This is a genomic window from Halomonas sp. 18071143 (assembly GCF_019211725.1).
In the GTDB taxonomy this organism is placed as follows: domain Bacteria; phylum Pseudomonadota; class Gammaproteobacteria; order Pseudomonadales; family Halomonadaceae; genus Vreelandella; species Vreelandella stevensii.
Window position 1 is genome coordinate 114,477 of the sequence record NZ_CP078120.1, and the last position, 57,069, is coordinate 171,545.

General features: G+C 59.9%; 47 protein-coding genes, 3 rRNA genes and 4 pseudogenes (2 of these 54 running past the window's edge). 22 read left to right on the forward strand and 32 right to left on the reverse strand.

What is annotated here, in order from left to right:
- A protein-coding gene (tkt, locus tag KVY02_RS00545; RefSeq protein WP_081137897.1) for a transketolase crosses the window boundary here: on the reverse strand, positions 1–1,497 show its 5' portion. 495 nt of this gene lie to the left of the window's left edge; 1,497 of the gene's 1,992 nt are visible here — the first part of the coding sequence; its start codon is at positions 1,495–1,497; its stop codon lies off the left edge, out of view.
- Positions 1,498–1,740: 243 nt separating this feature from the next.
- Here tkt and metK point away from each other — a divergent pair, with 243 nt between their 5' ends.
- Positions 1,741–2,961 carry a methionine adenosyltransferase gene (gene metK / locus KVY02_RS00550; protein WP_016915659.1) on the forward strand — a complete coding sequence of 407 codons (1,221 nt, stop codon included), beginning with the start codon at positions 1,741–1,743 and terminating at the stop codon, positions 2,959–2,961.
- 188 nt (positions 2,962–3,149) lie between these two features.
- Entirely contained in the window at positions 3,150–4,829 is a 1,680-nt protein-coding gene (gene ligB, locus KVY02_RS00555) for an NAD-dependent DNA ligase LigB (protein ID WP_218315022.1), read from the forward strand.
- Here ligB and KVY02_RS00560 read toward each other — a convergent pair.
- Entirely contained in the window at positions 4,826–5,761 is a 936-nt protein-coding gene (locus tag KVY02_RS00560; RefSeq protein WP_081137899.1) for an AEC family transporter, read from the reverse strand. The genes ligB and KVY02_RS00560 overlap by 4 nt on opposite strands.
- Before the next feature lie 140 nt (positions 5,762–5,901).
- Here KVY02_RS00560 and metF point away from each other — a divergent pair, with 140 nt between their 5' ends.
- Together metF and KVY02_RS00570 are read left to right on the forward strand one after the other, a co-directional pair.
- Positions 5,902–6,741 carry a methylenetetrahydrofolate reductase [NAD(P)H] gene (metF, locus tag KVY02_RS00565; RefSeq protein WP_081137901.1) on the forward strand — a complete coding sequence of 280 codons (840 nt, stop codon included), beginning with the start codon at positions 5,902–5,904 and terminating at the stop codon, positions 6,739–6,741.
- Between the two features lie 173 nt (positions 6,742–6,914).
- A complete protein-coding gene (locus KVY02_RS00570; RefSeq protein WP_218314116.1) occupies positions 6,915–8,132 on the forward strand; it encodes an SLC13 family permease in 1,218 nt (405 codons plus the stop codon).
- 43 nt (positions 8,133–8,175) lie between these two features.
- Here KVY02_RS00570 and KVY02_RS00575 read toward each other — a convergent pair whose 3' ends face one another.
- The 4 genes from KVY02_RS00575 to prlC form a co-directional block, all read right to left on the reverse strand.
- Positions 8,176–10,377: a TRAP transporter permease gene (locus KVY02_RS00575; RefSeq protein WP_218314117.1), complete on the reverse strand. Its 2,202-nt coding sequence runs from the start codon at positions 10,375–10,377 to the stop codon at positions 8,176–8,178.
- Between the two features lie 125 nt (positions 10,378–10,502).
- A complete protein-coding gene (locus tag KVY02_RS00580) occupies positions 10,503–11,495 on the reverse strand; it encodes a TAXI family TRAP transporter solute-binding subunit (RefSeq protein ID WP_081194852.1) in 993 nt (330 codons plus the stop codon).
- A 262-nt stretch (positions 11,496–11,757) separates the two neighbouring features.
- Complete coding sequence (locus tag KVY02_RS00585; RefSeq protein ID WP_081194850.1) at positions 11,758–12,006, reverse strand: YheV family putative zinc ribbon protein; 249 nt, start codon at positions 12,004–12,006, stop codon at positions 11,758–11,760.
- Between the two features lie 54 nt (positions 12,007–12,060).
- Positions 12,061–14,109, reverse strand: a complete 2,049-nt coding sequence (gene prlC, locus KVY02_RS00590) for an oligopeptidase A (protein WP_218314118.1) — start codon at positions 14,107–14,109, stop codon at positions 12,061–12,063.
- A gap of 177 nt (positions 14,110–14,286) precedes the next feature.
- Here prlC and KVY02_RS00595 point away from each other — a divergent pair, with 177 nt between their 5' ends.
- The 3 genes from KVY02_RS00595 to KVY02_RS00605 all read left to right on the forward strand — a co-directional run bounded on the left by KVY02_RS00595 (position 14,287) and on the right by KVY02_RS00605 (position 16,972).
- Positions 14,287–15,627, forward strand: a complete 1,341-nt coding sequence (locus KVY02_RS00595) for a sodium-dependent transporter (protein ID WP_100731983.1) — start codon at positions 14,287–14,289, stop codon at positions 15,625–15,627.
- Between the two features lie 31 nt (positions 15,628–15,658).
- A complete protein-coding gene (locus tag KVY02_RS00600; RefSeq protein ID WP_218314119.1) occupies positions 15,659–16,204 on the forward strand; it encodes a gamma carbonic anhydrase family protein in 546 nt (181 codons plus the stop codon).
- Positions 16,205–16,300: 96 nt separating this feature from the next.
- Complete coding sequence (locus KVY02_RS00605) at positions 16,301–16,972, forward strand: metal-dependent hydrolase (RefSeq protein WP_218314120.1); 672 nt, start codon at positions 16,301–16,303, stop codon at positions 16,970–16,972.
- Here the strand turns inward: KVY02_RS00605 and KVY02_RS00610 are convergent.
- From KVY02_RS00610 to KVY02_RS00620, 3 genes are read right to left on the reverse strand one after another with little or no spacing between them, the layout of a single operon-like run.
- Positions 16,948–18,330, reverse strand: coding sequence for a sigma-54-dependent transcriptional regulator (locus KVY02_RS00610; protein ID WP_016915674.1), 1,383 nt, complete (start codon positions 18,328–18,330; stop codon positions 16,948–16,950). The genes KVY02_RS00605 and KVY02_RS00610 overlap by 25 nt on opposite strands.
- Positions 18,323–20,233, reverse strand: coding sequence for an ATP-binding protein (locus KVY02_RS00615; protein WP_218314121.1), 1,911 nt, complete (start codon positions 20,231–20,233; stop codon positions 18,323–18,325). The genes KVY02_RS00610 and KVY02_RS00615 overlap by 8 nt, the downstream gene beginning before the upstream one ends.
- On the reverse strand, positions 20,230–21,000 hold the full coding sequence (locus KVY02_RS00620) for a GntR family transcriptional regulator (RefSeq protein ID WP_081137930.1): 771 nt from the start codon (positions 20,998–21,000) through the stop codon (positions 20,230–20,232). Before KVY02_RS00620 ends, KVY02_RS00615 begins: the two co-directional genes overlap by 4 nt.
- Positions 21,001–21,319: 319 nt before the next feature.
- Here KVY02_RS00620 and lldD point away from each other — a divergent pair, with 319 nt between their 5' ends.
- The 4 genes from lldD (at position 21,320) to rrf (ending at position 28,007) form a co-directional block, all read left to right on the forward strand.
- Complete coding sequence (gene lldD / locus KVY02_RS00625) at positions 21,320–22,480, forward strand: FMN-dependent L-lactate dehydrogenase LldD (RefSeq protein WP_016915677.1); 1,161 nt, start codon at positions 21,320–21,322, stop codon at positions 22,478–22,480.
- 530 nt (positions 22,481–23,010) lie between these two features.
- Positions 23,011–24,543, forward strand: a 16S ribosomal RNA gene (locus KVY02_RS00630).
- 294 nt (positions 24,544–24,837) lie between these two features.
- Positions 24,838–27,726: ribosomal RNA gene (locus tag KVY02_RS00635) — 23S ribosomal RNA — on the forward strand.
- Positions 27,727–27,891: 165 nt separating this feature from the next.
- Positions 27,892–28,007: ribosomal RNA gene (rrf, locus tag KVY02_RS00640) — 5S ribosomal RNA — on the forward strand.
- Together the 16S, 23S and 5S rRNA genes form the textbook arrangement of a ribosomal RNA operon.
- Before the next feature lie 90 nt (positions 28,008–28,097).
- Here rrf and KVY02_RS00645 read toward each other — a convergent pair.
- From KVY02_RS00645 to flgA, 4 genes are all read right to left on the reverse strand, one after another.
- Complete coding sequence (locus tag KVY02_RS00645; RefSeq protein ID WP_371317392.1) at positions 28,098–28,637, reverse strand: SDR family NAD(P)-dependent oxidoreductase; 540 nt, start codon at positions 28,635–28,637, stop codon at positions 28,098–28,100.
- 171 nt (positions 28,638–28,808) lie between these two features.
- Entirely contained in the window at positions 28,809–29,258 is a 450-nt protein-coding gene (locus tag KVY02_RS00650; RefSeq protein WP_081139122.1) for a flagella synthesis protein FlgN, read from the reverse strand.
- Between the two features lie 8 nt (positions 29,259–29,266).
- Entirely contained in the window at positions 29,267–29,533 is a 267-nt protein-coding gene (gene flgM, locus KVY02_RS00655; RefSeq protein ID WP_081139124.1) for a flagellar biosynthesis anti-sigma factor FlgM, read from the reverse strand.
- Positions 29,534–29,617: 84 nt separating this feature from the next.
- Complete coding sequence (gene flgA / locus KVY02_RS00660; protein ID WP_081139125.1) at positions 29,618–30,331, reverse strand: flagellar basal body P-ring formation chaperone FlgA; 714 nt, start codon at positions 30,329–30,331, stop codon at positions 29,618–29,620.
- A 211-nt stretch (positions 30,332–30,542) separates the two neighbouring features.
- Here flgA and KVY02_RS00665 point away from each other — a divergent pair.
- Positions 30,543–30,659: pseudogene (locus KVY02_RS00665) on the forward strand (flagellar basal body rod protein FlgB); the annotation flags it as partial.
- 105 nt (positions 30,660–30,764) lie between these two features.
- Positions 30,765–31,468 (forward strand): annotated as a pseudogene (locus KVY02_RS00670) (IS5 family transposase).
- 18 nt (positions 31,469–31,486) lie between these two features.
- On the opposite strand, the pseudogene KVY02_RS00675 reads toward KVY02_RS00670, so the two are convergent.
- Positions 31,487–32,931: pseudogene (locus tag KVY02_RS00675) on the reverse strand (IS66 family transposase).
- Between the two features lie 191 nt (positions 32,932–33,122).
- Here KVY02_RS00675 and fliL point away from each other — a divergent pair.
- The 7 genes from fliL to fliR (KVY02_RS00710) are packed head-to-tail and all read left to right on the forward strand — an operon-like array spanning position 33,123 to position 37,549.
- Positions 33,123–33,614, forward strand: a complete 492-nt coding sequence (gene fliL / locus KVY02_RS00680; RefSeq protein ID WP_081139126.1) for a flagellar basal body-associated protein FliL — start codon at positions 33,123–33,125, stop codon at positions 33,612–33,614.
- Between the two features lie 48 nt (positions 33,615–33,662).
- Positions 33,663–34,715 carry a flagellar motor switch protein FliM gene (fliM, locus tag KVY02_RS00685; protein WP_081139128.1) on the forward strand — a complete coding sequence of 351 codons (1,053 nt, stop codon included), beginning with the start codon at positions 33,663–33,665 and terminating at the stop codon, positions 34,713–34,715.
- The gene (fliN, locus tag KVY02_RS00690; RefSeq protein ID WP_081192167.1) at positions 34,708–35,229 is read left to right on the forward strand and encodes a flagellar motor switch protein FliN; all 522 of its coding nucleotides are present in this window, start codon (positions 34,708–34,710) and stop codon (positions 35,227–35,229) included. Before fliM ends, fliN begins: the two co-directional genes overlap by 8 nt.
- Positions 35,226–35,693, forward strand: a complete 468-nt coding sequence (gene fliO / locus KVY02_RS00695; protein WP_218314122.1) for a flagellar biosynthetic protein FliO — start codon at positions 35,226–35,228, stop codon at positions 35,691–35,693. The genes fliN and fliO overlap by 4 nt, the downstream gene beginning before the upstream one ends.
- Positions 35,694–35,749: 56 nt before the next feature.
- Positions 35,750–36,454: a flagellar type III secretion system pore protein FliP gene (gene fliP / locus KVY02_RS00700; RefSeq protein WP_081192191.1), complete on the forward strand. Its 705-nt coding sequence runs from the start codon at positions 35,750–35,752 to the stop codon at positions 36,452–36,454.
- A gap of 21 nt (positions 36,455–36,475) precedes the next feature.
- Positions 36,476–36,745, forward strand: coding sequence for a flagellar biosynthesis protein FliQ (gene fliQ / locus KVY02_RS00705; protein ID WP_081139134.1), 270 nt, complete (start codon positions 36,476–36,478; stop codon positions 36,743–36,745).
- Between the two features lie 12 nt (positions 36,746–36,757).
- Positions 36,758–37,549, forward strand: a complete 792-nt coding sequence (gene fliR / locus KVY02_RS00710) for a flagellar biosynthetic protein FliR (protein ID WP_100732212.1) — start codon at positions 36,758–36,760, stop codon at positions 37,547–37,549.
- Positions 37,550–37,697: 148 nt separating this feature from the next.
- On the opposite strand, the gene KVY02_RS00715 is transcribed toward fliR (KVY02_RS00710), so the two are convergent.
- The 17 genes from KVY02_RS00715 to istA form a co-directional block, all read right to left on the reverse strand.
- On the reverse strand, positions 37,698–38,111 hold the full coding sequence (locus KVY02_RS00715) for a flagellar protein FlhE (RefSeq protein ID WP_218314123.1): 414 nt from the start codon (positions 38,109–38,111) through the stop codon (positions 37,698–37,700).
- 11 nt (positions 38,112–38,122) lie between these two features.
- A complete protein-coding gene (locus tag KVY02_RS00720) occupies positions 38,123–38,446 on the reverse strand; it encodes a flagellar protein FliT (RefSeq protein ID WP_218314124.1) in 324 nt (107 codons plus the stop codon).
- 27 nt (positions 38,447–38,473) lie between these two features.
- Positions 38,474–39,877, reverse strand: a complete 1,404-nt coding sequence (gene fliD / locus KVY02_RS00725; RefSeq protein WP_218314125.1) for a flagellar filament capping protein FliD — start codon at positions 39,875–39,877, stop codon at positions 38,474–38,476.
- Between the two features lie 123 nt (positions 39,878–40,000).
- Positions 40,001–41,197, reverse strand: coding sequence for a flagellar hook-associated protein FlgL (flgL, locus tag KVY02_RS00730; RefSeq protein WP_218314126.1), 1,197 nt, complete (start codon positions 41,195–41,197; stop codon positions 40,001–40,003).
- A gap of 39 nt (positions 41,198–41,236) precedes the next feature.
- The gene (gene flgK / locus KVY02_RS00735) at positions 41,237–43,141 is read right to left on the reverse strand and encodes a flagellar hook-associated protein FlgK (protein WP_218314127.1); all 1,905 of its coding nucleotides are present in this window, start codon (positions 43,139–43,141) and stop codon (positions 41,237–41,239) included.
- A 76-nt stretch (positions 43,142–43,217) separates the two neighbouring features.
- Positions 43,218–44,288, reverse strand: coding sequence for a flagellar assembly peptidoglycan hydrolase FlgJ (gene flgJ, locus KVY02_RS00740; RefSeq protein WP_081139148.1), 1,071 nt, complete (start codon positions 44,286–44,288; stop codon positions 43,218–43,220).
- On the reverse strand, positions 44,288–45,385 hold the full coding sequence (locus tag KVY02_RS00745; protein ID WP_198517599.1) for a flagellar basal body P-ring protein FlgI: 1,098 nt from the start codon (positions 45,383–45,385) through the stop codon (positions 44,288–44,290). The genes flgJ and KVY02_RS00745 overlap by 1 nt, the downstream gene beginning before the upstream one ends.
- Positions 45,386–45,447: 62 nt before the next feature.
- Positions 45,448–46,086 (reverse strand): flagellar basal body L-ring protein FlgH, encoded by a 639-nt coding sequence (locus KVY02_RS00750; protein ID WP_371317412.1) that lies wholly within the window; start codon positions 46,084–46,086, stop codon positions 45,448–45,450.
- A gap of 69 nt (positions 46,087–46,155) precedes the next feature.
- Positions 46,156–46,938 carry a flagellar basal-body rod protein FlgG gene (flgG, locus tag KVY02_RS00755; RefSeq protein ID WP_081139151.1) on the reverse strand — a complete coding sequence of 261 codons (783 nt, stop codon included), beginning with the start codon at positions 46,936–46,938 and terminating at the stop codon, positions 46,156–46,158.
- Positions 46,939–46,952: 14 nt separating this feature from the next.
- Complete coding sequence (locus KVY02_RS00760) at positions 46,953–47,708, reverse strand: flagellar basal body rod protein FlgF (protein ID WP_100732205.1); 756 nt, start codon at positions 47,706–47,708, stop codon at positions 46,953–46,955.
- A 25-nt stretch (positions 47,709–47,733) separates the two neighbouring features.
- The gene (gene flgE, locus KVY02_RS00765) at positions 47,734–48,951 is read right to left on the reverse strand and encodes a flagellar hook protein FlgE (RefSeq protein ID WP_218314128.1); all 1,218 of its coding nucleotides are present in this window, start codon (positions 48,949–48,951) and stop codon (positions 47,734–47,736) included.
- 17 nt (positions 48,952–48,968) lie between these two features.
- Positions 48,969–49,655, reverse strand: a complete 687-nt coding sequence (locus KVY02_RS00770; RefSeq protein WP_218314129.1) for a flagellar hook assembly protein FlgD — start codon at positions 49,653–49,655, stop codon at positions 48,969–48,971.
- A 4-nt stretch (positions 49,656–49,659) separates the two neighbouring features.
- Entirely contained in the window at positions 49,660–50,067 is a 408-nt protein-coding gene (gene flgC / locus KVY02_RS00775; protein ID WP_100732202.1) for a flagellar basal body rod protein FlgC, read from the reverse strand.
- Between the two features lie 17 nt (positions 50,068–50,084).
- Positions 50,085–50,498 (reverse strand): flagellar basal body rod protein FlgB, encoded by a 414-nt coding sequence (gene flgB, locus KVY02_RS00780; RefSeq protein WP_081139159.1) that lies wholly within the window; start codon positions 50,496–50,498, stop codon positions 50,085–50,087.
- Positions 50,499–50,875: 377 nt separating this feature from the next.
- Positions 50,876–51,874, reverse strand: coding sequence for an IS5 family transposase (locus KVY02_RS00785; RefSeq protein ID WP_218314130.1), 999 nt, complete (start codon positions 51,872–51,874; stop codon positions 50,876–50,878).
- Positions 51,875–52,048: 174 nt separating this feature from the next.
- Positions 52,049–52,804 (reverse strand): IS21-like element helper ATPase IstB, encoded by a 756-nt coding sequence (gene istB / locus KVY02_RS00790; protein WP_213480218.1) that lies wholly within the window; start codon positions 52,802–52,804, stop codon positions 52,049–52,051.
- Positions 52,801–54,267, reverse strand: a complete 1,467-nt coding sequence (istA, locus tag KVY02_RS00795; protein WP_218314131.1) for an IS21 family transposase — start codon at positions 54,265–54,267, stop codon at positions 52,801–52,803. The genes istB and istA overlap by 4 nt, the downstream gene beginning before the upstream one ends.
- Before the next feature lie 100 nt (positions 54,268–54,367).
- Here istA and KVY02_RS18200 point away from each other — a divergent pair, with 100 nt between their 5' ends.
- Together KVY02_RS18200 and flgL (KVY02_RS00805) are read left to right on the forward strand one after the other, a co-directional pair.
- Positions 54,368–55,354: a flagellar basal body rod C-terminal domain-containing protein gene (locus KVY02_RS18200; protein WP_371317393.1), complete on the forward strand. Its 987-nt coding sequence runs from the start codon at positions 54,368–54,370 to the stop codon at positions 55,352–55,354.
- 15 nt (positions 55,355–55,369) lie between these two features.
- Positions 55,370–56,611, forward strand: a pseudogene (gene flgL, locus KVY02_RS00805) (flagellar hook-associated protein FlgL).
- A gap of 53 nt (positions 56,612–56,664) precedes the next feature.
- Here the strand turns inward: flgL (KVY02_RS00805) and fliR (KVY02_RS00810) are convergent.
- Positions 56,665–57,069, reverse strand: the 3' portion of a protein-coding gene (fliR, locus tag KVY02_RS00810) for a flagellar biosynthetic protein FliR (protein ID WP_218314132.1). The gene runs 387 nt beyond the window's last position; the window shows 405 of its 792 coding nt (coding positions 388–792); its start codon lies beyond the right edge, outside the window; it ends in the stop codon at positions 56,665–56,667.

Genomic DNA, 57,069 nt, shown 5'->3' on the forward strand with positions numbered 1-57,069 from the left:
CGCCGTCTCCACCGCATCGCAGGGACGCCAAGTGTTCAGGTTGGGCGTGGTGCGCAGGCTGGTGAGCTGCTCGATGGGCTGGTGGGTCGGGCCATCTTCACCCAGACCGATGGAGTCGTGGGTAAACACGTAAATGGCCTGCTGGCCCATCAATGCCGCCATGCGCACGGCATTACGCATGTACTCCATGAAGATCAGGAAGGTCGCGCCATAAGGAACGAAACCACCGTGCAGGGCGATACCGTTCATCACTGCGCCCATGCCGAATTCACGCACACCGTAGTGCAGGTAGTTGCCGCTGGCATCTTCAGGAGTGATCGCTTTGGCGCCTTTCCAGAACGTCAGGTTGGAGGGCGCGAGGTCAGCGCTGCCGCCGAGCAGTTCCGGCATTTGCGGGCCAATCACGTTCAGCGCTTCAAAGGAGGCTTTACGTGAAGCGATGCTTTCGCCTTTGTCCTGGGCCTGCTCGATCAGCGCTTCGGTGGCCAGCTCCGTGGGCAGCTGCGCTTTCATGCGACGCTTGAACTCACGGGCCTGCTCGGGGAATGCTTCGGTGTAGCGAGCGAAGCGGCCTTCCCACTCCTGCTGGCGAGCTTTACCCGCTTCGCGAGCATCCCAGGCGGAGTAAATGGGCTCGGGAATGTGGAAGGGAGCATGCTCCCAGCCTAGCTGCTTGCGCGCCAGCGCTACTTCATCGTCACCCAACGGTGCGCCGTGGGACTCTTCTTTGCCCTGCTTGTTGGGGGCGCCAAAGCCGATGATGGTCTTGCAGATGATCAGGCTCGGCTTGTCGTCCTGGCTCTTCGCCAGCTCGATGGCGGCCTTGATCTCTTCAGGCTTGTGGCCATCGACGTTGGGCACCACGTGCCAGCCGTAGGACTCGAAGCGCTTGGCGGTATCGTCGGTGAACCAGCCTTCGACTTCGCCATCGATGGAGATGCCGTTGTCGTCGTACAGAGCAATCAGCTTACCCAGCTGCTGAGTGCCGGCCAGCGAGGCCGCCTCATGGGAAATGCCTTCCATCAAGCAGCCATCGCCCAGGAAACACCAGGTGTGGTGGTCAACGATGGTGTGGCCGGGGCGGTTGAACTGTGCGGCGAGGGTTTTCTCGGCAATGGCAAAGCCGACGGCGTTGGCAAAGCCCTGGCCCAAGGGGCCGGTGGTGGTTTCGATGCCGGGGGCGTATCCGTACTCAGGATGGCCTGCCGTGGGCGAGTGCAGCTGGCGGAAGTTTTGCAGCTGTTCCAGGCTGAGTTCGTAACCGCTCAGGTGCAGCAGCGAGTAGAGCAGCATGGAGCCATGGCCGTTCGACAGCACGAACCGGTCGCGATCGGCCCACTTGGGGTCTTCGGGGTTGTGCTTGAGGTAGTCATTCCACAGCACCTCGGCAATATCAGCCATGCCCATGGGTGCGCCGGGATGGCCAGATTTGGCCTTCTGAACGGCATCCATGGAAAGGGCGCGAATGGCATTGGCCAGCTCAAAACGGGACGGCATGGGGTGCTCCTCGCCTGAAAACGGAAAGAATAAAAGCGCTATTGTCGCTGACTTCCTCGGCGGCGGCAAATTCTCGAGGTGCGTTCTGGGAAGAACCCCCAACAGCGTGTAGACTCTGCCTCCCGAAGTAGTAGTGAAAAGGCTCTGCTGCTTCTATATACGGGCAGGGAACCTCCTGCCATGATTTCCTGCTGATGCTGCGGTCATAACGAAGCAGCCGTCATACAGAGGGTCGAGTGCGCGATGAGCGAATATTCCCTGTTTACCTCCGAGTCCGTTTCCGAAGGTCATCCTGACAAGATTGCTGACCAGATTTCTGATGCGGTGCTGGATGCCATTATCGCCCGTGACAAGCAGGCGCGTGTTGCCTGTGAAACGATGGTGAAGACGGGTGTTGCCATTATTGCGGGTGAAATTACCACCTCGGCATGGGTTGATCTCGAAGCGCTGGTGCGTGATGTGATCACCGATATCGGCTATACCTCCTCACAGGTAGGCTTCGATGGCGCCACCTGTGGCGTGATCAACCTGATCGGCAAACAGAGTGTGGATATTGCTCAGGGCGTTGATCGCACCAAACCCGAAGATCAAGGGGCGGGCGACCAGGGCCTGATGTTCGGTTACGCCACCAACGAAACCGACTCCTTCATGCCGGCCCCTATTCACTACTCCCATCGCCTGGTCGAGCGTCAGGCAGAGCTGCGCAAGCATGGCCTGCTGCCTTGGCTGCGTCCTGATGCGAAGAGTCAGGTCACCTTCCGCTACAATGCCGAAGGCCAACCCTGTGGCGTGGATGCCGTGGTGCTGTCGACCCAGCATGACCCGGAAATCGACCAGGAAGACCTGCGCAAGATGGTCAAGCGCGAAATCATCGAGCAGGTGATTCCCGCAGAGTGGCTGGATGCGAACACCCAATATCATATCAACCCGACCGGCAAGTTCGTGATCGGTGGCCCAGTGGGCGACTGTGGTTTGACGGGGCGTAAAATCATCGTCGATACCTACGGCGGCATGGCCCGTCACGGCGGCGGTGCGTTCTCGGGCAAGGATCCCTCCAAGGTAGACCGCAGTGCGGCCTACGCGGGCCGTTACGTGGCGAAGAACGTGGTTGCTGCAGGCTTGGCCGACAAGTGCGAGATTCAGGTGTCTTACGCCATCGGTGTGGCAGAGCCCACCTCCGTGTCGATCGACACCTTCGGCACAGGCAAGATCGACGATGCGAAAATCGTCGAACTGGTGCGCGAGCATTTTGACCTGCGCCCCTATGCGATCACCACCATGCTCGACCTGCTGCACCCGATGTATCGTCTGACCTCTGCCTACGGCCACTTTGGTCGCGAGCCGTTCGAGCATAGCTACCGTTGGACGGACGACAAAGGGGAAGAGCATACCGAGACGTTTACGGCGTTCCCTTGGGAGAAAACCGACAAGGCCGACGCGCTGCGCAAGGCGGCTGGTTTGTAAACACCTGGTCATACCGCTGCCCTGATAGCGCCCCCTGATGAAAATCAGGGGGCGTTTTTATTCTTTCCTATTGACTGAACAACGTAACATTGCATCACGCCCCGTTTGAGTTAAGTTAACGTTAGTACGGTGGTTCAGGCGCGGTGGTGCAGGCACCGATGGCTTTGCTGATCATCAGGGGGGCGGCGATGGTGTGGCGGTGGATATTCAGAGCAGGGTGGCTGAGTGGCCTGTGCGCTCTAGCGCTGACGGCGCAGGCCGAGGAGTGCCCGGCATGGCCACAGGAGCGCCTTGTTCAAGAGCGCCAGACGCTGGCCGAGCATATCGCGCTGTGGGACCGTGCCTACCATGACGAGGGTGAGTCGCTGATTGCCGATGAGCTTTACGATCAGGCGCTGGCGAGGCTGACGCATTGGCAAACCTGTCTGGACGATACCAAGCCCCACCGCCCCCTGACCCGATCCACCCGTAGCGATGGCACGGTGACTCACCCGGCTGCGCAAACCGGGCTCCACAAGGCCGACGAGGCCGGAGTGCGGCGTTTTACCAGCCGTCGCCAGGGGCTTTGGATCCAGCCCAAGGTGGACGGTGTGGCGGTGACTTTGCGCTATCGGCAAGGGATATTGGTCGAAGCGGTCAGCCGCGGCGACGGGGAGCGCGGTCAGGACTGGACCGAGCGCGTTCGGCAACTGCCCGATGTGCCTGCTTTGCTGCCCGAGCCGCTATCGGCGGTGTTCCAGGGTGAGCTCTATTGGCAGCTTGATCGGCATATCCAGTCGCAAGCTCCCGAGATTGGCGCGCGCGGTGCGGTGGCCGGGGCCATGGCGCAGCAGGCACCCAGTGAGGCGACGCTTTCCCGCGTTGGCTTGTTCGTGTGGGATTGGCCCGATGGGCCTACCGAGATGACGGAGCGGCTGGCGCGGCTGACGGCGCTGGGGTTCGATACGGCCGAGTACACGCACCCGGTTGCGGGCCATCAGCAAGCGGCCGAATGGCGCGAGCGCTGGTTCAACGAGCCGCTGCCCTTCGCTACCGATGGCGTGGTGCTCAAGCAGGCCGAACGCCCTGGCATTCGTCACTGGTCGGCGTCGCCTCCGGAGTGGGCCATCGCTTGGAAATACCCCGCGCAGCAAGCGCTGGCCCATGTGCGTGGTATCGAGTTTCGGGTGGGGCGCACTGGGCGAGTGACGCCCGTGTTATGGCTGTATCCCGTGAGCCTGGAAGGGCGCAGCATTCGTCGTGTATCGCTAGGGTCGCTTGAGCAGTGGCAGGCCTGGGATGTTCGCCCAGGAGACCACGTCGCCGTGACGCTGGCAGGGCTGACGATTCCTCAAGTCACCAGCGTAGTCTGGCAGAGTGCTGAGCGGGCGCCGCTCAGCGTGCCATCGCCAGCGCGTTATGACCTGCTGAGTTGCCTGACGCTGACCCCAGACTGTGACGCCCAGCTATTGGCACGCCTGACCTATCTGGGGAATCAGCTAGGTATGCGTGGCATCGGCGAAGGCACCTGGCAGGCCTTGATGCGTGCCGGGGTCGTGACGGATTTGCTGGGCTGGCTGGCGCTGTCGGAGGCGCAGCTTCAACAGGCCCATGGTATTGGCCCCGCCACGGCCGCCTCGCTGGCGGCGCAGTTTGCAGCAGCACGGCAGGCACCCTATGCCGCCTGGTTACGTGCGCTGGGCGTACCGCCGGGCGGCAGCGCCGAGCTGGGGGAGTGGGCAACGCTGGAAGGACTCTCCCGCGCCGAGTGGCAGGACCAGCCTGGGGTGGGCCCCGTCCGAGCCGAAGCGCTGGTGGCGTTCTTTGGCCATCCCGAGATCCAGCGGATGGCACGTCAGCTTCAGCAGGCGGGCGTGGAGGGCTTCTAGGCCAGCCCGGCCAGGTAGAGCATCATCCCCAGGTAGAACGGGATCAGCAGTGGCGCCAATAGCGTCGTGGTCAACACGGCCAGGGCGCCTTTTTGGGGCTGAATGCCCAGCTCCATGGCCACGACCACCACATTGGAGGCCATCGGTACCACCCCCAGCAACAGCAGCGCCATGGCCAGCTCCGGTGCCAGCGGCGTCAGCTGTTGCAGCACCAGCACGGCACCGACCATGACCAGTGGCCACAGCACGTAGCGCAGCCCCACGCAGGCTGCCACGAAGCGCGTATCCCAAGCGGCCAGCGTCACCTGGCTGAGCGTCATGCCAATGATCATCATGCCCAGCAGGGTGTACGTGGCGGGAAAGACGGCCAGCGAGTTCATCATGGGCTCGGGGAGCACTACACCCAGCGAGCTGAGCAGCAGGGCCAGCAGGAAGGCATAGACCAGCGGCAGGCGGGCAATCTTGATCAGACTCTGGCGCACCGAGAAGTGCCCTCGCGCGCTCAGGTAAAAGCCCACGGTAAATTCATACAGGTTGATCCCCAGCATGCAGAACAGGTACAGCGTGACGCCCTCCGGCGGCAGCAAGATCAGCGCCACGGGCAGGCCGAAATAGCCGGTGTTGCCGGTGCCGGAGGAAAAGGCCAGCAGAGCACCCTCCAGGGGGCCGAAGCGATGGCGGGTCAAGCGATGTACCAGCAGCGCCATGGCGCTGACCAGCAGAAACATGGCCAGCGACAGGGTCAGATAGGCTGCCGTGGGGCCGCCGTTCATCAGCGCGCGGAAAATCGTCAGGGGAGCAATGAGATAGACCAGCAGCGTGGCAATCGGGCGGGGGTCGATCTTGAGCCGCTGGGCCGCAAGGAACCCTAACCCGACATAGCCCAGCAGCATCAACAGTGGCCCCATCAACGTCGCGGGTGCTAAATCCATTGCTCCTCCTTGAATTTGGTCTGCCGAACAACATGAGCCGAATTGAAGATCGTGCGTGAAATCTTTCATTAGCCGCCACGCGGGTAAGCAGCGAGAATACCTCACATAATGATCACTTTGTTGTACTGCGAGGATACACCATGGGCAGCCAGGAACATCCGTTAGGTATCAGCTTCGAGTTTTTTCCGCCCAATACCGATGCCGGCCGGGAGAAGCTGATTCACGTGCGCGATGAGCTGGTCGCATGTAACCCTCGCTTCTTCTCGGTGACCTACGGGGCTGGCGGGTCCACGCAGGCGCGTACCCGCGATATCGTGCGCACCGTGAGTGAGAGCGGTATTACCACCGCCCCGCACCTTTCCTGTATCGGCAGCGAGAAAGCCCAACTACGTGACCTGCTGGCCCAGTATCAGGCGGAAGGCGTGGATAGCCTGGTGGCGCTACGTGGCGATATGCCGTCCGGCATGGGCAGTATCGGCGAGCTGCGCTACGCCAACGAGCTGGTCGAGTTCATCCGTGCCGAAACCGGTGATCACTTCGATATCGCCGTGGCGGCCTATCCAGAATCTCATCCACAGGCTCCCAGCCTCGACAAGGATGTGGAAAACTTTGCCCGCAAGATGAACGCGGGCGCCAATATGGCGATTACCCAGTACTTCTTTACCGCCGATGCCTACTTCCACTTCGTGGACAAAGCGCGGGCGCTGGGTGTCGAGCAGCCGATCATTCCTGGCATCATGCCCATCACCAACTACACCAAGCTGGCGCGCTTTTCCGATGCCTGCGGTGCCGAAATCCCCCGCTGGATTCGCAAGCAGCTGGAAGCCTATGGCGATGACAGCGAGGCCATCGCGGCCTTTGGCACCGAGGTGGTGACGCGCCTGTGCGAGCGCCTGCTGGATGGTGGCGCGCCGGGGCTGCACTTCTATACGCTCAACCAGGCCGCGCCGGTCATGAAGATCGTCGATAATCTCACCTGACCGGTTGCCGATGTGATCCATGAGAACCGACCTGCGTCCTCTGGCGCAGGTCGGTTTTTTTGATGGGGGTGCGACAGGCGCCGCGCGTGGAAGGCCCGGCTTGGAGAGTGGGCAAGGCATGGCTAACCACCGTATGATGCCTGCTCATTGAACCGTGACGGGAGCAGGAAACGATGTGGCTGATAGCTGCCATGTTCGCAGTGACCTATGTGGGAATGGCCGTGGGGCGGCTACCCGGTTTGCAGGTGGACCGTGCCTGGATAGCGCTCTCTGCCGCTTGTGTACTGCTGCTGACCGGCACCGTGAGCCTGGCGGACGTTGGTCAGCATATCGATGTAGGTGCCCTGGTGTTGCTGCTGGCGCTGATGCTGGTATCGGCACAGTTCGGCTTTTCCGGCGTCTACGGGCGTTTGTCTGCGCTGATCATGCGCCACGCCGAGCGTCCAAGCGTCCTGTTGCTGGGCGTCGTGCTGCTGGGTGGTGTGCTGTCGGCACTGCTGGTCAATGACATCGTGGCCTTTGCGATGACGCCGCTGCTCTGTCAGGCGCTGTTGGCTCGTGGCCTGGATCCTCGCCCCTATTTATTGGCGCTGGCACTGTCGTGTAACGCAGGCTCGGCTGCCAGCCTGATCGGTAATCCGCAGAACATTCTCATTGGGCAGGTCGGCGGGCTCGATTTTTGGGCCTACAGCCTGCAGGCGCTGGTGCCTGCCGTTGCCGCACTGGGCATCACCTACGCCGTCATCTGGGCCATGTGGCGTCACCGCTGGGTGTTGAACGAGCCAGGGGCGGCACCTATGCCGCTGAGCGTGTCCCAGGAAAGCCTGCGTTATAAACCGCTGCTGGCAGCCATGGCGCTGCTGGTCCTGTTCTCGACCCCGCTGCCTCGCGAATGGTCGGCGCTCGCGGTAGCGCTGGTATTGATGATGTCGCGCCACGTCACCAGCCACCGATATGTGCAGGCGGTGGACTGGAACCTGTTGCTGCTGTTCATGGGGCTCTTCATTGTCACCGGCAGTGTCGCTGCCTTGCCGGAGGCGGGGGTGTTGGTCAACCAGTGGCTGGGGGCGGAAGGTGTGCCGGATGACCCGTGGCGCATGGCCGGGATCTCGCTGGTGGCCAGCAACGTGATCGGTAACGTACCTTTTGTGATCTTGCTACTGGGGCTGTTCCCGCAACTGCCGGAGGCCACGCTGGTCATGCTGGCGGTCATGTCGACGTTGGCGGGTAATTTGCTGCTGATTGGCAGTGTGGTGAATCTGATCGTGGCAGAGGGGGCCAGACGGCAGGGCGTTCAACTTGGCTTTCTCACCTTTGCCAAGGCGGGTATTCCGGTGACGCTGCTATCGATGCTGGTGGCGGGTGGGTGGTTTGCACTAGGCGTGCGCTGACAAAAAGGCCGACTCCTGGGAGTCGGCCTGCGTTGATAGCCTGTCAGGCTGCGGTGGGGGCCGGTTTCGGCCCGTGCAGCTTGCGCTGCATCAGGAACATGGCGGCGCCGATACCCAGTCCGGCAATGTCGGTGAAGATACCGCCGTAGATCAGGAACAGCGCGCCGATCATCAGCACCAGCCGTTGCCATATCTGGATCGAGCCAAAGAACCATGCTTGTACCGTGGCTGACAGCATGAAGATACCGATCGACGCCGTAATCGCGACGCGAACGATCTGCATCGGTGTGCCTTCCATCAGCATGGCTGGGCTATAGAAGAACATGAACGGTACGATAAAGGCCGCCAACCCTACCTTGAACGAGGTAATGGAGGTTTGCATGGCGTTATCGCCGGAAATACCGGCAGCGGCATAAGAGGCCAGTGCCACTGGCGGGGTGATCGCCGACATGACGGCGAAGTAGAAGACGAAGAAGTGCGCAATCAGCGGCTGAATGCCGATGTTGATCAGGCCAGGCGCCACGACGGAAGCCGCCACGGCATAGGCCGCCGTGGTGGGCATGCCCATCCCCAGAAGAATGGAGATACACATGGCGAAGAACAGGGCCAACAGTTGGCTCACGCCCGCCATGCCCAGCAGCAGCGACGAGAAACGTGCGCCCACGCCGGTCAGGGAAATGACGCCCACGATCAGGCCTGCACAGGCACACACGGCGATGATCTGGATCGACATGGTGCCTGCCAGCTGCAGGGCCTTGAGAATTTCACGAATGCCCATCTTGTTGGGTGAAATCCAGCTCACCACGGCAGCCGCAGCCGTGGCCAGGGTGCCCGCACGGATGACCGAGTACCCCATGAACAGGGCATAGATCAGGATGATGATCGGCGCAAACAGGTACGCGTGACGGGCCAGTTTGCGGAACTGCGGGATTTCATCCTTGCGCATACCGCGCATGCCTTTCTTCGCAGCTTCCAGGTCGACCATGAAATAGACCGACAGGAAGTACAGCGCGGCCGGAATCAGCGCGGCAACGGCAATCTCGCGATAGGGGATGCCGGTGATTTCCGCCATGATGAAGGCACCCGCACCCATGATCGGGGGCATGATCTGGCCGCCGGTGGAAGCAGCGGCTTCGATCGCCCCTGCGCTACGGCCCGGATAACCTACCTTCTTCATCAGCGGGATGGTCAGAGAGCCGGTGGAGACCACGTTGCCTGCGGAGGTGCCGTTGATCATGCCCATCAGGCCAGAAGCGAAAATCGACACCTTGGCCGGACCGCCCCGCGAGCGCCCTGCAGCGGCAAAGGCGAAGTTGACGAAGTAGTCGCCCACTTTCGAGGCTTGCAGGAACGCTGCAAAAATAATGAACAGAATGATGTAAGTGGAGGAGACCGCCGTCGTTTGCCCGAGCACCCCGATATCGGTGTAGAGCTGGCTGAAGAAGCGGTTGACCGACAGACCTGGGTAGCTCAGGAAGCCAGGCAGGTAAGGGCCGCCAAACACATAGGCCAGAAAAATGGCAGAAATGATGACCAGTGCATTACCTGCTACGCGGCGGGTCAGCTCCAGAATCAGCAGCGAACCGGCCATGGCGGCGTAGGTAATGCCAACCGGGGCAAAAGAGGTGCCCGTGGACATACGCAGTGGCGTATTGTAAACCGTGATCAGATAACCCGCGCTGGCCAGTGCGACGATCATCAGCACCAGGTCAGGCATGGAGAATTTGGAGCGCTCCAGGCGATAGAACCAGGACAGCAAGATAGCCCCTACCGTGGCGAGCAGCATCGGGTAGCCGAAGTGCCAGGTTTCCACCTGTGGGTCGATACGCATGGCGCCCCCGGAAAGGGCTTGCCACATCAGGAAGGCTTGCACCAGTGCGTAGCCTGCGGGCAGTAGCAGCGCGGCTCCCAGCAGTGTCAGCCACTTGGGCGACTCATCGCTGGCGTCACTGGCAAAGCGCGCACCAGTGAACAGGCCGAAGCCAAGAATCAGGGCGCCTGCCACGTGAATGATCCGGTAGGTCCATGTTTCCATGGGCAGGACGTTCAGCGTGATCAGGTGAAACAGCGAGTAGGCGATGGCAACGCCGGCGAAAAGCATCCACTGCCAGCCGGTAAACAGACGACGGTTTGACTCGACGACCTCTTCGTCGACACCTTCGGCGAGTATGGCCTTGGCGTCCTGTTGCTCAACGGGGTCGCTAGCGGGTGCAGCCGGGTTGGGGCTGCCGGTGTTGTTGCTCATGGAGGTTACCCTTGGGATGGATCGTCAGCGAAGATGCTTGGGTAATTCAGGAATTGCTTATTCATGGCCAGAGCGACAAGAGCCGACCCTGTAAAGAGTCGGCTCTTGTGCTGGCACATCCGCGCTTATTGGCGAATCATGTCGTCGGCTATCTCATAGCCGTTTTCATTGAACCAGCGGGCAGCACCGGGGTGGAAAGGCATGACCGTGTTGTACTTGACGTTCTCGGGAATGCTCTCTTCAGCACTGCGGTGGATGGATACCATGCGGTCGTTGTTTTCCATGGTGATGCGCGTGACTTCATACACCAGGCTGTCGGGCAGATCACAGCCGGCAATGGCGAAGTTCCACATGGAAACGGCGCGAGCATCTTCTTCCAGCGTTTCGTAGGTGCTGGCCGGAATCATGAATTCAGAAACCGGGAAGGCGTCGACAATGGTGGCCTGCTCTTCTTCGGTGAACTCGATGATGTTGACGTTGGTTTGAACTTCCAACTGGCTAACGGCCGGGATCGGTACGCCCGCTGCAAAGGCAACGACGTCCAGCAGTCCATCCTGCAACTGACCGCCCAGGTCAGACCAGCCGCCGTTACGGCGCTCGAAATTGACGCCCAGCTCTTCGAGGATGGCAGGGAAGTAAACGTCAGAGGTAGAGCCTGCGGGGCCAAAACCAATGCGCGAGCCGTCCGGAATCTCGGAAATGGAGGTAATGCCGGTGCTGGCCAGTGCGGTGATGGAGAATGGCGTCTCGTACATCGGGAACAGGGCACAGGCGTTATCCATGACGACACCCGGTGCCAGCGGGCTACGACCGTTCATGGCGTCATCTGCAGGGCCCAGTGTGGTCAGGCCGAAGGCCAGCTCACCCGCGTGAACCAGTGCCAGGTTCTGCGTCGGACCACCGGTGACTTCACCACCGCCGGTAATGCCGCCCAACTGGTCGGCCAGCAGGTTCGCCCAGCCAGAACCGTAGATGTAGAAGGTGCCGCCCTGGCTGGCAGTACCTACGGTAAAGCTGGAGGGCCAGCCGTCACGATCAACTTCCGCATGGGCGGTGGTCGCAGCAACCAGCGCGCCGCCAGCCAGCAGGGCAAGAGACTTGGGCATCATATTACGCATGGCGAGATTTCCTAAGCTGTTATTGGGATTATCGTCTGGCATATCGAGAGTATGGCCAGTGCTCGTTCTAATAAGCAGCTTATGTAGAGCGATTGTCGTGCCAATGGCTTTGTTTTTATTTGAATACAATCGCTTATGGATATCTTATTCAACTTTGGTTGAAAGGCGCTCGACGCTTTATGGATGGCTTTACGCACGGATTCATGGAAATAGCGTGCGGTTTTCCGCACATTTTGGAGAGAAAGATGACTCCTGGGCGTCGCTACTTCGGTTTGCCGGGATCCAGGATACGCACTGGCTGTACATCCTGTACTTTTTGCTCATCGCGTACCTGATTGACTCGAGTCACCAGCTCTGGCGATGTTTCATCCTCGATCGGCAGCTGCTCGAAGAAATCACAGTTGACGCATTCACGGTAGCGAATGCCATGCTGCTCCCAGGCGCGAATACGGTCCATGGCGGCGCAGCGGGGGCATGTAACCCCGGCAATAAAGCGTTTGATACTCGACATGACAGGACTCCCGAGACGCGGCAGCAGAGCTACCGCGTAGAGATTAAGAGTGGATTAGGCAGCGCGGATACCGCTGTGGCGCAGCAGCGGAGCCACACTGGGCTCGCGACCACGAAACGCGACGAATAGCTCGGCAGCATCGCGGGCGCCGCCCTGTTCAAGGATCTCTTCCTTGAAGCGCTGGCCGGTGGCAGGGTCAAAAATACCCGCTTCTTCGAAGGCGCTCCAGGCGTCGGCGGAGAGCACTTCGGCCCACTTGTAGCTGTAATATCCCGCCGCATAGCCCCCTGCAAAGATGTGGCTAAAGCTGTTCTGGAAGCGATTGAAGGGCACCACGGGAACCACTGAGGTGTGGCGGCGTACGTCGTCCAGCAGGCCTTGTACGTCGTCGGCGCTGGGAGCTTCCAATTCATGGTGCAGGCGCATGTCGAAGAGCGAAAACTCTATCTGGCGCAACATGCCCATGGCGGACTGGAAGTTCTTGGCCGCCTGGAGACGCTCGAACAGTGCATCGGGGAGCGGTTCGCCGGTATCCACGTGTCTGGACAGTAGCGCTAGCCCCTCTTTTTCCCAGCAGTAGTTCTCCATGAACTGGCTAGGCAGTTCGACCGCGTCCCAGGCCACGCCGTTGATGCCGGAAACATCGGCGATGTCCTGCTTGGTCAGCATGTGGTGCAAGCCGTGGCCGAACTCGTGGAACAGCGTTGTGACTTCGTCGTGGGTCAGCAAGGCAGGTTTGCCGCCCACCGGGGCGGTGAAATTACAGGTCAGGAAGGCGACCGGCAGTTGCAGGCCGTGTTCTGTCTGGCGGCGTACTCGGCAGTCCGCCATCCAGGCGCCTCCGCGTTTGCCCTCCCGGGCGTAAAGGTCGAGGTAGAACCCCGCAATCGGCTTGCCTTGCTCGGTAATTCTGAAAAACCGCATATCGTCATGATAGCTGGCCACGCTGGTATCTTCCGCTACCTGCACGTTGTAGAGGCGCTCGATGACTTGAAACAACCCGTTGACCACGTGGGGGGCGGGAAAGTAGGGGCGTAGCTGCTCCTGGGAGAGGTCATGGCGAGCCACGCGCAGCTTTTCACTGGCATAGGCGACATCCCATGGCTGCAGCGTGTCGAGCCCGAGCTCATCACGGGCGTAGGCGCTGAGCTCGGCAAACTCCTGCTGAGCTTGCGGCTTGGCACGCTGGGCCAGGTCTTCGAGAAAGTCGAGTACCTGGGCGGGGGAGTCGGCCATCTTGGTAACCAGCGAGTAGTCGGCGTAAGTATCGAAGCCGAGCAGGCGGGCCAGCTCCTGGCGCAGGGCCAGCGTCTCTTCCAGAATGGGGGCGTTATCAAACTGGCCTGCTTTAGGGCCCTGGTTTGAGGCGCGCGTCACAAAGGCGGTATACACTTCCTCGCGCAGTTCACGGTTGTCGGCATAGCTGACGATCGGAAAGAAGCTGGGGAAGTCGAGCGTGATGCGGTAACCCTCTGCGCCTTTGGCCTCTGCCAGTGCTTTCAGCGTTTCCAGAGCACTTTCCGGCACGCCTGCCAGCAGCGCAGGGTCAGTGATGTCCTTGTGCCATGCCTGTGTGGCATCCAGCACATGGTTGGAAAACTGATTGGACAGCGTGGAGAGACGCGCTTGAATGTCGCCGTAACGCGCCTTCTTGTCGGCTGGAAGGTCCACGCCCGCCAAGCGGAAGTCGCGCAGCGCATTATCAACGGTGCGCCGTTGGGCGGTGCTCAGGTCGTGCCAGGCAGGACCTTCCTTGAGCGCCTGCCAGCCCTTGAAGAGCCCTTCATGTTGGCCTACCCAAGTGCCAAAGGCCGACAGCTTCTCCAAACAGGCCTGATAGGCGTCACGCAGTTCCGGGCTGTTCATGGTGCTGTTGAGGTGCAACACCGGCGACCAGGCCTGAGACAGGCGGTCGTTCACGGCTTCCATGGGCGCGGCAAAGTTGTCCCAGGTAGGCGGTTGATGAGCGGCTTGTTGGGCAAGGCGCTCGATGGCGTCGCGACCCTCGTTGAGCAGTTGTTCTACCGCGGGCACCACGTGTTCGGCACGAATGTCGGCGAAAGGGGGGAGCTCATGGCTCTCTAGCAATGGGTTGCGGGACATAGGCACCTCGATGGCGGCAGGTTGGTTCATGCGGGCGCGAAAAGCGTCCGTGGATAATGACACAGTGCGGGCAGCCGAGGTCAGTTTCAATGGCGGCATTGGCCTGGAGGCATGCGCCTGCTAGTCTTGCCGCCTTTTGATACGTCGAATCGAGTGCCACCAAGGCAGGAGCAGAAGATGAGTGAAACGCTGGAGCGTTGGGGGTCGAAGCGTGCCTTTATTCTCGCGGTGACCGGTGCCGCGGTAGGGCTTGGCAATATTTGGCGTTTTCCCTATGTGGCCGGGGAAAACGGCGGGGCGGCCTTCTTGCTGATTTACGTGGCGTTTGTCCTGTTGCTGGGCCTGCCCGTGATGATGGCGGAAATACTCATTGGCCGCGCTGGCCGTCGAGGCCCCATGCAGTCACTGGGCGTACTGGCCACACAGGCGGGTGCCTCGCCCCACTGGCGCTGGCTGGGGCTGTTCGGCGCGCTGACGGTGTTTTGCATTCTGTCGTTTTATTCCGTGGTGTCTGGCTGGTCGATCGAGTTTCTGGTGGCCTCCATCAATGGCAACTTTGACGGGGCCAGTGCCGCCGAGATCGGCGCTGGCTTTGACGCCTTTCTGGCCAACCCAGGCTTGCTGATTTTCAACCATTCACTGTTCCTGTTCATGACCATGACGGTGGTGGCGGCTGGCGTCGCGAAAGGCCTGGAGCGGCTCAATAATCTCTTGATGCCGGTGCTCTATGGCCTGTTGGTGCTATTAGCCCTCTACGCCATGACCACCAGCGGCTTTGGGGCGGCGCTGCACTGGCTGTTCATGCCGTCTTTCGAAAACGTCACCGCGTCGGTGGTGCTGCATGCCATGGGACACGCTTTTTTCACCCTGGCCGTAGGGGCGTGTGCGTTGATGGCCTACGGGGCCTATATGCCGGATGAACAGAGCCTGCCGAAAGCCGCTTGTGCGGTGGCCGTGCTGGATATCAGCGTGGCGCTGCTGGCGGGTATTGCGATCTTTTCAGTAGTGTTTGCCCAGGGGATGGACCCGGCGGACGGGCCGGGGTTGATGTTCGTGACCCTACCCATTGCCTTCTCTGAGTTGCCCTGGGGTTCCCTGTGGCTGAGCGTGTTCTTTTTGCTGCTGCTGCTCGCGACGTGGACGTCAGCCATCAATCTGGCGGAGCCCATGGTGGCCACGCTGCAGGGCCTTGGCTGGCGGCGCAGCGTTTCCACGGCCGTCGTGGCGATCAGTGTCTGGCTGCTGGGGCTGCTGTCGGCCTTCTCCTTTTCTCACCTGGCGGAGTTTAGACCGCTGTTTGGGCGCAACGTGTTCGAGCTGGTCAGCAGTATCCCTCCGGACATCTTCCTGCCCATGGGGGGATTGTTGATTGCCATCTTCGCGGCCTGGGTAATGCCACAGCCCTTGGTGATGCGCACCCTGGGCGTGGGTGAGCGAGGCTTCCTGCTTTGGCAACGTCTGGTCCGTTGGGTCTCCATTCCGCTGACCTTCATCGTCCTGCTGGGTGGATTGCTATAGTGGTTCTTGTGTCACTAACAGGAGAGTCTTCATGAGCAATGCCTTACGCGCGTTTCACGCACACTCCCCTACGTTGGGCGAGCGTGTCTATATCGACCCGGCCAGTGTCGTGATCGGCAACGTCACTCTGGGCGACGACTGCTCGGTATGGCCCATGAGCGTGATCCGTGGCGATATGCACAGGATCACTATCGGGGCGCGCACCAGCGTGCAGGATGGCAGCGTGCTGCATATCACTCACGCCAGCGATTTCAACCCGGAGGGCTTTTCTTTGACGATCGGTGACGATGTCACCATCGGTCACAAGGCCATTCTTCACGGCTGCACGTTGGGTAACCGCATTCTGGTGGGCATGGGCGCCATCGTCATGGATGGCGCGGTGGTGGAGGACGAGGTGATTATTGCGGCGGGAGCGGTGGTGACACCGGGCAAACGGCTGGAAAGTGGCCATGTATATGCGGGCAATCCTGCCAAGCCGTTGCGGCCTTTGAAAGAGCAAGAGCGGGCCTTTTTCCCCTATACGGCAGGCAACTACGTCAAATTGAAGGACGAGTTTCTAGCACAGCAAAGTGGTTAGCCTAAACCTTTGGTAAACGGCAGCTTTTTTTATATCAGGCCGTGTTGTAGTCTTCGATAATCTGGTAATTTATCCAGTTTTTCAGAGTGCCACGACATGGCCAACTTTCGCACGCACATTACCGTGGCCGCCGCAGGCGGTACGCTCATGGCCTATATGGGCTGGCAAGCGCAGTGGTGGCCCGCGTCGCAATCCTTGCTGATCATTGCGCTGGTGGCCTTCGGTGGCATCCTGCCCGACATAGACGCAGACCGTTCCCGCTCTATCCGTCTGATTTTCAACCTGTTGTCGGTGCCTACCCTGGTGATGGGGGTATTGATGTTGCAGCCCTGGTTGACGCCCGGGTTGCTGCTGGTGGCCTGTGGCGGTATCTATTTTTCAGTGCGCTACCTGGCCGCGATTCTCTTCTCCAGATTGACCGTTCACCGAGGGATCTGGCACTCGTTGATGGCGGCGGGGTTGTGCGCCCTGGCGACGGCGGCGCTCAGCTACCATCTGCTAGCGCAGCCCGCCTGGTTGGCCTGGTCGCACGGTGCCGCGGTACTGGTGGGGTTTATCATCCACCTGGGACTGGATGAGCTGTTCAGTGTCGATCTGGAGGGGGCGCGGCTGAAGCGCTCGTTTGGTACGGCGCTCAAGCTGGGCGATAGCCGACGTCCTCTCTCTAATCTTTTGATGCTCATTGCCATGCTGGTGCTGGTGCCCTGGGTGCCGCCCTGGGGAGTGCTGCTGGAACTGATGCGTCAAGGGTCACTGCTGTGGCGGTAATCGTCAGCGCTCAGGCCATGCTTTTTGAGTTTGTCGTAGAACGTCTTGCGCGGGATGCCCAGGTGGCGACACACTTCCGTTACGCGGCCGTGGTGACGCGCCAGTGACTGGCTGATCAGGCTCTTTTCGAACAGCTCTACCTGGCGCGGTAGCGTGGGTTCATGGGTGTCTGCGGCGACACCTTCCAGCAAGGCGTCCAGCCGATAGTCGAACGCGGCACCCAGCAAAACGTAACGTTCGGCAAGGTTGCGCAGCTCGCGCACGTTGCCTGGCCAGTCGTGGGCCAGCAGGGCGGCAATGGCCGGGCTGTCCAGCGTTGGCGCTTCCAGCCCGCTACGGTTGGCGGCGACCACGGCAAAGTGCTGAAAAAGGAGCGGGATGTCTTCCCGCCGCTCGCGCAGGGCGGGCAGGGGCAGGGTGACCACATTGAGACGGTAGTAGAGGTCTTCGCGAAACAGCCCGTCGTCGGCCGCCACTTTGAGATCTACCTTGGTGGCGGCAATCACGCGAATATCGAGCGGTACGGCTTCATTGGCTCCCAGACGTTCGACGCTGCGCTCCTGCAGTACGCGCAGCAGCTTGACTTGCAGTGCCATGGGCATGGACTCGATCTCATCCAGAAACACCGTGCCGCCGTTGGCATGTTCGAACTTGCCGATACGCCGCTCCACGGCCCCTGTGAAAGCGCCTTTTTCGTGCCCAAACAGCTCTGATTCGATGGTGTTTTCCGGCACGGCGCCGCAGTTGATCGCCATGAAGGGGCTATTGCGACGAGCGCTGCGTTCATGGATCGCGCGGGCCACCAGATCTTTCCCTGTGCCGGTTTCGCCAAACAGCAAGACATCGGCCTCTACCTGGCTGATGCGCTGGATCATGGCCGCCAGGCGCGAAATGACCGGCGTGCGGCCTACCAGGCGAGGCCCGAGCGCAGCGTGCTGGACTTCGAGCTCGGCTTTCAGGCGCAGGTTTTCCAGGCTTAGCTGGCGCTTTTCGATGCCGCGTCTCACGACGTCCAGCAGCTGATCGCCCGCAAAAGGCTTTTCCAGAAAATCCCAGGCGCCGGCGCGCATTGCTTCCACCGCCGTCGAGATGTCGCCATGGCCAGTGATCAGTATGATCGGCAGGGTGGCATCGCGATGGTGAAGCTCATGCAGCAGGGCCATGCCATCCATGCCGGGCATGCGGATGTCGCTGACGATGACGCCTGGGAAGTCGTCGGGCAGCGCCGCCAAGGCTTGCTCTGCGGATTCGAAGCAGTAGGGAGTGTAGCCGGCCAGCTCCAGGGTCTGGCTCGCGGTGATACGCAGATGTGGCTCGTCGTCGATCACCATGACCGGCAGTGTCGACGGTTCATGCATGGTTATTGTTCTCCGTTACTCTCTGCAGCTCGCTGGGGGGCGGCACACGCGTGCGCGGCAAGGAGATCGTGAAGCACGCGCCTCCCTCGGCTCGGTTGCTGGCCTGCAGCTTGCCACCCAGGTCCTCCATGATACGCGATGAGATGGAAAGTCCTAGCCCCAGGCCGCTGCCTGGTGCCTTGGTGGTGAAAAAGGGCTCGAAGATTCGCGAGACATGTTGTTCGGCGATGCCGGGGCCATTGTCGATGACATGGATATGCACGTGATGGGGCGTGGCCTCGGCCTGCAGTGTGAGTGTGGGCTGGGCGGCATCTTTCATTGCCTGAATGGCATTGCCAATCAAGTTGACGATGACCTGTTCCAGGCGTACCAGGTCTCCCTCTACCCACAGGGTTTCGGCGGGCCATTGAGGCGTCACCTGGATACTGCCATCGCGCAGTCGGCTGTGAAACAGGCGCAGGGCGTACTCGATGCAGGCCTGGACAGAAATGGTTTCGTGGCGCTCGCTGCTTTTGCGAGAAAATTGGCGTAGCTGAGCACTGATATCTGCCATGCGCTGGGTCAGCTCGACGATTTGCGCCAGATTGGCATCGGCTTGCTCGATGCGCGTCAATTCGATGAAACGGCGCGCGTTTTCAGCATAGGCGCGAATAGCGGCCAGCGGCTGATTGAGCTCATGATTGATGCCTGCGGCCAGTTGGCCCAACACGGCCAGCTTGGCGGCTTGTATCAACTCGTTCTGGGTTTGCTGAAGATTGGCTTCTGCCCGACGGCGCTCTTCGATTTCATCGGAAAGGCGTTGATTGCTGGCCACCAGATCGCGTGTTCGACGCTCCACGCTGGCTTCCAGCTCATCGCGCGCGCGCGCCAGAGTCTGTCGTTCACGTTCGGCAAAGGCTTCCCGCTCTCGGCGTAGCCGTAAACGTTGCCAGCCGATGCCTGCGCCCAGTGCAACGACGCCATAGAGGCCTCCTGCCATCAAGGCGGCCACCCATTGGGCGCTGATCACCGAGTTCAATGGCTTGAGAATATGCATCTGCCAGCCAAATTCCGGTAGCGGTCTCGTCAAGCTGAGGTAGCGCTCTCCCTGCAGCGGGCCATGGGTAAAGCTGACAAGGTAGCTGTCGGGGCCATAGGGGGCCTCTACCTCAATGCCGGAGGGGTCGAGCGGCTCGATGGCATAGCGACGCGTTGCGCGAAGGCTTTCGCGCTGCGCTTCGTTGAGGGGGTAGAGCGCATTCATGCGCAGCTCGGGTTGGCTGGCCATGAAAATGATCGAGTCGCTGTCCGTGACAAACAGCTCCGCATCTTGCTGTGCCCAGCTCTCTTCGACCTCATCGAGCAGCACCTTGATGACCAGCACGCCATCCGGTGTGGCGTCGGGTGAGGTATCGTCCAGCCACACGGGGGCAGAAAAGAAGTATCCCCGCTCCAGCGACTGCGTACCCAGACCGTAAAAACGCCCTTGCCCACCGGCAATGGCATCGGTGTAATAACTGCGGAAGGCGTAGTTATGGCCAATGAAAGTATTGGGGCGATGCCAGTTGCTGGCCGCAATGGTGTAGGCGTCGCGATCCAGCAGATAAACGTCCGACACGCCCGCTGTAAACCGAAAACGGTCCAATAGCAGGTTCAGCGACATGGGGTCCTGACCTTCAGGCGCGGCCAGGTAACGCTGGATGCCTTCTCGGGTAGAGAGCATTTGGGGCAGGTAATCATAACGGGATAGGTAGCCCGTCAAGTTGGCTGCTGATAGGCGCAGCTCGTTTTCAGCGTCGTCGCGCAGATTGGCAAGCGCCTGCTCGCGGGCTAGCTGGGCGGCCTGCCACATGCACAGCGCAAGCCCCACCGGCAGGATCAGCAGCCAGGCAAGCCGCCAACGTGGGCCGGGAGAGCGGCTCATGCGGAGGTGCGCGTGCCCTGGGCACGGCGTAATGCGCGCTGAGCGCGGGTCTCCGCACGGGCCATTTCGAGTAGCCCCTCTTCCACATACACCAGGTGTTCGTGAGCGCGGGCTCGGGCGTCTTCTGCGCGGCCCTCCAGGATGGCATCGAGCAGCGCTCGGTGCTGCTTCATCAACTGTGAGCGGGAGTCTGGCTTGGCAAACAGGTGCGCCAGATTATCCACGATACTCTGCTCCAGGAGATGGAAGATACCGCGAATGGTGTGCAAGAGCAGGACATTGTGCGCTGCTTCGGCAATCGCCAAATGAAACGCGGCGTCCAGCTTGGCTTCCTGTGCAGGGTCGGCGCCGACGAAACCGCCGTCCAGCTCCTCGAAGCGCTGTATCAGCACGGCTTTGTCGGCGGGTGTCGAGCGCAGTGCAGCATAGTAGGCCGATATGCCCTCCATGGCATCGCGAAACTCCAGCAGATCCAGGTGAAATTCCTTGTGGCGGGAAAGCATTTCCAGCAAGGGGTCGGTATAGCCGCTGTTGAGCGTCTCGTTGACAAAGGTGCCGCCGCCTTGGCGACTGCTCAGTAATCCGCGGGCAGCCAATTTCTGAATGGCTTCTCGCAAGGAAGGGCGAGAAACACCAAAACGCTCAGCCAGCTCTCTTTCAGGGGGCAAGCGCTGCCCGGGTTTCAAGCTTCCTTCCAGAATCATGCCTTCAAGGCGTTCGGTAATCACATCGGCAAGGCGCTGTTGGCGGAGCGGCGGGTAAGACATGAACAGTAGCTCCAATAATTGGTAAGACCAAGGGTAATCAATTTAAATGTTCCGCTCAAGCGTCCGTAGCATGCCATTCCAATAAGAAAGCAGCGCTTTGAACTAAAGTATGGTGGGCACCATGGGCTAATTGCACGTTTTGTGTTTGACACACAAGATCGGCCTATCTAATGTTGTTTCTGTTTTTTTTGTAAATTGGTAAAACCAATTAATACGCTAGAGCGCTGGCATACTCATGCGTCGTGGGTAAGCAAGAGCATGTAGGCATGGCTTTTTGCTGACGTGACAACAACAGTGCAATCTCTCCATAGGGTGCTCCATGATCATTTCTGCCTCCACGGACTATCGCCGGGCTGCCAAGCGTCGCCTTCCCCCTTTCCTCTTTCATTATGCGGATGGAGGGTCGTACGCAGAGCACACCCTGCGTCGCAACGTGGATGACCTGCGTGATGTTGCGCTACGTCAGCGGGTGCTGAAGGACATGTCCTCGCTTTCTCTGGAAACCGAGCTGTTTGGTGAAAAGCTTGCGATGCCGTTGGCGCTGGCGCCGGTAGGGCTGGCAGGTATGTATGCTCGGCGGGGCGAGGTGCAGGCAGCCCGCGCGGCCAGTAAGAAAGGGGTGCCCTTTACCCTGTCGACCGTATCGGTTTGCCCGATTGCCGAAGTGGCGGCAGCGGTCGACCGGCCCATCTGGTTTCAGCTCTACGTGCTGAAAGACCGTGGGTTCATGAAGCATGTGCTGGATCGTGCCAAGGAAGCGGGCGTAAAGACGCTCGTTTTTACCGTGGATATGCCGGTACCTGGGGCGCGTTATCGTGATGCCCACTCCGGCATGAGCGGCAAGCACGGCCCAGCACGGCGTATTCTGCAAGCGGTACGGCATCCCCTGTGGGCCTGGGACGTTGGGGTCAATGGCCGCCCCCATGACCTGGGGAATGTGTCCGACTATCGCGGCAAGCCAACCGAGCTCGAGGATTACATTGCCTGGCTGGGCGATAACTTCGATCCTTCTATCTCCTGGAAAGATCTGGAGTGGATTCGAGAGCAATGGGATGGGCCCATGATCATCAAGGGCATTCTTGATGCGGAAGATGCGCGGGATGCGGTGCGATTTGGCGCAGATGGTATCGTGGTATCCAACCATGGCGGCCGTCAGCTGGACGGCGTGCCGTCCACGGCTCGGGCGCTACCCGCCATTGCAGATGCGGTCAAAGGAGATCTAGCGATTCTGGCGGACTCTGGCGTGCGCAGTGGCCTGGATGTCGTCAGAATGATTGCCATGGGAGCGGATACGGTGCTGATTGGTCGGGCCTTCATCTACGCGCTGGCGACAGCGGGAGAGGCTGGCGTGACCCACCTGCTCGAGCTGTTTGAAAAAGAAATGCGCGTTGCCATGACGTTGACCGGGGCGCGCACCATTGCTGAACTCGGCTCCCAGTCACTGGTGTCTAATGCTCAGCAGGTACTGTTGCAAGAGTAAAAGCAGGCGGTGCTGCCTGATAGTAGAGACGGTATATAGGTGTGCGACTGCAAAGCGTGAAATTATTTTAAAAAAGCCCTTGCCAACCCGGCAGCGAATCCGTAAAGTACGCATCCGCTGCCGGGGACGCCAAGCGTTACCAGCGGTGAAGAAGGTTGAAAAACCTTCGGTTTGTCAGGAAGTTAGCATCATCTGTTGGTTGGATTGATCGCTCGCTTCACACGCAGAAAACAGCCCTTGACAAACACCACGGAATGCGTAGAATACGCCTTCCTCGCTGAGGCAACACGGTTCAGGTCACCGAGCCCGTCGCAGCGAACTCAAGAAAGTTGCTCTTTAACAATTTGATCAGGTAATTCATGTGGGCGCTTGCCGATGAGGGTGAATCATCACCTAATATCAAGGCAAGCGAACACCAGGATACTCTTCGGAGTATCACAGTGAATTCGTTTGAACCTTGAGCCAAGTTTGATCCGCTTTTGTTGTCTTCGGCTAGTCCTGAGATGGCGAGTAAGGATCGCATTGATCTTAAACTGAAGAGTTTGATCATGGCTCAGATTGAACGCTGGCGGCAGGCCTAACACATGCAAGTCGAGCGGTAACAGGGGGTGCTTGCACCCCGCTGACGAGCGGCGGACGGGTGAGTAATGCATAGGAATCTGCCCGATAGTGGGGGATAACCTGGGGAAACCCAGGCTAATACCGCATACGTCCTACGGGAGAAAGGGGGCTCCGGCTCCCGCTATCGGATGAGCCTATGTCGGATTAGCTGGTTGGTGAGGTAATGGCTCACCAAGGCGACGATCCGTAGCTGGTCTGAGAGGATGATCAGCCACATCGGGACTGAGACACGGCCCGAACTCCTACGGGAGGCAGCAGTGGGGAATATTGGACAATGGGGGGAACCCTGATCCAGCCATGCCGCGTGTGTGAAGAAGGCCCTCGGGTTGTAAAGCACTTTCAGTGAGGAAGAACGCCTGGTGGTTAATACCCATCAGGAAAGACATCACTCACAGAAGAAGCACCGGCTAACTCCGTGCCAGCAGCCGCGGTAATACGGAGGGTGCGAGCGTTAATCGGAATTACTGGGCGTAAAGCGCGCGTAGGTGGCTTGATAAGCCGGTTGTGAAAGCCCCGGGCTCAACCTGGGAACGGCATCCGGAACTGTCAAGCTAGAGTGCAGGAGAGGAAGGTAGAATTCCCGGTGTAGCGGTGAAATGCGTAGAGATCGGGAGGAATACCAGTGGCGAAGGCGGCCTTCTGGACTGACACTGACACTGAGGTGCGAAAGCGTGGGTAGCAAACAGGATTAGATACCCTGGTAGTCCACGCCGTAAACGATGTCGACCAGCCGTTGGGTGCCTAGCGCACTTTGTGGCGAAGTTAACGCGATAAGTCGACCGCCTCGGGAGTACGGCCGCAAGGTTAAAACTCAAATGAATTGACGGGGGCCCGCACAAGCGGTGGAGCATGTGGTTTAATTCGATGCAACGCGAAGAACCTTACCTACTCTTGACATCCTGCGAACTTGTGAGAGATCACTTGGTGCCTTCGGGAACGCAGAGACAGGTGCTGCATGGCTGTCGTCAGCTCGTGTTGTGAAATGTTGGGTTAAGTCCCGTAACGAGCGCAACCCTTGTCCTTATTTGCCAGCGCGTAATGGCGGGAACTCTAAGGAGACTGCCGGTGACAAACCGGAGGAAGGTGGGGACGACGTCAAGTCATCATGGCCCTTACGAGTAGGGCTACACACGTGCTACAATGGTCGGTACAAAGGGTTGCCAACTCGCGAGAGTGAGCCAATCCCGAAAAGCCGATCTCAGTCCGGATCGGAGTCTGCAACTCGACTCCGTGAAGTCGGAATCGCTAGTAATCGTGGATCAGAATGCCACGGTGAATACGTTCCCGGGCCTTGTACACACCGCCCGTCACACCATGGGAGTGGACTGCACCAGAAGTGGTTAGCCTAACGCAAGAGGGCGATCACCACGGTGTGGTTCATGACTGGGGTGAAGTCGTAACAAGGTAGCCGTAGGGGAACCTGCGGCTGGATCACCTCCTTAAACGATGCCTTCCCCTCGCGGCAAGCGCTCACAATGAATTACCTGATCAGAATGCTGTTGATGCGCAGTGATAAACGCGCTTTCACGTTGAAAGAAAAAGAAAGACCTTCTTTTTTCTTTTAAAATGAAAGAAACAGCGTGTTTATCACTGCCTATGGCAGTCGCTCTTTAACAATGTATATCATGCTGACAGAAACGCGTTGAACGCGTTTCTACGTAAATTGTATTGTGATACGTCTCAAGCGTATCCGGCAATCGTTATCATTGCGAACCCCAGACTCCTTCGGGTTATAGGGTCAAGCAATGAAGCGCACACGGTGGATGCCTAGGCAGCCAGAGGCGATGAAAGACGTGGTAGCCTGCGATAAGGTTCGGTGAGGTGGCAAACGACCTGCGACCCGGACATCTCTGAATGGGGAAACCCACTCATCACAAGATGAGTATCTTGCGCTGAATACATAGGCGCAAGAGGCGAACCAGGGGAACTGAAACATCTAAGTACCCTGAGGAAAAGAAATCAACCGAGATTCCCCTAGTAGCGGCGAGCGAACGGGGACCAGCCCTTAAGCGTGTGACGGATTAGACGAACAGACTGGGAAGTCTGGCCATAGCGGGTGATAGCCCCGTAGTCGAAAATCTGATCACGTGAAATCGAGTAGGTCGGGGCACGAGAAACCTTGACTGAAGACGGGGGGACCATCCTCCAAGGCTAAATACTCCTGGCTGACCGATAGTGAACCAGTACCGTGAGGGAAAGGCGAAAAGAACCCCGGAGAGGGGAGTGAAATAGATCCTGAAACCGTGTGCGTACAAGCAGTAGGAGCAGACTTGTTCTGTGACTGCGTACCTTTTGTATAATGGGTCAGCGACTTATATTCAGTGGCGAGGTTAACCGTATAGGGGAGCCGTAGGGAAACCGAGTCTTAACTGGGCGACACAGTCGCTGGATATAGACCCGAAACCGAGCGATCTATCCATGAGCAGGGTGAAGGTTGAGTAACATCAACTGGAGGCCCGAACCAGGATCTGTTGAAAAAGATTTGGATGACTTGTGGATCGGAGTGAAAGGCTAATCAAGCTCGGAGATAGCTGGTTCTCCTCGAAAGCTATTTAGGTAGCGCCTCACGTATCACCGCCGGGGGTAGAGCACTGTTTCGGCTAGGGGGTCATCCCGACTTACCAACCCGAGGCAAACTCGAATACCGGTGAGTGCAAGCGTGGGAGACACACGGCGGGTGCTAACGTCCGTCGTGAAAAGGGAAACAACCCAGACCGTCAGCTAAGGTCCCCAAATCCTGGTTAAGTGGGAAACGATGTGGGAAGGCTCAGACAGCTAGGAGGTTGGCTTAGAAGCAGCCATCCTTTAAAGAAAGCGTAATAGCTCACTAGTCGAGTCGGCCTGCGCGGAAGATGTAACGGGGCTAAACCGTACCGAAGTTACGGGTTCATCCTTACGGATGAGCGGTAGAGGAGCGTCGTGTAAGCCGATGAAGGTGTGTTGAGAAGCATGCTGGAGGTATCACGAGTGCGAATGCTGACATGAGTAACGATAAAGGGAGTGAAAAACTCCCTCGCCGGAAGACCAAGGGTTTCTGTTCGACGCTAATCGGAGCAGAGTGAGTCGGCCTAAGGCGAGGCCGAAAGGCGTAGTCGATGGGAAACGGGTCAATATTCCCGTACCGGACATGATTGCGATGGGGGGACGGAGAAGGCTAGGTGAGCCAGGCGTTGGTTGTCCTGGTGAAAGTGAGTAGGCTGGGGTCTCAGGTAAATCCGGGACCCTCCCAGGCCGAGACACGAAACGAAGACACTACGGTGTCGAAGTCATTGATGCCACGCTTCCAGGAAAAGCCTCTAAGCTTCAGATCATGTGCGACCGTACCCCAAACCGACACAGGTGGTCAGGGTGAGAATCCCAAGGCGCTTGAGAGAACTCGGGTGAAGGAACTAGGCAAAATGGTGCCGTAACTTCGGGAGAAGGCACGCCGGCGTAGGGTGACGAGACTTGCTCTCCAAGCCCGAACCGGTCGAAGATACCAGGTGGCTGCAACTGTTTAGTAAAAACACAGCACTCTGCCAACTCGCAAGAGGACGTATAGGGTGTGACGCCTGCCCGGTGCCGGAAGGTTAAGTGATGGTGTCAGGATTCGTCCGAAGCTCTTGATCGAAGCCCCGGTAAACGGCGGCCGTAACTATAACGGTCCTAAGGTAGCGAAATTCCTTGTCGGGTAAGTTCCGACCTGCACGAATGGCGTAATGATGGCCACGCTGTCTCCACCCGAGACTCAGTGAAATTGAAATCGCCGTGAAGATGCGGTGTACCCGCGGCTAGACGGAAAGACCCCGTGAACCTTTACTATAGCTTCACACTGGACGCTGATGTTGCCTGTGTAGGATAGCTGGGAGGCTTTGAACCTCGGACGCCAGTTCGAGGGGAGCCAACCTTGAAATACCAGCCTGGCATCATTGGCGTTCTCACTCAGGTCCGTAATCCGGATCGAGGACAGTGTGTGGTGGGTAGTTTGACTGGGGCGGTCTCCTCCCAAAGCGTAACGGAGGAGCACGAAGGTACCCTCAGCACGGTCGGACATCGTGCAATGAGTGCAAGAGCATAAGGGTGCTTGACTGCGAGACAGACACGTCGAGCAGGTGCGAAAGCAGGTTCTAGTGATCCGGTGGTTCTGTATGGAAGGGCCATCGCTCAACGGATAAAAGGTACTCCGGGGATAACAGGCTGATACCGCCCAAGAGTTCACATCGACGGCGGTGTTTGGCACCTCGATGTCGGCTCATCACATCCTGGGGCTGAAGTCGGTCCCAAGGGTATGGCTGTTCGCCATTTAAAGTGGTACGCGAGCTGGGTTTAGAACGTCGTGAGACAGTTCGGTCCCTATCTGCCGTGGGCGTTGGATGTTTGAGAAGAGCTGCTCCTAGTACGAGAGGACCGGAGTGGACGACCCTCTGGTGTTCCGGTTGTCACGCCAGTGGCATTGCCGGGTAGCTATGGTCGGACGGGATAACCGCTGAAAGCATCTAAGCGGGAAGCCCCCTTCAAGATGAGACATCCCTGAGGCCTAGAGCCTCCTGAAGGGCCCAGCGAGACCAGCTGGTTGATAGGCACGGTGTGGAAGCGCTGCAAGGCGTTGAGCTAACGTGTACTAATGGCCCGTGAGGCTTGACCCTATAACACCCAAGGGGTCTGGTCGTAGTGATAACGAAGGAGTGCGAACGCACTCGCAACACCGGATACGCGGCAGTGAGCCCAAGTGCTTGCTGACAAGAGACGCACACAATACACGTCAAAAATACGTCAAGAACACCTCAGCATGATATGCATTACCTGTTACGCCTGACGACCATAGCACGCGTGAACCACCTGATCCCATGCCGAACTCAGAAGTGAAACCGCTTAGCGCCGATGGTAGTGTGGGGTCTCCCCATGTGAGAGTAGGTCATCGTCAGGCACTTATCCCGTAGAAAGCCCCGAGCACACTGTGTTCGGGGCTTTTTGCTGTGGGCTGATATTACAAAACCTTGATATTCAAAAACCTTAGTTACCACTCGATGGGCTGTCCTGCCCAATCCCAGAAACTGCCGGTCTCTTCGGGCCTGCGTTGCGCCATGACATCGAGGAGCCGATCAGCGACATACTCCGTTGTGAACAGCTTGTCGCTGGGTACCCTAGCCTGAAAGGGCTTGGAGAGTAAGGTATCCGTCGTGCCCGGGTGAAGACATAGCACGATGGCTTGTTTGTTGAGACGGCCAATCTCTATGGCGGCCGTTTTCATCAGCATGTTATGGGCCGCCTTGCTGGCTCGATAGCTATACCAGCCACCGTAGCCGTTATCCGTAATAGACCCGACACGGGCTGAAAGACTGGCGATAATGCTGGGATGTTTCCCTTGCAGGGAAGGCTTGAGTGCCGCAAGCAGCATGGCGGGCGTCATCGCGTTGATCTGCATGACGCGCATGAACGCTTCTTCACTGAGTTGCTCGAGGCGTTTTTCGGGCTGGATATGCAGATCTAAGTCGTGGAGCATGCCAATGGTGTTGATCAGCAGGTGAAGTGGCTGCTCTCCGACGGTCTCTGACAAGGTGCGCCGGCCGCTGCTGGTCGTTAGGTCCGCCTGGCGCTACCGATGCCGCCGTTGGCTCCCGTGACCACCGCGTTAAACTGTTGGAGAAGATGAGGTAGCATGACGACTCCAGAGTTAGGCAAGGTTGCCTAATTGAAGTGTCTTGTATAAGAGTTGTTTAGGTGTGTTTCAGGCAGAAGTGTTAATGCGTCCAGGTTGAGCGCTATTTCGCCCATCCGGTTTATAAAGCGTTTTTTCGGCAATCTGACGAATGTAATCCAGCATTTGCTGGTTGTGTTTCATGCGCACTGACAGCATTTGCCCCGTCAGGGCGTTCATACGAGCCACGCGCTCGCCCTTTTCCAGCAAGCGTTCCCAAACGGGTAGGCAGTCGGCATCATTGGCTGCCTGGCGAGCGCCAGAAGCGCCATTTGAATAGCCAAGCTTTGCCTGTACGCCGCGCCTAAGCACTTCGACGCGCTCCAGCTCACCCAGAAGTGCTTGTTTCTTGAGGGCGATGTCTGACAGTGTATCGCCATCGATGCTTCCCTTGGTCAGCTCTTCTTGCTCGTGTGTAAGCAGCTCAATGAGTTCATCGAGTCGCTGCAGCTGGCTGTCGAGAAGGCGAGATAGGCTCATGATAAGGATTATAGCTCTTTCAGGTTGGCAATTAGGCCATCGGCAATACGGTCGGTACGGATTTCCATACGCCCTTCACGAATGGCATCGCGGATTTCCTGAACCCTGGCCATATCAATGTCCTGGCTGCCATCCGCGCTGAACTGGCTTAGCTGTGTGGGTTCACGGGTCGTGTTGTCCGTATCCGGCGTTTTGGGGCCGGTAACTTTTTGAGCATCTTCACGCTGCTGAACCTGGTTGGTGCGTACCAGCGGATTAAGGTTGTCGATTTTCACGTTGGGGGCCTCATCGTCAACGTCTGGGCATCTCGTGCTATATGGTTACTATCGGCTTGGGCACTAAAGACTTTAGGCGCTGAATCAAAAATCGACCACTAAAACACCCTGGCCAGTGACACGTGCCATGGCGATTTCGCGTGCCCCAAAGCGTACTCGAATAATATCGCCCAGTGCGCCATTGGTCATGGCTTCTCCTTCACGGGAAACCCGAAAGCCAGTGCCTTGTGCTATGACCGTGACACGCTGCCCCCGTTCCACCAAGTGAGGTGCCTGTAGAAAGTGTGCTTGAAAGGAACCGCCGCTGCGAATCGGGCGTTGAGCCACCTTGCCAATAATGTCTGCTTGATCGGTCAGCGTTTGTGGCGCAAGGCTGCTCAAATTGCCATCCCGTAGGCCCAGCATGTCGGAGGTAATGAGCGTCCCACGCTCGATATCACGCGTGGCGACCACGTAGTTACCCACGACGTCGACCTGTGCCTGTATGTACCGCACCTGGCGGCCATCGGTACCGCATCTTACCCCCACTGATACTCTACCGACCGGGGGCTGGGTCGTGTTGGGTAAAAAAGGCTCAGGCTGCACGCAGGTAGGCAGATGTGGTGATGAGGGAGTGACGGTGATGACCGCTTCCTGCCCTAATGTTTGCGCCTGCTGATAAAGAAATAGATGCACGCTCTCTTCCAGCGTCATGTCGTTCGCCTGCACCGCATAGGGAAGAGCCAGAATGGCTAGCGCCAGGAGCGAGAAGAGGGTGCGCGTATGACTGGCCGTGACGAGAGACAACGCATGAAGCATGGAAGGGGCCGCTCAGTGTGAAAACTCAGAGTCTACACAGGCCTGAGACTGCGTAGATTGGGCAGTGTAATGCAAAAGTAGCCACCGTATCATGGGAAATGCTGGCAGAAACGCTACCTGTTCCATGCTTTAAGAGATGAAAGCCTCGCCTCTATTATCCATGATCAAGAATTTTCGATTTATTTTGGCCTCACGGCGAGCGAGGGTCGGCATGATTGATCAGCTTGGATCAGCCTTTGATTTTCACCAGCAGGCGCTTGGCTTGCGCCAGGCGCGTCACCAGGTGTTGGCTGCCAACATTGCCAATGCGGACACGCCTAGGGTGCGTTAACAATTGCTGATGGAGATCGGGCTGATTTAGAATATCAGCATTTTTCGGTGATCTATGCCTCGGCTAATGCTACGTGATGACCAATGGGAGCGCATCGAGCACATGCTCCCCGGCAAAGCTTCAGATCGCGGGGTGACGGCCAAGGACAATCGCTTGTTCGTGGAAGCCGTCCTGTGGATCGCCCGGACAGGCGCTCCCTGGCGTGATCTGCCCGACGCCTTCGGTCGCTGGCACACTGTCTACATGCGCTATAACCGGTGGTCTAAGAAGGGGGTCTGGCAGCAGGTTATCGACACATTAGCCGATGATCCCGACATGGAGCAGCTGATGATAGATGGCAGTATCGTCAAAGTTCATCAGCATGGGGCGGCAAAAAAACGGCTCAGAGCACCGAAGCCATGGGGAAATCGCGTGGGGGATTGAGCACCAAGATCCACGCGGCGGTCGATGCCCTCGGCAACCCGGTACGGCTAATCCTCACACCGGGCCAAGCGTCTGAGTACGGAGCCGCCCCAGCGTTACTGGCGGGCTTTTCTCCAGCGGCGGTGCTTGGCGACAAGGGGTATGATTCCACCGCTTTGAGGGACATCATTCGAGCGGTGGGCGCCGAGCCGGTGATTCCGCCGAGAAAGAATCGCTTGGAATGCCCCGAGATAGATTGGCACTGTTACAAGGATCGCAACCTGGTAGAAAGGTTCTTCCAGAAAATCAAGCAGTTCAGGCGGCTGGCAACACGCTATGAGCGACTGGCGAGAAACTACCAGTCGCTACTCAACCTTGTATCCGCCGTCATATGGCTGGCCTAATTGTTAACGCTCCCGTAACTATTCAGCACCGGTTGGCTGAGTCGGGGCTTCTTGCTGCATGAAGGCTGGCACATCACCCGCAAACAGTTGCTCCAGTGCGGTATGCGCCGCCACCCCTTGCTTGACGGCGGTCGAGAGGAAGCTGCGCATCCGGCAGAAGATCTCCGCCCCCTCCCAGGAGCGGAAACAGCCCGAGATTTTCTGCTGGACCTTGGTCATTCGCAGATCGCGTTCCCCCTGGTTGTTGGTGAAGGGAGCGGCAGGGTCGTCGAGGAAGCGCAACACGTCGTCCTCGTACGCCTGGAGGCGTTCCAGGAGGTTGCGCGACTTGGTGCGCTTGGCCCGGCCTCGCGTTCCAGGTGGCGGTTTCACCGGCGGGGGGCTCTCGGCGTCCCCTTTCGCCAGGCAATCTCGATAGCGCTGCCGCCAGGCTCGGGTCTCATCGGCCGAGAGGCAGCCGTCGGCCACCTCCACGGCGCGATGCATCTCCAACAACAGGTCATGCAAGGCCTTGGCCCATGCCTGGCCATCGTTCTCCCAGGCCGCTGTCAGCTCCCGAAGGTGGTGCGCATTACAGAGCGCGTGCCGGCAATCCGGATAGCGGTAGTAGGGCTTCCAGTGATCATGCACCAGCACGCCACGCACGAAGGGCAATACGCCGATGGCGTCCATCGCTTCTGCCGCGCTTGGGGTGCGGGGCCAACCGTCAGGGCCTCGTTGGAGGCGCTGTGTAGCCAGTAGCGTTTGCCACCGACCTGCATTCCGGTTTCATCGGCATGGACGGTGGCTGCTTCACGTAGCGCCGGGATCACCCACTCGGCGAACGCCTCGGCCCGCTGGCAGGCCTCCTGGTTGAAGGCGAACAGGGTGCCGGTGCTCAGCGACAGGCCGCACTGCGAGGTGAGCAACTCGCGGATACGCGCATAGGGCAACAGCTGATACTGGGAGAGATAGACGACATGCGCCTTGAGGCGAGGGCCATACTGGATGGGGCGAGTCACGCCCTCGGGGAATGGCGCCACGTAGCGTTGCCCCTGATCATCTTCGAGGACCTCAGCCTGATATTCGGTGACCACGGCCTGGATTACGATGTCCTGCACTTGGCGCGTTTCGACGCCGACCGGGCGGTAAGAACGCCCCTTGGGGAGTTGTCGACGATCGACACGGAGCTTGACCACCTCGTCGGGGTCCGTCACCGGCGCCAACGTCTTACCCTCATGCCCTGGCTGTCCGCCGGGGCGCCGCTCGCCTTTGGCGCGCGAGCGGCGCTGGCGATTGGGATCCTGGGACGGTGGCTTGCTGCTGTTGCGGCTACTGGTGGCCAGGCGATCGGCCATGAGCTTGACCAGCAGCATCAGCACATCGATGGCGGCACGCAGCGACGGCGAGACCGTCTGGTCTTCCTTGAGCTGCTGTCGGACCCGCTCCAGAGCCTCGTCGACGTTGATATCGCTGATGGTCATGTCACCGCATAGATATGCCGAAGGATTAGGCACACTATGCCAGAAAAATCAGCTGGTTGGCGATATCCCATCCGCAGCCACCTGAATAGTTACGGCCAGTCTTTTCAAACCATGGCGATGGCCCTGCTATCGCCATAATCGTCTCTGGTCCGGAACGCATCCGGTCGACACTATGAATGGTGGCAAACGCAATGGCAAAGAATCGCACTGCAGGCGGAAGCAAGCCCTGGTGGATCTTCGGCATCCTGATCATCCTGATCTCACTGGCCAGCTCCGCGGGCATGTTCTATTACATGGACAGCCGCAGCGGCAATGCGCCCAGCCAGGCCCAAGCCCAGGCACCGGTAGAGGAACCACCCGCCGTCGAGCCGATCTTCGTCAACGTTGCGCCCTTCACCGTAAACCTGCAGAGCCGCCACTACGATCAGCGCCTGCTCTATATCGGTCTGTCGCTGCGTGTCGGCAACATGACGACCAAGGATGTGCTGACCATGCACATGCCGCAGGTCCGCAGCCGGCTGCTCATGCTGCTTTCCAGCCAGGAGGCGGAGACGCTGACCACGCCGGAAGGCAAGCAGTCGCTCTCCCAGGAGATCCTGGCGCTTTTCGACCAGCCGTTGGCCGAGCCGCAGCCGCCCTTGATGATCAACGACGTACTGTACACCGACTTTATCGTCCAATGATTTCCGACGGTGTCTCCTTAACGCTTTCAACAGAAGTGCATTAGCGCCATGGCTCAAGACGATCTGCTCTCGCAGGAAGAGATCGATGCCCTTCTCAAGGGCGTCAGCGGCGAAGACGACGCCGACTCGGCCGACGCTCACAACGGTCATGGGCGAATTCGCCCTTACGATCCGGCGACACAGCACCGGGTAATTCGCGAGCGCCTGCATGCGCTGGACATCATCAACGAGCGCTTTGCCCGACACTTCCGCATGAGCCTGTTCAATCTGCTCAGGCGCAGCGCCGATATCACCGTGGACGCGGTCCGCTACCAGAGCTACAGCGATTTCGCTCGCAACGTGCCGGTGCCGACCAACCTCAACCTGATCGCTCTCAAGCCGCTGCGCGGCTCGGCGCTGGTGGTCTTCCCTCCCAGCCTGGTGTTCATGGTGGTCGACAACCTGTTCGGCGGCGACGGACGCTTTCTGACCAAATCCGAAGGACGCGAGTTCACCCATACCGAGCAGCGCATCATCCGGCGAATGCTGACCCTGGCCATCGACGCCTATCAGGAGTCGTGGCGCTCGGTCTATCCGCTCGAGGTCGACCTCCTGCGTTCCGAGATGCAGGTCAAGTTCGCCAATATCACCAGTTCTCCCAACGAGATCGTGGTGAACACCACGTTCCACCTGGAAGTGGGCAACCTGAGCAGCGACTTCCAGATCTGCATGCCCTACTCGATGATCGAGCCACTGCGAGACCAGCTCAGCGGGCCGCTCACCGACAGTCACCCGGAAGAGGACCGGCTGTGGGAACAGCGCATGGCGGGAGAGATCAAGCAGTCGCATGTCGAGCTGGTCGCCGATTTCGTCGAGATCCCTACGTCCATAGGCCAGGTCATGTCGCTCAAGAAGGGCGATGTCCTGGAGATCGACTTGCCGGAAATCGTCACCGCCCGCGTCGATGGCGTTCCCGTCATGCGCTGCGAGTACGGCAGTCAGCAGGGACAACGCGCCCTGCGCGTCAGTGAACTGATCGAGCACACTCCGTCATCCAAGTCGGCCAAGGATACTTTCGTCAAAGCGTCAAAGCCGCAAGTCAAGGAATCGAAACATGACTGATCCCAAGCATCCTGATCAGAACCCTTCCAAGGCGCCCCAGGACTCGATCGAGGACGACTGGGCCAGCGCCATGGCGGAGCAAGGGCAAGGCGATGACGTCAGCGACGACCCCTGGGCCGATGCGCTGGCCGAACAGGTCGCGAGCGAGGCCACGCCCCCCTCGCCCCAGGCCGCGACTTCCAGCGCCCAGGCCGAATCCGCCAGCGCCCAGGTCTTCAAGCCGCTGGACAAGGGGCAAACCAGTGGCACCATGCGCGACCTCGAGATGGTCATGGACATTCCGGTCAAGCTCACCGTGGAGCTGGGGCGGACGCGCATCACCATCAAGCAGCTTCTGGAGCTGGCCCAGGGGTCGGTCATCGAACTCGAAGGACTGGCGGGCGAACCCATGGACATCCTCATCAACGGCTACCTGATCGCTCAAGGCGAAGTCGTCGTGGTTGACGACAAGTACGGGATCCGTATCACCGAGATCATCACCCCCTCCGAGCGCGTGCAGAAACTCAATCGATGAGCGAGGCGTTTTCGATCACCGGCCAGGCCGCGCCGCTCGATGCCGGACGCGGCGCCGCACTGGATACCGCCGCGGCAAGCGGCGATGCCCTGCTGGGCATGGCCGCCATGGGCAAGACCGCGGCGGCGCTGGCCCTGGTGGTCGGCATCATCCTGCTGTGCAGCTATCTGGTCAAGCGGCTGGGGCCCGGCCGGCATTTGCAACACCAACGACTCAAGGTGGTGGGCAGTACCGCGGTGGGCGGTCGTGAACGCGTCGTCATCGTCGAGGTAGAAGATACCTGGCTGGTCCTCGGTGTCGCCAACGGTCAAGTGAACAAGCTGCACGAGCTGCCGGCCCCGGACGAGCCGACGGAGCCACCGCCCGCTTCTTTCCAGGCGCAGGGGACGAGTTTCGCCAATCGCTTCGCCCAGGCATTGAAGCACAATGCCGGTCAGACACTGGGCAGGGGGAAGGAGCGGTGAGGATAAGCGGAAGAGCGTTCCCTGCATGGCCGGCCGGCCTGGTCTTGCTGGTGGCCATGCTGCTTCCGGGCATCGTCTCGGCCCAGGAGATCCCAGGCATCGTCAGTCAGCCCACGGGCGATGGCGGCCAGCAATGGTCCATCCAGTTGCAGACCCTGCTGCTGCTGAGCTCGATGGCCTTCCTTCCGGCCATGCTCCTGATGATGACCGGGTTCACGCGTATCGTCATCGTCCTGAGCCTGCTGCGCACCGCCATGGGCACCCAGTCCGCTCCTCCCAACCAGGTGTTGCTCGGGCTGGCCCTGTTCCTGACCTTCTTCGTGATGTCGCCGGTATTCTCGCAGGTCTACGAGCTCGCCTGGGTGCCGCTGTCCGAGAACCAGATCAACTTCGATGAGTTCCTGGTGATCGGGAGCCAGCCGTTTCGCGAGTTCATGCTCGCCCAGACCCGGGAGCCCGACCTGGCGCTCTTTGCGCGGCTGGCCGATGTCGGCCCCATGCAGGGCCCCGAGGACGTGCCCATGCGCGTGCTGATGCCGGCCTTCGTCACCAGCGAGTTGAAGACCGCCTTCCAGATCGGTTTCACCATCTTCATCCCGTTCCTGATCATCGATCTGGTGGTGGCCAGCGTGCTGATGTCGCTAGGCATGATGATGGTGCCGCCGGCCACCATCTCCCTGCCCTTCAAGCTGATGCTCTTCGTGCTCGTGGATGGCTGGCAATTGATCATCGGCTCCCTGGCCCAGAGCTTCTACCTCTAATCCCCAACGTGAGGAGCGAAAATGAGTCCTGAAATCGTCATGAGCATGGCCTACCAGGGAATGCGCGTCACGCTGATGCTGGCGGCCCCCCTGCTGCTCACCGCCCTGTTTACCGGCTTGCTCGTCAGCCTCTTCCAGGCGGCAACGCAAATCAACGAGATGACCTTGACGTTCATCCCCAAGATACTGGGCGTCTTCACCGTCCTGGTGCTGGCGGGTCCTTGGTTGATCAAGTTGATCACCGACTTCACCCGTGAGCTGTTCAGCAATATCCCGTTGATGCTGGTCTAGCCCGGAAATCGCATGGTAGAAGTGACCTTCGCCCAGCTGCAGGGTTGGCTGATGCTGTTCCTGTGGCCCTTCGTGCGTATCACGGCCTTTCTCATGGCGTCGCCGCTGCTGGGTCACTCCAGCGTGCCCAATCAGGCCAAGATCGGTCTGGCCGTGCTGATCACGGTAGTGCTCGGGCCGAACCTGCCGCCCATGCCCGACACCCCGCTGGTCTCCTGGGCGAGCCTCGGGATCATGATCGAGCAGATGCTGATCGGCATCGCCATCGGCCTGACCATGCAGGTGATGTTTGCCGTGGTGCAGGCCGCCGGTGAATTCATCGGCCTGCAGATGGGCCTGGCCTTCGCCACCTTCTTCGATTCCAGCAGCGGCACGCAGACGATGATCCTGTCGCGCCTGCTCTACATGATCACGCTATTGATGTTTCTCGCCTTCAACGGCCACCTGATCGTGATCGAGATCATCGCCACCACCTTCATTACGCTGCCCATCGGCATGGGAGGCTTCAATGCCGGCGCCTTCGAGCTGTTGGTCCGCTTCGGCGGCACCATTTTCGCCGCCGGCATGCTGCTTGCCCTGCCGCTGGTCGGCGCGCTGCTGATCATCAACCTGTCGATGGGAATTCTCAATCGCTCCGCCCCCCAGCTCACGGTATTCAATATCGGCTTTCCGGCATCGCTCACCGTCGGCCTGTTCCTGCTGATGATCCTGATGTCGGACTTCGGGCGCTTTCTGCAGCGCCTGTTCAGCGATGGCCTGCTCTTCCTGCGCCAGATGCTGGAAGCCATGGCGCCCCTGACCTGAGGCGCGTACGGAAGCTGGCGGCCCGGCCCCGCGGCGTCAAACAGCGGCTCGAGCGCGAGTCCAATGAATACCGGGGAAAGGAAGAAGAGAAAAGAAGCGCCCGCGCTCGCCATGCGCTGCCGCGACGTGACAGTTGGAAAAGCATCCGTCAATGATAGTTGGCGATCAGTTGCAGGCCTTGTACTTGGATCATGCGCTTGTGGCCCGGCATCAGGGCAAAGCGAAAGTGCAGGGGCTCATGGACGCGGCCGCCGCTGAAAGCCCGGGTGGTGCCACGCTCGCCGGACAGGGCGGTACAGGCTTCACCCTGGCACAACCAGGCACGCACCGCTTCACCGGGAGGGAGTCGATACCGCCAGCTCACCTCGGCAAGCGTCGCATCGCCAGGCACCGCTGTCGGCGCCACGAGAGGCGCCGAGCGCACCTCGCGCTCGGCCATCGTCACGCGTACGCCCTGGACCTCGGCGACCCAGCTTCCCGCGGCCTCGGTGGGCTGGGACAGCGCCATCACGGCAAGCGCCGAAAGCCCTCCCAACCAGCCGAGACGACGTCGGCCAGACATGCGGTTCGATCTCACCCCTGCCCACCGTAGGCGCGATGCAGCTTGCCCTGCTGACGCGACACACGCATCAGTTCGACCAATTCGTCGCGTCTTGCATCGGCCCGCTGGCGAATCTCCCGATCGTGCTCGATGAGCGCCTCGACGAGCTGCAGCTTGTGCTGGATCAGCGCCGGTTCCGTCAGGGCCTCCTCGTCCAGCCGGCGTATATGCGCCGCTTGCCTCCGGTAGTCCTGCTCGAGCTCGAGCACCCGCTCCCACTCGTCCTCACGGGCCGCCCCCAACATCGCCTTGGCCTGCGACAGGAGCGCCTCATAGGCTGCCGTGACGTCGCTCATGACAATCTCCTGCCGGGGCATGTCATTCTATTTGCGTCCCATTTGAGCGTTCATCATGTCGAACTGCTCGGTCAGGTACTGGCTGGTCTGATTCATCTGCGCCACCATCAGGTCGAGTTGCACGAATTGAGCCCGATAACGCTCCATGGTCCTCTCGATCTGCTGTTCGGTGCGGATATACTGCTGATCGAGACGCTCGATCTGGGATTCCAGACTGCTGACCGCCAGGTCCAGCGTTCCCCCATCGGCAAGGATGGCCTCCAGGGCATCGTCCAATTGCTGTGCCAGTCCCGGGTTTTCGGCATCGCCGACGAAGAACGCCTGAACGCCGCTGAAGTCGTTGGCAATGGCCTCATCGAGCTTGGCCTCGTCCAATCTCAGGGTGCCGTCCACATTCAGGGTGATGCCGATCTCGAACAGCCAGTTGTAACCGTCACCCTCGACGCCGGCATTCATCACGCTGCGCAGTTGGCTCTCGATGCTGCGCAGGGTACTATTACCCAGCAGCGCTCCTCCAGTACTCCCCTCCTTTTCATCACTGTCCGAGGCATCGAAGCTGGTGAGATGGCCGATGGTCGCGCGCAGCGCATTGTAGCTGTCGACGAAGGCAACGATCGCCTGCTTGGCAACGTCGGTGTCCTGCTGAACCGTGACGGTCGATCTGCCCACCTCTTCCAGGCTCAGGGTGACACCCTGGATCGCCCCCTCCACCATATTGGACTGGCTGGTAATGGCGACACCATTGACCGTCAGCAAGGCATTCTGGGCCGCCACATAAGTGCCAGTGCCACCCTCAATGAAGGCGCCATTTTGATCCTGCTCGGCGTCCATCACCAGCCTACCGGCCAGATCGCCCTCCACCTGGATGCCGGTGACTGCCGCGTCGGTGCCGGTCTCGCTGGAGACGAGAGACAGCCGGTAGCCCTGGCCGTCATGGATGATCGAAGCGGTGACACCGGCGTTCTCGGCATTGATGGCATCGCGAATATCGGCGAGGGAACTCGCCTCCTCGGCGATCTCGATCTCCAGCGTCTCGCCGTTGCCAAAGGTAAAGCTCAGCGTTCCGGCGCCAAGCGGCTGCGCGGCATCATCCACCCGCTCGGTCGCGACGCTGGAGGCCTGGGCCAGTTGCTCCACCTCGACCTGATAGCGGCCGGGTACGGCATCGGCGCTCGCCGCGGCCTGCACGCTATCGCCATTCACTTCGCTGGAGACGGCCTCGAAGGTGGCCGGGTCGCTGAGCGCGGCGGTGGAAACCTGCAGCCCACTCAAGTCACCCTCGAGCTGGCCATAGGCCGAGATCGTGGTCTGATGTTTCTCCTGCTGCTGGACGATGGGCTCGAGCTTCATACGCTCGGCTGCTTCCAACTCATCCAACAGGCCATTCAGGTCGAGGCCCGATCCGACCCCCAGTGAACTGATAGTGCTCATATCGCATCCTTCTCCGTTGTGTGCGGTACGCCAGGCCCTTTTCCCACCCGAGCACTTGGCGGCAACTCATTCATTTCTTATCGGCCACGCGGGGTGCGTCCTTTAATCAATACCGCCCGCATGTCACATGTAGTTGAACAGCGACAGTCCTTGAATGTCGACGAAGGTCTGCTGCGCCGCCTGCAGGCCCACCCGGCGCATGACGTATTCGGAAATCGCCTGGTTGTAATCGAGATCGATCAGGTCGGAGCGGGTCTGCTCATAGTTGATCATGCGGGTGCTGCCCACGGTATCGAGCACGTCCAGTTCATTGAGCTTGGCGCCCACCGAGGCTTGCACGGTAAGCACGTTGTCCAGGGCGTTGTCGAGCTTGCGCAAGGTGGTATTCATGGTATTGGTGAAGGCCGCCTGATCGGCGGGTGTCTCGATGGGTGTCTCCAGCGCCGTTATCGCCTTCTCGAGGGTGGTGAAGACGTTGGTGCCCATCTGCTCGGCGGGGCCCACCGCCAGGGTGTCGCCATCCTCCGGCACGCCATCGAGGGTGATGCTCAGCCCGCCCAGATCGATCTGCTGGCCCGCCTCGTAGGGAACGGGATCCCCCCCGTTGACCGTATAGGTGACGTCATCCCCGTCGACCTGGAATGCCAGCGCGAAGTAGTCACCGTAATTGTCGTGAGCGGGATTGGTGACGCTGGGCCCGGTGAAGGTCACGGTGCCGGTGTTGCCGTCACCGGCCTCGGCCACGTAGCCGGCGCCACCGGGTACGCTATTGAACACGCTGTCGCCGTTCACCTGCACCGGCATCCGCCGGGTGGCGTCCACCTGCAACTCCTGGACGTTTTCATCCCCGACATATTCTACCTCGCCAGCCGCATTCACCACGAAGGGCGGACTGCTGTTCTGGTAGCCCCCGAACAGGTAATTGCCGTTGCCGTCGGTGGTATTGGCCAGCCCCAGCATGGTCTCGTAGATGCCGGTGAGCTCACTGGCCAGCGACTGGCGGTCGGCGTCGCTCAAGGTGCCATTGGCGGCCTGGACGATCAGGGTACGCGCGCTGGTGAGGGCATCGGTGACGCTGCCCAGCACGCTAGCGGTCTGGGACAGGGTGTTGCGCGCGGTGATCCGGGTGTCCATGTACTGCTGGTTGGCGGCGATGGACTGCGAGACCGCCAGCGCCTGGGACGCCGCGCGCGGATCGTCGGAGGGATTGATGACCCGCTTGCCGGTGGCCAGTTGCTGGCCGACCTTGAGAAATTCGTTCTGCTGGCGGTTCATCGCCGAGACGCTCTGCTCGAACATGGTGACGGTGCTGACACGCATCGTGCTCTCTCCTGTTGTCCGTCTTGTCCAGTATCAGGTTCAGGTCCGCAGACCCAGAATGGTGTCGAACATGGTCGATGCCGTTTCGATGACCCGTGCGTTGGCCTGATAGTACTGCTGATAGCGGATCAGGTTGGCGGCTTCCTCATCCAGGTTGACGCCGGATACCGACTGCTGCACGGCCCGCAACTGATCGGTCAGGCCCTGCTGCATCTGCAGGTTGGCCTGGACCACGTTGGTCTGGTTGCCCACGTCGCTGACGATGGAGGCATAGGCCTGGTTGAGTGTGGCGCTGCCCGCGACGAGCTTCTCGTTCTGCAGTGCCTGCAGCGCCAGGGCGTTGCGGTTGTCGCCAGCGGCGGCCGGGGCCGCGTCGAGGGTCAGGCTGGCCGTTTCGCCCTCCGCAGGCAAGGCATCGACGCTGAAACTGATGCCATCGACGGTCAGCACGTCGCCTGGCTCGATCTGACCGTTATCAGGGTCGAATGGCTGACCATTTCGCTCGACGGGCACACCACCCGTGCCGAGATTGCCTTCGCTATCCAGGCTCAATGCATAGCCGCCGTCGGGGGCATCCTGCAAGGCGTCCTGTGCCGCGACGATGGAGGAGATCGCCATATCGCCACTGGTCTCGAGGAAACTGCCGGCGGCGATCTGCGCCGGATCGCTGATCAGCGTCTCGACGCCGCCCGCGGCGCGGCGCACCGGCTGGATCTCATAACTGTCGCCAACCGCAAAGCCGCCATCGTCGAACGTCAGCTCGACGCCGGCAAAGCTCAAGGTGCCGTCCTCGAAGTCATGCTCGACGACCTGGCCATTGTCCTTGCGCACGATCTGGAAGGTTGGCTCACCGGTGGCGCCATCCACCGCAGTGACCCTCACGGTATAGTCGGCGGCCGCCAGTTGCGAGACGTCTCCGTAACCGGTGTCGGCAATCTGCGCACTGCCTTCGTTACGAACATGGGCATAAGCCTGGGGCTGACCAATGGAAAAGAAGTCCTGGCCCTGCTCACCGTTCAGGTCCTGCCCCAGGCGGTGCTGGTCATTGAAGCCCACGACCAGGGAGACCGCCAGTTGGCCGATCTGATTCTGGGTCTTGTCGAGGGACTCGGCGCGGAAGCTCATCAGCCCGCCCAGAGCGCCGCCCTGGATGGCATCCTCGGGGAGAATCACCAGGTTGCCCGCCGCATCGCGATAGCCCACCACGGTGCGTTGGGGGTCGTAGGGCGAGGCGACCGCCTCGAGCTCGTAGTGATGGGTGCCGGTCACCAGCGGCTGCCCACCCGGCAGGTTGATGTTGTAGCTACCGCCATCCTGCACCACCAGTTGAAAGTCGGTGTGGGTACTCAGTTCCGCCACCAGGTGATCGCGCTGGTTGAGCAGTGCATTGGGTGCCTGGCCATAGCGCGCCGTGGCGATCACGATTTCATGGTTGAGCTGGGCGATCTGCTGGGTGAGCGTATTGATTTCATCGACTTCGGCAACGATCTGCTGATTGACGCCGGACTGCATGTCCTGCAGGTAGCCGTCGAAGGCGCGGAACTGGGCGCTCAGCGTATCCGCGGCACCAAGCACGCTCTGGCGCGCCGCCGGATCGGAGGGAAACGCGGCCAGGTCGCCCAGCGCGGAGAAGAAATTCTGCATCAGCGGGGCCAGGCCGGCATCGCCATCGGCCAATAGGTTGTCGATCTGGCTGATCTGCGCCTGATAGATACCGAGCGCCGAACTGGCGCTGGTGGAGGCATTCAACTGTACCGCGACGAAGGCATCGTACTGGCGCTGGATGTCATTGACCTGGACGCCCCCTCCATGCTGGTTCTCACCGAGGATCACCAGCTCGCGGTTATAGCCCGGCGTGTAGACGTTGCTGATGTTGTTGCTGGTGGTGTAGAGCGCGCTTTGCGCCGCATTGAGGCCACTGACACCGATGGAGTATATGCTCATGCTGCCTGCTTCCTTAATCAACTAGAAGTGTTATCGGCCTCGGTCCGCATATCTTTAACGAATCGAGGCTTGGCAATCAGTACGAGAAGAAGACACCGGCCAGCGTCCTCATGGATTCGAGCGGTCCCATGGTGTTCATGACCGCGATCAGCTTGCTCGCGTAGTGCGGGTCGGTGGCGTAGCCCCCCGCCTGCAGGGCGTGCGCCGCACGCTCGGCGTTCGGTGCGCCGACCACTCCCGCGTAGCGCGGATTGTCGCCGATCAATCGCGCATAGTCCGTGAAGGCCTCCTCGTAGGAACCGTAGACACGGAAACTATCCGTGACTCGGGTGCGCTTGCCGTTCACGTATTCATGGGTGACCACCTCGGTGGTCGCCCCCTGCCAACGGCTCCCGGCCTTGATGCCGAACACGTTGTAACTGTTGCCGCCGCTGGCCGTGGGAATCTCGTGACGCCCCCAGCCCGTCTCCAGTGCCGCCTGGGCCAGGATCAGCTCGGCCGGAACCCCCGTGGCACGGCTCGCCGCCTGGGCCGGCGCCGACAGCTTCGTCAGGAAGCGTTGCACATGGTCGCCTCGCTCCTGTGCCTGGTCGGTCGTTGTCCGGCGAGCGTCGCCCACCGCTGACGCACCGTCGACCGCGACGCGCCGTTCTCCATACCCACCCAGGTCGAGTTCATCGAGGAAACTGGCGGGACGCCTGGCATCGAGCTCGGCCATGAAGTCCGCCTCGGGAGGCGGCGCGTCGTCGCCATGCAGGGCGTCGCTCAGCACACGGGGCACGCCGCGGGGAATGCCGGCGATCAATTCGTCGGCCTGAGTTCGCGCCACGCTCTGCTGTGGCACCATGCCCCGACCCTCGAGCTGATTGATCAACTGCTCCGCCAGGCCGAAGCCGCGCCCCGCCAGATGCTGAGACCATTGCTGATCGAGCATGGCATTGTAGAACTGGCTCTGCTGGCTATCGAAGAGGCCCGATTGCGGCGAGGCGTCCCGCATGCTCTTGAGCATCATGTGCAGGAACAGCGCCTCGAACTGCCGCGCGGCCTCCGGAAGCCCGGCGTTGGGGTCCTGCCGTGCGGTATGCTGCAGGCGCTGCAGGCCCTGTACGTCGAGAGCGAACTGACCACCGAGATCGTTGACGCTCATCAGATGATCTCCAGGTCCGCGCGCAGCGAGCCGGCGGCCTTGAGCGCTTCGAGAATCGACATCAGGTCGGCCGGCGTGGCGCCCAGCGCATTGAGCGCATTGACCACCTCGACGAGGTCGGCGTTGCCTTCGACCACCCGCAACGCGCCCCCCTCCTGGGTAATGGCAATGTCGGTATCCGGTGCCACCACGGTTTGCCCTTCGCCGAAGGGCGCCGGCTGGCTGACCTGGAAGTCGGTATCGATGACGATCGACAGGTTGCCATGCGCCACCGCCGCACGATGCAGCGTGACGCTGGAATTGAGCACCACCGAACCGGTGCGCGAGTTGAGCACGACCTTGGCCGGCGCCTCGTTTGGCGTCACTTGGAGGTTCTCTATGCGCGCCATGAAATTGACGCGATCGTTGGGATCGTTGGGTCCCTGCAGACGAATGGTGCGGCCGTCCTGTGCGGCGGCCACCGACCAGCCGAAGGCGTCGTTGATCGCCGCGACCACGCGCTGCGCCGTACCGAAATCCGCCTGCTTGAGCTGCAGGTCGAGGATCCCGCTGTTGGCCCCGAGGCTTACCGGCACCTTGCGCTCGACGGTCGCGCCGCCCGCGATGCGCCCACCCGCCTGCTGGTTGATCTGAACGCTGCTGCCGCCGGCCGCCGCTCCGGCGCCGCCAACCAGCAGGTTGCCCTGAGCGATGGCGTAGGTCTCGCCGTCGGCGCCCTTGAGCGGCGTCATCAGCAGGGTGCCGCCGCGCAGGCTGCGGGCGTTGCCGATCGACGAGACCACCACGTCGAGGCGCTGTCCCGGCTGCGAGAAGGGAGGCAGATCGGCGGTCACCATCACCGCCGCCACGTTGCGCAGTTGCATGTTGGTCCCCGGCGGCACGGTGATGCCGAGCTGGGAGAGCATGTTGGTCAGACTCTGCCCGGTGAAGGGCGCCTGCATGGTCTGGTCGCCGGTACCGTCGAGTCCCACCACCAGGCCATAGCCCACCAGGGCGTTGTCGCGAACGCCGGCGAAGGTCGCCAGGTCGCGCAGCCGCTCGGCCTGGACCGGCGCCGCCAGGGCGAGCCACAGCGCCGCGCCGAACAGCCAGGCCATGGGCGAGATCCGCGATGAGAGCATGAAGCAAGAATTCCTAGGCATCTATCGAACGCTCCCGATCAGAAAGGCGAGACATTGAGGAAGAAGCGCTGCAGCCAGCCCATGTGCTGTGCCTCGTTGATGTAGCCGTCGCCGACGTACTCGATGCGCGCATCGGCGACCTGCGTCGAAGGCACGGTATTCTGGCCGGTGATGGTGCGCGGATTGACCACGCCCGAGAAGCGGATGAACTCGCGCCCCTGGTTGATGCCGACCTGGCGCTCGCCGCGCACCCGCAGGTTGCCGTTATGCATCACCTCGAGCACCGACACGGTGATGGTGCCGGTGAAGTTGTTGCTGGCCTGGGTGCCCCCGCCTCCCGAAAAGGCGTTGCCCCCCGACACGTCGAACCCGTAGTCGACCAGGAAGTCGATCACATCGGGAATCTGCATGATGTCGAGATTCGCCGAGCCATTGCGGGTGGCGCTGCTCTGGGAGTTGGAGCTGGCGCTGACCTGCTCGTCGAGCACAATGGTGAGGATGTCCCCCACCTGACGCGGGCGACGATCCTCGAACAGCGGCTGGACGCCGCGATGCGCCTGATAGATGGACCCGTTGGGAATCGGCGGCGGCGGCTCGGCGATATTGATCATCTCCTGCTCGCCCACCAGGGAGGCGCGCGGAATCTGCGCACAGCCGGCCATGATGGATACCATCATGGCCGCCACCGCCAGCCGCCACAGGTGCGAAGAGGTCTGCCCTTTCATGCGTCGTCCGCCCTCGTCGGATTACAGCTGCGCGAGGCGCGCCAGCATCTCGTCGCTGGTCTGCACCGCCTTGCTGTTGATTTCGTAGGCCCGCTGGGTCTGGATCATGCTGACCATCTCCTCCACCACGTTGACGTTGGAGGTCTCCACGTAGTTCTGCATCAGCCGCCCGGCCCCGTTCATGCCCGGCATCGTCTCGTTGCGAGGACCGGAAGAGGTGGTCTCCAGATAGAGATTGCCGCCGATGCTCTGCAGACCGGTGGGATTGACGAAGGTCGAGATGGTGATCTGGCCGATCTGGGTGTCCTGGGAGGTGCCCGGCTGGGTCACGGTGACGATGCCGTCCTCGCCCACGCTCAGCGACAGGGCGTTGTCGGGAATGATGATCGCCGGCTCCATCGGATAGCCGTTGGCGGTGACCATCTGGCCGTTCTCGTCGATCTGGAAGCTGCCGTCACGGGTGTAGGCGGTGGTACCGTCGGGCAGCAGCACCTGGAAGAACCCCTGCCCGTTGATCGCCAGGTCGCGGGAGTTCTCGGTATTCTGCAAGCCGCCCTGAGTGTGCAGGCGCTCGGTGGCCACCGGGCGCACGCCGGTTCCCACCTGCATGCCGGAAGGCAAACGGTTCTGGACGTTGTTCTGCGCCCCGGGCTGGCGCAGGTTCTGATAGAGCAGGTCCTCGAACACCGCCCGCGAGCGCTTGAAGCCGTTGGTGCTCACGTTGGCCAGGTTGTTGGAGATCACGTCCAACTGCACCTGCTGCGATTCGAGACCGGTCTTGGCGGTCCACAGCGATTTGATCATCGTTCGGTTCCTCGTTAACCCTGAATGGAGAGCAGGTTGTTGGCGCGCTGGGCATTCTCGTCGGCGCTACCGATCACCTTCATCTGCATGTCGTAGCGCCGCGCCACGTCGATCATCGCCACCATGCTCTCGACAGCACTGACATTGCTGCCCTCCAGGGTACCGCTGACCAGGCGCGCATCTTCGTCCGCCTCGAGCACGACCGGCTCGCCCTCTTCGCCGACGGGCGGCCGGAACAGGCCGTCGTCGCCGCGCAGCAGGTCCGCCTCGGGCGTCACCAGCTTGAGACGCCCGACGTCGACCAGCGCATCGGGATCCTCGCCCTGGCCGATGGCGCTCAAGGTACCGTCGCTGCCCACCGAAAGCTGGGCGCCCAGCGGCACGACGATGGGCCCGCCCTCGCCGATCACCGGTCGCCCGGCGAGCATGACGATGCCATCTCCATCCACCTGCAGGTCGCCACGCCGGGTATAGGCCTCGCTCCCGTCGTCGGCCTGCACGGCGAGCCAGGCGCCACCCTCGAGAGCGACGTCCAGCTCGCGCCCGGTGCTCATCATCGGCCCCTGGGAGAAGTCCGAACCGGGCGTGGTCGCCGCCACCGACACGCGGGTCGGCAGATGCCCGTCGCCCTGCACCGGCACGGCGCGCATGGCGTGCAGTTGCGCGCGGAAGCCGGTGGTCGAGACGTTCGACAGGTTGTGGTTGACCACCGCCTGCTGATCCATGCTCTGCTTGGCGCCACTCATGGCGGTGTAAAGTATGCGGTCCATGGTCAATTTCCCCGCTCAGCGCTCATCAACGCAGGTTGATGGTGGTCTGCAGGAGCTCGTCCTGTGTCTTGATGGTCTGGGAATTGGCCTGGTAGGCACGCTGGGCGATGATCATGTCGACCAGCTCCGCGGACATGTCGACGTTGGAGCTCTCCAGCGCCCCGGCCCGCAGACTGCCCAGCAAGCCGGTGCCCGGCGCACCGACCAGTTCCTGCCCGGACGCGGCGGTCGCCGCCCAGGCATTGTCGCCTATCGGCGTCAGGCCCTCGGGATTACGGAAGTTCGCCAGCACCACCTGCCCCGCCGCCAGGGACTGTTCATTGGAATAGTGGCGCATCACGGTGCCGTCATCCTCGATGCTGATACCGACCAGAGCACCGGAGGTGTAGCCATCCTGGTTCAGCTCATTGACCGTGGAGCTGTTGGCGAACTGGGTGGCACTGCCCAGATCGATGTCGAACGTCAGATCCTCGGCACCTGGCAAGTCGGCAAAGGTCACCGCGAATTCGGCGTCGCCGACCACGCGACCGCTGGTATCGAAGGAAAGGTATTCGCCATCCGTGATTTCCTGTGGGTCGCTGGAGCCTGCAAGAAGCGCATGGACTTCCCAATCACTTCCACCGGAATCCTCGCCCACCTTGGTGAAGTAGAGCGTCATGTTGCGCGGGTTGCCCAGGGAGTCGTAGACGGTGGCGTTGGTGGCGTAGCTGTAGCTGTTCGGGTCGTTGGTGGCGAAATCCGTTACGTCACGATCCACGACCGTCTCACCGGAATTCAGGTTCATGCCAATGGTCATCTGGCTGGTGGCCTGAGCGGGAATGTCGTCGGCGGGCACGTTCAACGGCACCGGCGCGCCACCGACCTGGACGTTGCCTTCCTCATCGGCGGGATAACCCATGATCTGGGCGCCCTGGGCGTTGACCAGATCGCCCTGGGCGGTCATGGTCAACTGGCCATTGCGCGAGTAGACGACCTCGCCGCTGAGCTGCTGAAAGCGGAAGAAGCCGTCACCGGCGATGGCCAGGTCCAGGTTGCGCCCCGTTCCCTCGATGTTGCCGCTGCCGAAATCCTGCTGAACGCCGGCCACCTGGGTACCCAACCCCTGGCTGTTGGCATAGACATCGGCGAACAGCACGTTGGAGCTCTTGAAACCCACCGTCTGCGAGTTGGCGATGTTGTTGCCGATGGAGCCCAGCGCCTGCTGCTGCGCGTTCAGACCACTCAATGCTTGTGAAAAGCTCATGTCCCTTCCTCGTATTTTTAGAGAATCTGTCTGATGTCACTCAGCTCGACCTGACCGTAGACCGCGCCCAGATCCAGGCGCACACCACCGTTCTGAACCGGGGTGATCCCCCCCACCACGGCATAGTTCAGGGTTTCGACGGCAATCGCCTGGTCGCCGCTGGTGGCCTCTACGCTGACGCGATAGCTACCCTCGGTGACCTGCTGACCCTCGCTGTCCTTGCCATCCCAGGTGAAGGAATGCACGCCGGCACTGGCCGGACCGATGTCGTACTGATTGATGACCTGGCCGCTGGCGCTGGTGATGGTGATCTTGACGTTGTCGGCGGCCTGCCCGAGCTCGATGCCGAACGGCGTGGTGAACGCCTGGCCCGACTCGTCCACCGCCAGTTGGATGCGGTTGCCCGGCACCAGCACGGCCTGGCCGATCAAGCCACTGGCCAGGAGCACCTGATTGGTATCGATCTGTTCGGTGATGCCCTTGAGGGTCTGATCGAGCTGTTCGATACCGGCGACGGTACTGATCTGTGCAAGCTGTGAGGTCAACTCATGATTGTCCATCGGATTGAGGGGGTCCTGATGCTGCATCTGCGTCAGCAGCAACGTCATGAAGTCATTCATGATGTCGTTGGCCGCGCTCTGACTCTGCGTCGAACTCGCGGCATTCATGCCGTTCAGCACGTTGGTGTCGATGGTGTTGCTCATGGTGTTAGCCCTCGCCCAGAGTCAGGGTCTTGAGCAGCATCTGTTTGCTGGTGTTGAGCACCTCGACGTTGGCCTGGTAGGAGCGCGACGCAGAGATCATGTTGACCATCTCATGCACCGGCTCGACATTGGGCATGGTCACGTAGCCCTCCTCGTTGGCCAGCGGATGCTCGGGGCGATACTCCAGGCGCATGGGGCTCGGGTCCTCCACCACCTCGCGGACGCGAACGCCGCCGATGCCATAGGCGCCTTGCGACTGGGTCTCGAACATCACCTGCTTGGCGCGATAGGCTTCGCCATCCGGCCCGGCGACGCTGTCGGCGTTGGCCAGGTTGCTGGCGGTGACGTTCATGCGCTGCGACTGGGCACTCATCGCCGAGCCGGAAATATCGAATACGGAAAACATCGACATCGTCTTGCTCCTGCTTGTTATTCGGGCTGCATCGCCGACTTGAGGCCCTGGATGCGGCTATTGATCATGGTCAGGGCCGCCTGGTAACGGACCGCGTTGTCGGCGAACTGCGTCCGCTCGCGATCCATGTCGACCGTGTTGCCGTCCAGACTGGGCTGGTCGGGCACGCGATACAGCAGTTCGTTGATCGCGGGCGCCTCGGCTCGCGCCGGGATGTGTCGCTCCGACGTGGTGGCGAGGGCCAACCCCTTGCCCCCCGCCCGGCCGCTTTCCATCACCCGGGAGAGTTCGCGGGAGAAGTCCATGTCGCGCGCCTTGTAGTTGGGCGTATCGGCATTGGCGATGTTGCTGGCCAGCACCTCGTGACGCTTGGCGCGGAGGTTCAATGCCTCCTGATGAAAACGCAGGGCACCGTCGAGCTGATCGATCATCCGTTGAACCTCCATCTTGGCATGACCGCACGCGGCCACGGGGTATTGGGTCAGCGTGAAGATTAGAGGAGCGCCTGTCATGGCAAAGCCTCGAACAGGCCATGGATTGCGCTTCATTTTCGACGATGCCCGACAGCGCCAATCCCTAGAATCGTGGTAACTATTCAGGTGGCTGCGGATGGGGTATCGCCAACCAGCTGATTTTTCTGGCATAGTGCACAGCATCATTCGGCACACCTATGGAACCGCTGATCAATTCGTCTCTGAGCGGCTAAAGCACTCAGGGCGGCATATTCACCGCGTCAACGGTCACTTTCTGGCCACGGAAGGTGGCTTTTTTACCTTGGCAGCCTGGTTATCCAGCTGCCAGGCCAGATTCAAGACACACTGGCCCCGTCAGCATGCCCCTGGCATCGTCCAGCCAGCACCAAATTGCCGAGGGCGAACAGGGTGAACAGCTGCGCCTGGTTCCTGGCCAGCCCCTTGTAGCGCACCTTCCGGTAGCCGAAGAGGTTCTTGATGACATGAAACGGGTGCTCGACCTTGGCGCGGATGCTGGCCTTGGCCTTCTCGATCGCCAGCAGCAGCGCTTTCATGGGACTGTCTTCCATCTTCTTGATGGTGCCGCGTTTGGCGGCGACACAGCAGCGGGAGTCCGGGGCATCCTTCTCTTCGTCCAGGTACTTCCACATGCCGGTGTAGCCCGCGTCGCCGTATACCCGCTTGTCATCCTCCCGGACCAGAGCGCCGGCCATGGTGACATCGGCGACGTTGGCCGACGTGGCGGCGACACTGTGGGTCAGTCCGGTGACCGCATCGACACCGATATGGGCCTTCATGCCGAAGTAATACTGCTTACCCTTCCGGGTCTGCTTCATCTCCGGATCGCGCTGCCTGGCCTTGTTCCTGGTGGAGGGGGCCGCCGCCACAATGGTGGCGTCGACGATGGTGCCCTCGCGCATGAACAGGCCCTGCTCGGCCAGGTGGGCGTTGATTTCCTCGAAGATCCGCTGGGTCAGGGCATGCTGCTCCAGCAGGTGACGGAAGCGCAGCAGCGTGGTCGCATCCGGCACACTCTCGATGGCCAGATCGATACCGATGAAGTCACGCATGGCCTGGCTGTCGTAGATGGCATCCTCCAGCGCTTCATCGGCCAGGGCATACCACTGCTGCAGAAAGTAAATGCGCAGCATGCGCTCCAGGCCAATGGGTGGTCGGCCTCGCTTGCCCGCTGAATTCGGGAAGTAGGACGGCGACAGTGCTGCGATCAGCCGTTGCCACGGCACCAGCTTCTCCATCCTGGCAAGAAACCGCTCGCGGCGGGTGACCTTCTTCTTGTTCTGGTGCTCAGCCTGGGCGAATGAGATCTGTTTCATCGGAGTGGCTCTGTCAGCGGGTGTTGGACGACAGGTCAGATTTTACCTCGTCGGTGGTTATGAGGCAGCTCCGGCGGGATTTATGCAGCGTTTCCCTAGGATACAGCTATAAAAGTGTCTGGCGTCAACTATCTTGTCCGGTCCGCGACAACTATGATGGCCGGTTGAGTGGTCTTACTTTTTACTCTTTCCAGCCTGCTTAAGCTGTTGCTGTCGTCGGTAGCTTTCCCCCTCTAATTCGATAATGGTGGCGTGGTGTATCAGTCGGTCTACAGCCGCTACGGTCATCATGCTGTCCGGGAATATTTGATCCCACTCGCTAAAGGGCTGGTTGGCTGTGACGATCAAGCTGCCACTCTCATAGCGGTGAGCGATGAACTCGAACAGCACCTGGGTTTCTGCATCCGTCTTTTTTACATAGCCTATGTCGTCGATGATGATGACTCGGTATTTATCCAGGCGTGTCATGGCGGTCATCAAGTCGAGATCGCGCTTGGCCTGCTGTAGGTGCTGAACCAGCGCTATCGCAGGGAACAGTTTGCAACGCACGCCCTGCTCGGTAAGTTGATGGCCCAGGGCATTGGCGATGTGGGTTTTGCCGGTGCCACTGGGGCCGATCAACAGCACATTGTCGGCATGGTGTGCCCAGTCACTGTCTTGTTGCAGCTTGGCCAGTGCCGCGTTACAGGGGCGGCTAAAGCCGCTCTGATCCAACGCCGAGAAGGTTTTGTTGGCCGCAAGCTTTGCCTCCCGTAGCCATTTCTGGGTACGACGCTGGTAGCGGTCTGAGAGTTCGTACTCACACAAGGCTGCCAGGTAATCCGTGTGTGACCAGTTCTTTTCAATAGCCGTTTCCCAGAGCGATTGATAGTGACGGTGGAAGGCCGGCAGACGGAGTTCCTTAAGCAGTAAGGCGACGGAGTCGGTCATATCGACGCCTCTTGGCTGCGGATCGAAGACAGCAAGTCGTCATAACTGACCAGGGTGTGTTGATTTGAAGCTGAGAATTCGAGATCGGGATTGCCGCGAAGGTAGCGTGACTGGATCTCGGTAATTGACGCGAACCGGCCGGCCCGGGCCTCTATCAACAGGTCTTCCCCCAGCGATTGCTCGTCACCGTATTCGAAGGCCAGCCGCAGTGTTGTCACGATCCACTTGCAGGCTTCACGGGGTTCAAGATGCTCATCCGCGAGTTGCCAGAGTTCGCGGTAGTTGTCGTCCGGGAGCAGGTCATCACGCAGCTGAGAGTAACGGAAGGCCTGTGGCTTGGAGGCCAGCGAGCAGATCACGTGCCGGTAATTGACGCTGCGGGCACGGTTCTCGCCAGGCTTGGGGTAAACACGCACCAGGGTCAATGCAGGCTGCTGACCAACGAACAGCACCAGCTTGTCGTGATGCAGCCTGACTTGTATCGATTCGCCAATCAGGCGCGATGGCACCGTGTAGACAACGCGGCGGACTTCGATCGTTGAGCTGCGCGTCACCTTGAGATGGAGGGTCTGATACTCGGCGGCTGTAAACTCCGGCAGTGGCTGCAAGGCGGCCTGTTCTTCAAGCACACGGGACCGGTTGCGTTGGTTGAGCTTGCCGACAACGCCATCGATAAACGCCTGATACTGTTCGATACTCTCGAAGTCATTGTGGCCGCGCAGTAACAGCTGTTGTGCCAGGCGTTTCTTGAGCGAGCCATTGGCACACTCCACGACACCGTTCTCATGGGACTGCCCCAGATTATTCCGGGTAGGCGTCATGCGGTAATGTTGGCACAGCTCGCTGTAAGCGTCAGTCCACACGTTCTGCCGGTTATTGCGTGCCGCACTCAGGCTATCCGTGCGGTGCTCAACAGGGCTGCCACCAGCTTGCTGTAAGGCTCGCTGCAACCCCGTCGCCAGAGCCGCATAACTCTCACCGCCCTGAACCACGGTGACCGAGCGCCAGCCACTGTAGGCCAGTCGAAATTGATAGAGCAGGTGTGGAAAGGCCTTGGACTGAATCGTAATCGGGTTATCGGGGTGGGTAAAATCAGAAAATCCCTGCTGTGCGACAACGGCCTGTTGGCGAAAAATGACCTCTCGTTCCGGCCCATGCAGTGCTCGCCATTGCTTCACCCGGCGTTGCAGTGTGCGCAAAATGGTCTGGTCGTAGTGCTCAGGGTACTGCTCTTGCAAGTAATCAAGCAGGGTTGTTCCGGTCAAATCCGGCTTGGCTTCTAGCAAGGGGAGCAACTCTGTCTCCCAAACGGCTTCCAGTGGATCTTCTCGGGTGCGCCACTGCCGCTCGGTGTTAACGCGGGGTTTTTGTGTTGACGTCTCGATGCGTCGTCCGGATCGAACGGAAATGCCCGCCTTGGCGGCAGCCACTTCCTGGCTTGCGCCATTTTGTCGGTGCTGCATGAACAGCTCCTCTTGTCGGTTGGTTATGTGTTGGCCTGGCACCCATTGCTCCACCATGGAAAACAAGGGGCCAATTGTTACATCCAACCGGCCAAGATAGTTGTCGCTAACCGGTCATCCTAATTGTCGCCGAACATATAAAGGCAATGCCTCTGAAATAGCATCCGTTGAATTCGATACTGATAATATTGATGAGCTACGCGCTACAGACTACACCATCAGTTATCGCAATGACGCGTATAGCGTGACACGTAATGACAGTGGTGACGAGGTGGACTTCACATTGGATGGCGGAGTACTGTCCTTTGGTGGCGTTAATGTTGCCTTTGAGAGTACGCCACAGAATGGCGATAAGTTCGAAATTCAGCCTGTTCGTCGCGCCGGCCAGGATATGAAGGTGGCGATTACGGACGGGGATAAAATAGCCGCAGGTGATGCAGGCTTAGACGGTGAAGAAGGCAGTTCTCTTACTTCATTTAAACACTCGGGTGATTTAGCCGTTGATGATCTAAAGATGTCGCCAGGGGCATTCTCTAACCATAAAGAGTATACGTTAAGGCTGGATTCAGAGGGCAAGTTAACAGTAACACCACCGGATTCGACGATCCGCATTGATGGTCAACCTTTTGATGTAGATAATAGCATTTTAGATTTAGAAGAGAACAAAACGGTTGAAATAGATGGGATGAGCTTTACGCTTACCTCTACCTCACTCCCGGCCACTGATGAAACGGCGACGTTGACGGTTACCGAAAACATTATCGCGGCCTCGGGTGATAACCGTAACGCATTAGCTTTGCAAAAGTTGCAGAGTGAGGCAGTGGTGGGAGGCTCAGCCTCCGTTAGTTCTGCCTACGCCTCCATTGTGAGTGATGTCGGTAACCGTGCCAATATTACTCAGGTTAACCTGGACGCGCGTCAAGGACTAACCGATCAGCTGCGCGCGGTGCAGCAGTCTGAGTCTGGTGTAAACCTGGACGAAGAGGCTGCCAATCTGATTCGCTACCAGCAGTACTATATGGCCAATGCGCGTGTCATCGATACGGCGGGCTCTATTATGGACACCATTTTGAACTTGCGGAACTAACAAGAGGCTTAGGCGATGCGTATCAGTACGGTCACCATGTTTGAGCAAAGCACGGCGTCTCTTAACCGCCAGCAAAGTGATTTCTTGAAAGTCAGCCAGCAAATTGCCAGCGGTCGCCGCGTGGTGAATCCCTCGGATGACCCGCAAGCAGCGTCACGTGCTGTCGGTGTCGACCAGTCGAAAGCGATCACTGAGCAGTATGCGGCTTCGCGTATCTCCGCACGTAACTCTTTGGCCCAGACAGAGAGTATTCTTAACAGTATTAAGGATGGGATTATCAGTGCTAAAAATTTGCTCATTCAGGCATCTAGCGACACATTGAGCGATGTCGACCGAGAGTCCATTGCCAGTGAGCTAAAAGGGATCTACGAAACCTTGATAGGTCAGGCAAATGCAACGGATGGCAACGGTCGCTATATTTTTGGCGGCTACAAGGATAACGCTCCGCCATTTGTGAAGTCGGCTGATGGCAGCGTCGAGTATGTCGGCGACAGCAATGGCCGTGAGCAACGTGTTGATGCATCGCGTTTAATGCCGGTTACAGAGACTGGCGTAACTGTTTTTCAGCAAGTGCCCAGTGGCGCGGGTTATGTAGCTGAAGCTAACGCTGCGAACCTTGGCAGCGTAACCTTTAGCGGCCCACAAGTGGTGAGTGTGAATGCCCCTGACTATGGGGATAGTTTTCGTATAAGGTTCGATGAGAACGATGATGATGAGCCAATTTATACCCTGCAGAGGTTTGATGGCTCGGATTGACAAGATGTTGTTGGACAAGTTGAACAGCCCTACGATCCCAGTGGGCAACAGTTGAGCTTCGGTGGTGTTAGTGTAACGCTGAGTGGTGCCTCAGAAGCTGGCGATGAGATTCTCATCGCTCGGTCGGGCAGTGAGCAACGTCCTGCGGATCTTTTCCGTACTATGGAAGCTGCAATCCGAGTTCTGGAGACGCCTGCTGAAACGGCCAGCGAGAAGGCCGCGCTGCGCAATACGCTCAATACGTCCATGCGTGACTTGGACAATGCGATGGATAATGTATTGACGGTACGCGCTTCTGCTGGCGCAAGGCTCAATGAACTGGATGTCATCGATGCGGTGGGCAGCAACCGGATGCTCAACTATGAACAAACGCTATCTGATCTTGTAGACCTTGATTATGCCGCGGCGATCTCCGAATACAGCCTGCGACAGATAGGCTTGCAGGCAGCGCAGCGTGCGTTCGTCGATGTCAAGGGAATGTCGCTGTTCGATTACATGTGACACATGTCTTGTCACGTTGATAAACGCCCAGCCACTCCTCTAGTGGCTGGGCGTTAGTTTATGGGGGCCATGGCTTCGATCAGCCCTTGAGTAAACATGATACCTTGGCTGAACAGCTGTTGAAGAAAGCTGCCAAGATCGGTCATCAAGACCATCAGCAGCGTCAGGCCCACCAGGATGGACGTGGGGAAGCCGATATTGAACACCGTCAGCTGTGGTGCCGAACGGTTCAGGATGCCCAACGACAAGCTAATAATGAGCAGGGGGCCTGCTAGTGGCAAGGCTAGCAGCATGCCGGAAGCAAAGATGGTGCCTGCATAGCGGGCAAGCAGCTCAAAAGCGCCAGGGTTTAGTGTCCCGATACCGATGGGCAGCGTGACAAAGCTCATGATCAGCGCTTCCAGCACCATCAGGTGGCCATTGAAGGCCAAAAACATCAACAGTGTCACCATATAGAG

What these genes read in the sequence shown, in the direction of transcription:
- metK (WP_016915659.1), top strand. Translation starts at nt 1,741, where the DNA reads ATGAGCGAATATTCCCTGTTTACCTCCGAGTCCGTTTCCGAAGGTCAT.
- ligB (WP_218315022.1), top strand. Translation starts at nt 3,150, where the DNA reads ATGGTGTGGCGGTGGATATTCAGAGCAGGGTGGCTGAGTGGCCTGTGC.
- KVY02_RS00560 (WP_081137899.1), bottom strand. Translation starts at nt 5,761, where the DNA reads ATGGATTTAGCACCCGCGACGTTGATGGGGCCACTGTTGATGCTGCTG.
- metF (WP_081137901.1), top strand. Translation starts at nt 5,902, where the DNA reads ATGGGCAGCCAGGAACATCCGTTAGGTATCAGCTTCGAGTTTTTTCCG.
- KVY02_RS00570 (WP_218314116.1), top strand. Translation starts at nt 6,915, where the DNA reads ATGTGGCTGATAGCTGCCATGTTCGCAGTGACCTATGTGGGAATGGCC.
- KVY02_RS00575 (WP_218314117.1), bottom strand. Translation starts at nt 10,377, where the DNA reads ATGAGCAACAACACCGGCAGCCCCAACCCGGCTGCACCCGCTAGCGAC.
- KVY02_RS00580 (WP_081194852.1), bottom strand. Translation starts at nt 11,495, where the DNA reads ATGCGTAATATGATGCCCAAGTCTCTTGCCCTGCTGGCTGGCGGCGCG.
- KVY02_RS00585 (WP_081194850.1), bottom strand. Translation starts at nt 12,006, where the DNA reads ATGTCGAGTATCAAACGCTTTATTGCCGGGGTTACATGCCCCCGCTGC.
- prlC (WP_218314118.1), bottom strand. Translation starts at nt 14,109, where the DNA reads ATGTCCCGCAACCCATTGCTAGAGAGCCATGAGCTCCCCCCTTTCGCC.
- KVY02_RS00595 (WP_100731983.1), top strand. Translation starts at nt 14,287, where the DNA reads ATGAGTGAAACGCTGGAGCGTTGGGGGTCGAAGCGTGCCTTTATTCTC.
- KVY02_RS00600 (WP_218314119.1), top strand. Translation starts at nt 15,659, where the DNA reads ATGAGCAATGCCTTACGCGCGTTTCACGCACACTCCCCTACGTTGGGC.
- KVY02_RS00605 (WP_218314120.1), top strand. Translation starts at nt 16,301, where the DNA reads ATGGCCAACTTTCGCACGCACATTACCGTGGCCGCCGCAGGCGGTACG.
- KVY02_RS00610 (WP_016915674.1), bottom strand. Translation starts at nt 18,330, where the DNA reads ATGCATGAACCGTCGACACTGCCGGTCATGGTGATCGACGACGAGCCA.
- KVY02_RS00615 (WP_218314121.1), bottom strand. Translation starts at nt 20,233, where the DNA reads ATGAGCCGCTCTCCCGGCCCACGTTGGCGGCTTGCCTGGCTGCTGATC.
- KVY02_RS00620 (WP_081137930.1), bottom strand. Translation starts at nt 21,000, where the DNA reads ATGTCTTACCCGCCGCTCCGCCAACAGCGCCTTGCCGATGTGATTACC.
- lldD (WP_016915677.1), top strand. Translation starts at nt 21,320, where the DNA reads ATGATCATTTCTGCCTCCACGGACTATCGCCGGGCTGCCAAGCGTCGC.
- KVY02_RS00650 (WP_081139122.1), bottom strand. Translation starts at nt 29,258, where the DNA reads ATGAGCCTATCTCGCCTTCTCGACAGCCAGCTGCAGCGACTCGATGAA.
- flgA (WP_081139125.1), bottom strand. Translation starts at nt 30,331, where the DNA reads ATGCTTCATGCGTTGTCTCTCGTCACGGCCAGTCATACGCGCACCCTC.
- fliL (WP_081139126.1), top strand. Translation starts at nt 33,123, where the DNA reads ATGGCAAAGAATCGCACTGCAGGCGGAAGCAAGCCCTGGTGGATCTTC.
- fliM (WP_081139128.1), top strand. Translation starts at nt 33,663, where the DNA reads ATGGCTCAAGACGATCTGCTCTCGCAGGAAGAGATCGATGCCCTTCTC.
- fliN (WP_081192167.1), top strand. Translation starts at nt 34,708, where the DNA reads ATGACTGATCCCAAGCATCCTGATCAGAACCCTTCCAAGGCGCCCCAG.
- fliO (WP_218314122.1), top strand. Translation starts at nt 35,226, where the DNA reads ATGAGCGAGGCGTTTTCGATCACCGGCCAGGCCGCGCCGCTCGATGCC.
- fliP (WP_081192191.1), top strand. Translation starts at nt 35,750, where the DNA reads ATGCTGCTTCCGGGCATCGTCTCGGCCCAGGAGATCCCAGGCATCGTC.
- fliQ (WP_081139134.1), top strand. Translation starts at nt 36,476, where the DNA reads ATGAGTCCTGAAATCGTCATGAGCATGGCCTACCAGGGAATGCGCGTC.
- fliR (WP_100732212.1), top strand. Translation starts at nt 36,758, where the DNA reads ATGGTAGAAGTGACCTTCGCCCAGCTGCAGGGTTGGCTGATGCTGTTC.
- KVY02_RS00715 (WP_218314123.1), bottom strand. Translation starts at nt 38,111, where the DNA reads ATGTCTGGCCGACGTCGTCTCGGCTGGTTGGGAGGGCTTTCGGCGCTT.
- KVY02_RS00720 (WP_218314124.1), bottom strand. Translation starts at nt 38,446, where the DNA reads ATGAGCGACGTCACGGCAGCCTATGAGGCGCTCCTGTCGCAGGCCAAG.
- fliD (WP_218314125.1), bottom strand. Translation starts at nt 39,877, where the DNA reads ATGAGCACTATCAGTTCACTGGGGGTCGGATCGGGCCTCGACCTGAAT.
- flgL (WP_218314126.1), bottom strand. Translation starts at nt 41,197, where the DNA reads ATGCGTGTCAGCACCGTCACCATGTTCGAGCAGAGCGTCTCGGCGATG.
- flgK (WP_218314127.1), bottom strand. Translation starts at nt 43,141, where the DNA reads ATGAGCATATACTCCATCGGTGTCAGTGGCCTCAATGCGGCGCAAAGC.
- flgJ (WP_081139148.1), bottom strand. Translation starts at nt 44,288, where the DNA reads ATGAGCGTCAACGATCTCGGTGGTCAGTTCGCTCTCGACGTACAGGGC.
- KVY02_RS00745 (WP_198517599.1), bottom strand. Translation starts at nt 45,385, where the DNA reads ATGGCCTGGCTGTTCGGCGCGGCGCTGTGGCTCGCCCTGGCGGCGCCG.
- KVY02_RS00750 (WP_371317412.1), bottom strand. Translation starts at nt 46,086, where the DNA reads ATGATGGTATCCATCATGGCCGGCTGTGCGCAGATTCCGCGCGCCTCC.
- flgG (WP_081139151.1), bottom strand. Translation starts at nt 46,938, where the DNA reads ATGATCAAATCGCTGTGGACCGCCAAGACCGGTCTCGAATCGCAGCAG.
- KVY02_RS00760 (WP_100732205.1), bottom strand. Translation starts at nt 47,708, where the DNA reads ATGGACCGCATACTTTACACCGCCATGAGTGGCGCCAAGCAGAGCATG.
- flgE (WP_218314128.1), bottom strand. Translation starts at nt 48,951, where the DNA reads ATGAGCTTTTCACAAGCATTGAGTGGTCTGAACGCGCAGCAGCAGGCG.
- KVY02_RS00770 (WP_218314129.1), bottom strand. Translation starts at nt 49,655, where the DNA reads ATGAGCAACACCATCGACACCAACGTGCTGAACGGCATGAATGCCGCG.
- flgC (WP_100732202.1), bottom strand. Translation starts at nt 50,067, where the DNA reads ATGTCGATGTTTTCCGTATTCGATATTTCCGGCTCGGCGATGAGTGCC.
- flgB (WP_081139159.1), bottom strand. Translation starts at nt 50,498, where the DNA reads ATGATCGATCAGCTCGACGGTGCCCTGCGTTTTCATCAGGAGGCATTG.
- KVY02_RS00785 (WP_218314130.1), bottom strand. Translation starts at nt 51,874, where the DNA reads ATGAAACAGATCTCATTCGCCCAGGCTGAGCACCAGAACAAGAAGAAG.
- istB (WP_213480218.1), bottom strand. Translation starts at nt 52,804, where the DNA reads ATGACCGACTCCGTCGCCTTACTGCTTAAGGAACTCCGTCTGCCGGCC.
- istA (WP_218314131.1), bottom strand. Translation starts at nt 54,267, where the DNA reads ATGCAGCACCGACAAAATGGCGCAAGCCAGGAAGTGGCTGCCGCCAAG.